The organism is Massilia sp. CCM 8734 (assembly GCF_011682155.1).
In the GTDB taxonomy this organism is placed as follows: Bacteria; Pseudomonadota; Gammaproteobacteria; order Burkholderiales; family Burkholderiaceae_D; genus Telluria_A; species Telluria_A rubra.
In genome coordinates, this window is sequence record NZ_WHJI01000039.1 from 1 (window position 1) to 55,301 (window position 55,301).

A 55,301-nucleotide genomic window follows, 5' to 3' on the forward strand; every position below is an offset into this window, starting at 1 on the left:
CAGAGCGGGTCGGGTAGCATTCATGGTGTGGGCGTTTTGATTAAGCGTCAGAAACTAAATCATGCCAGAAATGGGCGCCCACTCCCACCTTTTCGCTTGCGCTGCCAAGCAATTTTCATCCGTTCCGCTAGTTTTGCAAGAGGCTCAACTGAGAGCGAACGTAAGGTCATTCGCGCTGCATTAGATGCCATATTTGCAGTCCGGCAGCTGCCAAAATAGTGCCCCGCCGACCCATTTTTCTGCCAGGCTGGACCGGCTCAAGCTGAGCTTCGCACTCCCATTTTTTCCTTAAAACCCGCTCCACAAAATAGATTGAGCCCGCATGGATAGGGGCTTTTCGGCATCCTACAATCCCTATTTTGTGGAGCGAAAAACAGGCTCAAACCCGCATGGTTGTCACGTTTCTTTGGTAGCTTCCCAAGCTTACGACGAGGGTTCGATTCCCTTCACCCGCTCCAGTCAACCGGGTACCGCATCGTCTGTGGTGAACGCATGCGATTCCACATGGTATGGCCCGCACCGCGCCTGCGTTCATGCAAGCGAACGAAAGTCTCCATGCGCCCCATCACGACATTGCTCTTCGCCTCCCTCGCCCTGCCACTCATCAGTGCGGCTATTCCTGCCCATGCATGCAAACTTGCCGCAGAAGCGTACGACCTCACCGCGTTCCTGGCCAAAAAAGACACCAGGCAAGTCGTTTTCCTTGGAAAAGCAAGCTCGGTCGAATCGCTGCCAACAGCGCCCGGGCTTCTTGTTCATCAAAAGATCACGTTTGAAACGACGCGCTGGTGGCGCGGAGCGCCCAGCAAGATGGTGTCCGCAAGCGGCATCGTCGAAAAGCCGATGGGTAGCACTTGCGACGGCGAGTTTGATTTCTCGGTCACGGCTGGCGCAGAATGGCTGATCGTCGGTTATGTCGAGGATGGCAAGGTGCATCCGATGCCCAAGCTGAGCGAGCGCCTGACAAACGGTGAAATCCCAAGGAAAGTGCTTCACCTCCTCGGTGCCGGGCAGTGAATTTTTACTTAAGGTCATCATGAAGACAATGTCCAGCATGTGCCTCTGGCTGACGGTGCTGATGTTCTCGCCCGTCACCGCCACGGCATGCACGCCCGCCGGGAAATTCACCCCCTTGACTGTCGAGCAGCTCTACGACGGCGCTACCTATGTTGTGTACGCCGAGGGCGGCAAGGTGGTGCACGTCGATGGCGGCAAGCGCATCACAGTGAAGATCCTGGAGCATTTCAAAGGGCCGCCGCTCGACAGCGTGCCTGCCTACGAAAATAGCTGCAACCGTACACCGGAAAGTGGCGTAGCCGGGGTGCATTTTCTTGATCCAAACGGCAGGGGGCACGTGATGGCGTACCCATCCGGCCAAAGCGTGGAACAGATCCTGACAACGTTGCGCCGCATGAAAGCAGACGCCGCCGCCGACAAGACGCCGCCCGCTGAGCGATAAGACCCTTCAGTCACGCGCAAGGGCCACAATCGCCGCAATCTAGAACGGCAGCGCCCCTGCGTCGTCGGGCCTGGCGCTGAGATCGACCTCGACAAAGTTGACGTGTTCAAGCTGCACAAGGGCCAGCAACTCGCTGGTCTGGAAGGTGGCGAAGGCGCGAAAACCATTGTCCTCGACCGAGACCAGCATGATCGGCAAGGCCGGGAAATACGGCTGCAGCCGCACCAGCAGCGCCGGCCCGCGCTCGGGCAGGGTATCGGCCGAATCGACCAGCACGATCGCCACCAGGGAACCGCCCACGTTAATGCAGGCCGACTTCATCGCGCGCCCCGCTCGTCTGTATCAAGGTCAACCCGCTGACGTCCGCAGCCCCCAATCTGCGCGCAGGCTGCGCCATCGGCAGGGTTCCGGGTCTTCGGCTGTCGGCGCAGGACATCATTTTTTCTTTCAGTGTCACGACATGTTCGTCTGTATTTAGCAGGGTGGCGCCTTGTGGCCGCATCAGATCCGGTCACTCTCCTTGCGCACCACGCGCCCCACGATGATGCAATCGCTGCCCCGGCACACCTTGCGGTGGTACTTGCGCTTGTCGGAATTGTCGGACTCGAGCCACCATTCCCCCGCATCGCGCGAGAGCCGCTTGACCACCGCTTCGCCCTCGTAATTGACCGCGAACACCACGCCATCGGCCGGCCGGTTGTCGGCCGTATTGATCACGATGATATCGCCCTCGTACAAAGTTGGCTCCATGCTCTGGCCCTTGACGCGCGTGGCCACCAGCCGCTCCGGGATGAAATTGTGACGTCCCACCCAGGCCGCGTCGAGCGGCAAGGTGGCGCCTGTATCGTGCCCCGGCTCGGTTTGAAAACCGCTGATGCCGGCCGACAGCCGCAAGGTCACCATCTTGATCTGCACGAAGCGCGGGTCGCCATCTTCGGCCACGATGACCGGCTCCATCTCTGCCGGCAAGCCGTCGGCCCCGGCCGCGCGGCGCGCCATCGGCCCCGTGCCTTCGTGCAGCCACTCGAAGGCCACCTTGCAGGCCGCCGCCAGCGCCGCCAGGGTGGCCGCCTCCGGCCCGCGCGTGCCGCTGCGGTTGAGGATGCGGTTGATGGTCGGCTGCGGTACGCCGGAGGCGCGCGACAAGGCGCTCTGCGACTGGAAACCGGCTTCTTCCATCGCGTGTATGAGGCGGTCTGAAATAGTCATGCTGCCAATTATACACGTATGAATAGATATTTTCAAAACCGTAGCGTACTCTTGTTGAAAATCTATCCGAGCACGTATAGACTGTGTACATGGACAAAGAAATCTCCACCCTGTTACGGGAAATAAAGGATGCAACCGGGTGGACTGAGATGCGAATCGCGAGGGCGCTGGGTACCACCCAGCCGACCGTCAGCCGTATCCTGAATGGCCAGGCGGACTGCAAAATCGCCACCTTCCACGCCATCTGCGCGCTGCATGCGCTGAAATGCCCGCTTGCCCCGCAAGTGGATCGTTGAGTTGAGCTGGGCTGACCTGAGGCACCTATGAGCACGAGCAAACTTGCCGGCGGCATTCCCGCCGCACCGGGACAGTCACGTCCCCACCTTGTCCAGCGCGCCGCAGGCGCATCGATGATCCATGTACTGGAACGCCGGGGCCCGGATGGCACTGACGCTCCCCATCCCCACCAGCGCTTCAAGGAGGTCCCATGCGCGTCTTACTCAACCTGAAACAACGGCTTGCCCCCACCTGGCTGCTCGCCTCGTGGGACGCCAGCGCATCGGCCGCCACCAGCTTCGCCAGCGACCTGTCGAGCATCCCGCTCGATGGCGTGGTCGTCGCCGTCACCCTGTCCCTGGTCGGCGGGGCTGCCGGCACCTTGCAAAAGATCGCCAGCCCCGAGGTGACGATCAAGTCGCTGCCGCTCGAAATCGCCAAGGATATCCTGGTGTCCCTGGTGGCCGGCCTGGTCACATACTCGCTGTGCGCGTGGCAGGAGATTCCGCTGCTGCTGCAACCGGGCTGCATCACCATCGCGGCCTACGGCGGCTCGCGCGTGCTCGAACGCTACCTGTCGGCCGGCATCTCGCGCATGGAGCACCTGAACGGCAAGTCCGACAAACCCCTGTAAGCCTCACGCCCGCAGCCTGTCGGGAAGGCCGGTACGATATAATGTCGTCCGGCCTTTTTTTCTTCCCCCATCCCCATGTCCGCAGATACCCCGAACCGCCCGATGTTGTACGACCCGACCGAACATCGCATCCGCAGCTTCGTCACACGCGCCGGTCGCCTGTCGATCGCCCAGGCGCGCGCGCTCGAAGAGCTGGGACCGAAGTTCCTGGTCGAGTATGCAAAAACACCGCTCGACTTCGAACAAGCCTTCGGCCGCACAGCGCCGGTGATCCTCGAAATCGGCTTCGGCATGGGCGACACCACGTCGCATATCGCCAAAGGCATGCCGGAGAAGGACTTCATCGGCGTCGAAGTGCACACGCCCGGCGTGGGCAGCCTGCTCAAGCAGATCGGCGAACAGGGTTTGACCAACCTGCGCCTGATCCAGCACGATGCGGTCGAAGTGCTCAAGCAGATGATCCCGGCCGGCTCGCTGGCCGGCGTGCACGTGTTCTTTCCGGACCCGTGGCACAAGGCGCGTCACAACAAGCGCCGCCTGCTGCAGCCGCCGTTCGTCAAGCTGCTGGCCGAGCGCCTCGCACCGGGCGGCTACCTGCACTGCGCCACCGACTGGGAAGACTACGCGGTCCAGATGCTCGATGTGCTGGGCGCCGAAGCGCTGCTGCAAAACACGGCCGAAGGCTATGCGCCGCAGCCGGCCTACCGTCCCCTGACCAAGTTCGAAAACCGCGGCATCAAGCTCGGTCACGGCGTCTGGGACCTGGTCTTCACCAAAAAATAAACCCGATGGTGGCGATGCGGCCATGCGGGCTGCATCGCCACGTCTTTTTTCTCCAAAGTGGTAGCGTTTCCAACTAGAATGCACAATCTTGGTACGCTTCTTCACAAGGAGTCAATACGATGGGTTCACAAGCCCCCCGCCTGGACGTGGTCGACGCATTGCGTGGCTTCGCCATCGTGTCGATCATGCTGCTCCATAACATCGAGCACTTCGACCTGTACTACGTCGTACCCGACTTGCCGGCCTGGCTGGCCGCGCTCGACAACGTCGTCTGGGAGGTTGCCTTCTTCCTCTTCGGCGGAAAATCGTACGCCATCTTCGCGCTGCTGTTCGGCCTCACCTTCCACCTGCAGTCGCAGGCGCGCAAGGAGCGCGGCGAGGACTTTCGCACCCGCTACGGCTGGCGCCTGCTGATCCTGTTCGGCTTTGGCATGCTCAACTCGATGTTCTATCACGGCGACATCCTCACCATCTATGCCGTCATCGGCCTGTGCCTGCTGCCGGTCGCGCGCCTGCGCGACGGCGCGCTGCTGGCGCTGGCCGCCATCCTCATGCTGCAGCCGTACGAATGGCTGGTGCTGGCCGATGCCCTGCGCCAGCCGGATGCGATCATCGGCGACCCGGACTCGTGGCAGTATTTCGGGCGCATGAATGCGTACCTGACGGGCGACTCGCTGCTGCGCGTCTGGGCCGGCAATCTGACCAACGGCAAGCTGGGGGTAATTCTGTGGAGCTGGGAAAACGGCCGCATCTTCCAGATCCTGTCGCTGTTCATGCTCGGCATGCTGGCCGGACGGCGCGGCCTGTTCGAGGCCGGCGCCCACGGCATGCGTTTCTGGCGCCGCACCCTGCTTGTTGCCACCTTGCTGTTCCTGCCGCTGTACTCCATCCGCATGCTGCTGCCCGACTGGGTCGCCAGCACCGCCGTGCGCCGCCCGCTGGGCGTCATGGTGGCCTCGTGGTCCAACTTCGCCTTCATGCTGGTGCTGGTGGCGTGCTTTGTCGAGCTGCACCAGGGCGGTGCGCTGACCCGGGCGCTGCGCTTACTGGCCCCGTTGGGACGAATGAGCCTGACCAGCTACTTCACGCAGTCGATCATCGGTTCCTTTATCTACTATGGCTTCGGCCTGGGCCTGTACAAGGTCACCGGCGCCACCGTGTGCCTGTTGATCGGCGCTGTGCTGGCGGCGCTGCAGTGCGCCTTCTGCGCGTGGTGGCTCAGGCGCCACGCGCAGGGGCCGCTGGAGCAGTTGTGGCACCGGGCGACCTGGATGGGCGCACGCCAGGCTGCATGAAGGCCATCAGGTTCCCGCCCAGGACTAGCAGCAGGCCGCCAACGGCGAGGGCGCTCCACTGGTAGCCTTCCAGGACGGTGGACACGCTCAGCGCCACCACCGGAAACAGCACGGTGGAATACGCCGCGCGGTCCGGGCCGATGCGCCCGACCAGCAGCAGGTAGGCGGTAAATCCCACCACCGAACCGGGAATGGCCAGGTACAGCAGCGAGGCCGCGTAGCGCAGGCCCGGTTCGACCGCGAAGGGCATTTTCAAGAGCCACGCGCCGGCGCCGAGGATAGTGGCGCCGATCAGCATGGCCCAGGTATTGGTCAGCCAGGGCGTCAGGCCAAGCGCCTGCATGCGCGACGACAGCAGGTTCCCGGTCGAGAAACACAAGGTGCCCAGCAGCGCGAGACCGAGGCCGAACAGCATGCCACTGTCGTTCCAGTGTCCGCGCATCTGCGGCAGGAACAGCAGGGCGATGCCGCCCAGGCCCAGCAGGGCGCCGCCGATCACCTGGCGCCGGATCGGGCGCCCCATGAAGATGCGGCCGTTAATCGCGTTCCAGATCGGCGCGGTGGAGAACACCACCGCCACCAGGCCGCTCGGCACCCACTTGCTCGCGTAGTAAAGACATAGGAAATTACAGCAGAACAGCACGATGCCCTGCGCCAGCAGATAGCGCCAGGCGCTGCGCGGCGGCCAGACGGGTTTGCGCGTGGCGATCAAAAACAGCATCAGCACCGCGCTGGCGATCCAGAAGCGGTAGGCGATCGACACCGGCGCCGGCACCACGCCGAGTTGAAAGGTGATGGCGATCCAGGTGGTGCCCCAGATCAGGACCGTGAGAAAGTAGAGGAAGATATTCATGACGCCATCTTGCCCCGGCGTGGTGGGCGCGGCTTGTCTGATCTTGCGCACTTTGCGGCGCCCGACGGCAGCGGCGCGCTTGCCATGCTAGACTTTTCAGCATGCACTCACGACCATCGCTCATTTCGCACGCCGTCTTCAACACCATGAGCGGCACCAATGCCACGCTCGAACGTTTCGCGTGGCTGGGCGACGGCATGGCAACGGCAATCTGGCAGCGCGAAACCGAGGAAGAGCTCACCAGCTACGTGCAGCCCGGCCACCACACCCTGTCGTGCTACCTGGGCGGCGGCTACCGCATCGAGCGCGCCGACGTGCCCGGACGATTCGGCGCGCCGCAGCAACTCTGTTCCATGCCTGACTGGCATGAGTCGCAATGGGTGGTGCGCGGCCATGTGCGCATGCTGCATGTCTACTTCATGCCCGAGCATTTCACCCGGCGCGCCGTGGTGGAACTCGATCGCGAGCCGCGCGAACTGACCCTGGCCGACCGTACCTACTTTGAAAACCCGCGCATCGTGCAGCTGTGCGAATCGCTGCTGGCGCAATCGTGGGCAGGGCCCGACGATCTGCTGCGCGCCAACGAGACCACCCACGAAGCGCTGAGCGAACTGCTTCGTTCGCAAGCCATCGTGCAGCGCGACCTGCGCCTGCGCGGCGGCCTGGCGCCGCTGGTGCGGCGCCGCCTGGCCGACTACATCGAGCAGCACCTGGCCCAATCGATCACCCTGGGTGAACTGGCGCAGCTGGCCTGCATGTCGGAGTTTCACCTGGCGCGCATGTTCCGCGTCTCGTTCGGCATGCCGCCGTCGACGTGGGTGGCGCAGCGCCGCATCGAACGCGCGCGCGCCTTGCTCAAGGCCGGCAAGCTGCCCTTGCAGCAGGTTGCCGCCGCCTGCGGCTACGCCGACCTGAGTCACTTCAGCCATCGCTTCAGCAAGGCGGTTGGCGCCCCGCCGGGACGCTACCGCCAGGCGCTGCTGGAGTAGCTAGCTCATTTCCATGATGATGGCGACAATCTCGTCGCCATAGGAGACCAGCTTTTTCTCGCCCACGCCGGTCACGCCGCGCAGTTCCTGCAGCGAGGTCGGTTTGGCCTTGGCGATTTCGCGCAGGGTGGCGTCGACAAAGATCACATAGGCCGGCACGTTGTGGGCGCGCGCGGTCTCCATGCGCCACCAGCGCAGCTTCTCGAAAATCGCCTGTTCCGACTTGGACAGCTCCATCTCCACGTGCGCCTTGGACGACACGCCCGCCGCGCGCTTCTGCTTGACCGGTTTCTGGTACTGGCGCAGCTGCACCTTTTGCCCGCCCTTGAGCACCGGGCGCGCGGCGTCGGTCAGCTTGAGCGAACTGTAAACCTCATGGTCGACCGTGATCAGCCCGAGCGCAATCGCCTGGCGCAGAATGGCGCGCCACTCCGCTTCCGTGCGTTCGCCGCCGATGCCGTACACCGACAGCGAATCGTGGTGCCACTGCTTGATGCGGTCCGTTTCGACCCCGCGCAGCACGTCGATCACGTGGCCGGCCGCAAAGCGCTGGTCGACCCGGTAAATCGCCGACAGCAGTTTTTGCACCGGCACCGTGCCGTCGAACGACACCGGCGGAATCAGGCAGGTATCGCAATTGCCGCACGGGGTCGATTGCTCGCCGAAGTATTCGAGCAGGCGCACCCTACGGCAGCTCAGGGTCTCGCACAGTCCCAGCATGGCGTCGAGCTTCATCGACAGCACGCGCTTGAACGTTTCGTCCGCTTCCGATTCGTCGATCATGCGCCGCTGCAGCACCACGTCCTGCAGGCCGTAGGCCATCCAGGCGTTGGCCGGCATGCCGTCGCGGCCCGCGCGCCCGGTCTCCTGGTAGTAGCCCTCGATGCTTTTCGGCAGATCGAGGTGACAGACAAAACGCACATCCGGCTTGTCGATGCCCATGCCGAAGGCGATGGTGGCGACCATCACGATGCTCTCTTCACGCAAAAAACGCGCCTGGTTGGCGCTGCGCTTGGGGTAGTCCATGCCGGCGTGGTAAGGCAGGGCGCGGATGCCGTTTTCATTCAGGAAGTCGGCGGTTTCTTCGACTTTTTTACGCGACAGGCAGTACACGATGCCGGCGTCGCTGCCATGTTCGGTGGTGATGAAGTCGAGCAGTTGCTTGCGCCCGTTGGCCTTCTCGACGATCTGGTAGCGGATGTTCGGGCGGTCGAACGAGGACACGAACTGGCGCGCATCGCCCAGTTGCAGTCGCAACGCGATTTCGGCGCGGGTCTGCTGGTCGGCGGTGGCGGTGAGCGCAATGCGCGGCACGTCCGGGAACTGCTCGTGCAGGATCGACAGCTTGATGTATTCGGGCCGGAAGTCATGCCCCCACTGCGACACGCAGTGCGCCTCGTCGATCGCGAACAGCGCGATTCTGGAAGCCTGGAACAGGTCCAGGCAGCGCTGCGTCATCAGGCGCTCGGGCGCCACGTAGACCAGGTCGATCTCGCCGGTGCGCACCAGGCGTTCGATGCGCATCGATTCTTCGTAGGTCTGGGTCGAATTCAAGAACGCGGCGCGCACGCCCACTTCGGCCAGGGCGTCGACCTGGTCCTGCATCAAGGCGATCAGGGGCGAGACCACCACGCCGACGCCGTCGCGCAGCAGCGCCGGAATCTGGTAGCACAGCGACTTGCCGCCGCCGGTCGGCATGAGCACCAGCGCGTCGCCGCCGCTGGCGACGTGTTCGACGATTTCCTTCTGCTGCCCGCGAAACGCCGGGTAGCCGAAGACCGTCTGCAGCTGTTCGAGCGCGCGCGCTGAGAGGTCGGCGTCCATTATTCCGCCCAAACGACCCATCCGTAGTGCGAGCTGGCCAGCACCACGATGCCGAACACGATGCGGTACCAGGCGAAGACCGTGAAGTCATGGGTGCTGATGTAGCGCAGCAGCCAGCGCACGCACAAAAAGGCCGAGATAAACGCGGCGATCGAGCCGATACTGAACATCGGCAGGTCGGCCATCGACAGCACATCGCGTTCCTTGATCAGCGAATAGACGGTCGCCAGCAGCAGGGTCGGGATCGCGAGGAAGAACGAGAATTCGGTGGCGGCCTTGCGCGGCAGGCCGAACATCATGGCGCCGATGATGGTCGCGCCCGAGCGGCTGGTGCCGGGAATGAGCGCCACGGCTTGCGCGCAGCCGACCTTGAAGGCGTCGAGCAGGGTCATGTCGTCCACCGTTTCGACCCTTACCACCGGGGGATTGAGCTTGTTGCGGCGCTCCACCCACAAGATGATGATGCCGCCAATGATGAAGGCCATCGCCACCGGCACCGGCTTGAACAGGGCCGACTTGATCATCTTGCCCAGCAAAAGACCCAGCACCGCGAGCGGCAGGAAGGCGACGATCAGGTTGAGCATGAATTTTTGCGCCTTTGGGTCGCTCGTCAGTCCGGACATCACCGACGCGATGCGCGCGCGGTATTCCCAGCACACAGCCATGATGGCGCCGGCCTGGATCACGATCTCGAACACTTTCGCTTTTTCGTCGGTGAAGTCGAGCAGGCTGCCCGCCAGGATCAGGTGGCCGGTCGAGGAAATCGGCAGGAATTCGGTGAATCCTTCCACCAGGCCCATGATGATGGCCTTGAGCGCGAGAGCGAGAGTTATGTCCATTAAGCAGTTTGTATTGTTATCGGGGAAGTCGAACCGGAAGACGGCACGGTGCGGGGTCGAAGCTTACCACGAGCACGCCTCCGGCTTCTGATCCAGTCGCAAGTGCGGCGCTGTTTTTCGTGGCGGATGGGCGCTATTGTTTTCTTGTTGCAATATTCTTAACGTCGTCCAGCAGCGGCATGATCGCCAGGGTCATCAGGGCGAGCGCGAGCGGCACGGTTGCCACGTAGCCCAGATGGCTGAAGCCGAAGGCGCCTGCGATGCCGCCGACAAAAAAACAGGAGGCCAGCATGGCCAGCACCGCCAGGCGCTGGCGGTTGGCCTGGACCGGCGCCAGCGCCGCGCGGCTCCAGTACATCATCTTGCCCAACTCGATGCCAATGTCGGTGACGATGCCGGTAATGTGCGTGGTGCGGATCTCGGCATGCGAGAGTTTGGTGATCAGGGCGTTCTGCAATCCCATGATAAAACTGAGCAGCATGACGGTTGCCGACATCGGCAGCTCGCCGGCCGGGGCCAGGCGCGCACCGAGCAGGCCGAAGCAAAGCAGCAGCAGCGCTTCGAGCATGAGGGGCAGCGCATAGACGCTGTGCAGCGCGCGCCGCCGGCCGTAGTGGACCATGATCGCGGTGCAGGCCGCGCCGGCCATGAAGGCGAGCAGCATGCCCAAGCCGGTCAGCACCAGCGCGTGCGCGCCCAGCACCAGGTCGTCGGCCATGGCCGACACCACGCCGGTCATGTGCGAGGTGTAGCGCTGCACCGCCAGGAAGCCGCCGGCGTTGATGGCGCCGGCCACGAACGCCAGCATGTAACCCAGGTGGGCATTGGCGTCGCTGGAGCGGGCTGGCGCGGTAAGCCTTCTGGCGTAGTTGACGGGCATGCGGTGCTTTCTCGGGAACCGGTCGGTCATTGTAGCGCGGACCGCCCCGCTGGCGCCTGGAGCTGCAACAAGCCTTCGATCGCTTGCAGCGAAGGCGGGGTGGCGCCAGCGGCCTGGCACGCCGCCGCGCCGGCGGCCACTGCGAAGCGCAGGTGCTCGTGCGGCGCGCGCTGCGGCTGGTGCAGCAAGCTCCAGGCCAGCGCGCCGATGCTGGCGTCGCCCGCGCCCACGCTGTCGACCACCGTGATGGGTGGCGGGGCGGCGTGCCAGGCATCCGCGCCGATATGCAGCGATGCGCCTTGCGCGCCGCGCGTGTACAGGTAGGTGGCGCCCAGGTTCCAGCCGCGCAGGGTGGCGAATGCGCTTTCCAGGTCGGCGCTGCGAAACAGCCCGGCCAGGTCTTCATCCGACACCTTGATCACATCGGCCAGTGCCGTCATGCGCTGCAAGGTGGCGTCGTAGCGCTGGTCCATCAGCGCCCGGAAGTTCGGGTCGTAGCTGATCTTCACGCCATCGGCCTTGAGCGAGGCGGCCAATGCCAGCAGCTTGCCCGCCAGCGGCTCGCGCGCCAGGCTGATGCCGCCGAAATGCACCCACTTGCAATGCGCGCGCCAGCCGGCGGGCAGGCGCGCGGCGTCGAAGTGCAGGTCGGCGCTGTCGTCGCCGACGAAAAAGTAGCTGGGCGGGTCGGTTTGCCAGACGATCGCCAGCAGCGGCGAGCGCGCCTCGCGCTGCACGAAGCGCATATCGAGCCCGGCGGCCACGCTGGCGTCCCACAACTGGTCGCCGAACACGTCGCAGCTGACCGCGCCGGCGAAAGCGCTCGGCACGCCCAGGCGCGCCATCACGCGCGCCACGTTCCAGGTCGAGCCGCCCACCTGGCTGCGCCACTGTTGCTGGCCCGGTTCGGCGATCATGTCGGTCAGCGCTTCGCCGGCGGCCACAAACAGCGGGAATGTCGGTGCGTTCATGTCAGTCCTTCAGTACATTGAGCACTTCGTAACAGGCGCCCATGGTGTGGTAGTCGACCTTGCCGGCCGGGCTTTTTTCGTCGGTCAGCCTGGCGTTGGACGGGCTGAGAATACGGTACCACGCGCCGTGCTGGTGGTCGACAAAGTGCGTCCAGCTGTATTCCCAGAGGCGCTGGTACCAGTCCCAGTACACCACCTCGCCCGTGCGCGCGCCCAGCAGCGCGGCCGCGGTCAGGCTCTCGGCCTGCACCCAGAAGTATTTGTGGCCGTCGCAGATGCTGTCGTCGGGCGCGAAGCCGTAATAGACGCCGCCGTGCTGCGCATCCCAGGCTTTATCCATCGCCTGCAAAAACAGGGCGCACGCGCGCGGCAGCAGCCAGGCGCAATCGCCCGCCAGGTGCGCCTGGTGGCGTTCGAGGATCAGCAGCAGCTTGCTCCACTCGGTCAGGTGGCCCGGTTGGAATCCCCACGGGCGGAAGATGTTGGTGCTGTCGTGGCGGTTGTAGTCCATGTCGACCGACCAGTCTTGCTTGTAATGTTCCCACACGGTGTTCTCGCACAGCGCCGCCTGGCGCATGGTGATGTTGTGGGCCAGCGTTTCGGCGCGCTGCAGGTAGACCTTCTCGCCAGTCGCTTCAAAAGCGCTGATCAGGGCTTCGCAGGCGTGCATGTTGGCGTTCTGGCCGCGATACGGAGCGAGCTGCGACCAGTCGGCGCTCGCTTCGTCGGCGTACAGGCCATGCCGCAGCTCCCAGAAGCGGCGCTCCATCAGCGCGAAGGTCTCGCCGATATGCGCGCGTGCTTCTTCCACCCCGGCCATCAGCGCGTGCGCATACGCCAGCAGCACGAAGGCCAGGCCGTAGCAGTGGTTGGTGCCGTCCATGACCTCGCCCTTGCCGTCGGCCCAGTTCAAGGTCCAGGCGTAGCCGCCGGTGGCCGGGTTGCGGTGCGCCGCGCGCAGGAAGTCCAGGCCGTGCAGGAGGCGCTGCTGGTCGGCCGGGTCGGCGAACTGGCGGAACGCCATCGCATAGTTGAAGATGAAGCGCGTGCTGCTGACCAGGTGGCGCGTGTGGGCGTCGTAGACGGTGCCGTCGTCTTTGTAGAAGTGATAAAAGCCGCCGTTCGGATCGACGCAGCGCGGATCGTAAAAGCGCTTGGTGTGGCGAATGTGCTCGAGCAGGGTGTCGCGTGAATGAAAATCGGGGGCCATCGTCAAGTCTCGTTGTCAAAAAAGGGTGAAAAAATATGCGTGCGGACGCGGGCCGGGCGGCCGCGCTTGCGCAACGCGTGTTCAGTCGGTGAGGGAAATTCGCTCTATTTGTGCGGTCCGAAGTCGTCGCACACGGTGCTGGCGCGCACGATCAGCTCCACCGGCGCGACCTGCTCCACGGGCGGTTCCTGATGGTCGCGCAGCAGCAGTTCAACGCCCATCGCACCGAGCTGCTTCTTGTCGATGCGCAGGGTGGTCAGGGGCCGGTGCCCGAGCACCGCGCTGGAGATGTCGTCGAAGCCGACGATCGATACATCGTGCGGCACCGTCAGGCCGGCCGCCAGGCAGCAGCGCATGGCCACGAGGGCGGCGCTGTCGTTGTAGCAGAACACCGCGTCGGGCGGGTTGGGCAGGGCCAGCAGCGACTGCATCGCTTCGCAGGCGCCGGTTTCGAGATCGACGCCGTCCGCCAGGCTCGCTTCCAGGCGCGGGTCGGCCAGCATGCTTGATTCGAACAGCGCCTGGCGATAGCCCTTGTTCCGTTCGCGCACGCTGTAGTGGCCGAGCGAACCCGAAATCATGCCGATCCGCGTGCGCCCCAGGCCGATCAGGTGTTTGGTGGCCAGGTAGCCGCCCATGAAATTGTCGGGATTGACCGAGCTGTAACCGCGCAGCTTCATGTCGATCAGGACCAGCGGCTTGCCGCTCGCGCGCAGGGCGCCCAGCAGCTCGGGCTCGAAGAAGCCGGCGCACACCACCGCGTCCGGCGCGTGCATGCGCAACTGCTCGGTCACGCCGTCGGCCGGGCCGACCGCCATGAACGAAAGCACGATGCCCTGCTTGCGGCAGGCTTCCTCGGCGCCGTGCAGCACCGGCGAATAAAACGGACTGCTGGCCGCCGTGTTGTGCTGGCGGTGCAGTAAAAAAGTCAGGCGCCGCATGCGCTTGCGCCGCAGGTTGGCAAAATCGTAGCCCAGTTCATGGGCGGCCGAGAGCACCATCTGGCGCGTGGTTTCGGTCAGTCCCGGCTCGTTCTTGAGCGCGCGCGAAATGGTCCCCGCCGAGACGCCGGCGAATTTGGCGATGTCGCGGATGGTGACGTTCGATGGGCTGGCGGCGCTCATCGGAACGGGGCCTGCGGGGCGCGCGGAAGGTTCACAAGGTTCTCCAGTGGCAGATGCCTTTTTATGCTGAGAGTCTTGCATATCGATTAGCCCATGGTCAAACGATTGGTCCGGTTTGCAAACAGTTTAGCCCGGTTTTACTAAACAGGGCGGCGCCGTCCGCCACTGAAGCGGCCATGCCCCGCGCATGGCCGCGCGCGTGTTTAGTGATCATGGCTAAACATGGTCGAAAGTGCCATTTTTTGTTTGACCGGCCGAGGCTGCGCATGCACACTCGTCTCATCCATATAAACCGGCCGGCGACCCTTTCCAGGCGCCGAGCGGGTAAATACAAACAGGAGACACGCACCATGAACACCCTGACCAAACACGCCCTGGCCGTGGCGATTGCGGCCGCGCTGCCGCTGGTGGCCGGCGCGGCCGATAGCCCGAAGCCCTGGCTGGACCCGGCGCTTTCCGCCGGCCAGCGCGCCACGCTGGCGCTAAAGGAAATGACGCAGGAAGAAAAGCTGCAATGGGTGTACGGCTACTTCGGCGCCGACTTCGCGCCCAAGAAAACCATCAAGATCGCCGCCGCCCTGCCGTCGTCGGCCGGCTACATTCCCGGCGTTGCGCGCCTTGGCCTGCCGGCGCTGTTCGAGACCGACGCCGGCCTTGGCGTGGCCTCGCAGGCCAGCGCCAATCCACGCGAGCGCACCTCGCTGCCGTCCGGCCTTGCCACGGCGGCCACCTGGAACCCCAGGCTGGCTTACCAGGGCGGCGCGATGATCGGTCTTGAGGCGCGCGCCTCGGGCTTTAACGTGATGCTGGCCGGCGGCGTGAACCTGATGCGCGATCCGCGCAACGGCCGCAATTTCGAATACGCCGGCGAAGACCCGCTGCTGTCCGGGATCATGGTGGGGCAGGCGGTCAAGGGCATCCAGTCCAACCATGTGATTTCGACCGTCAAGCACTATGCGCTGAACAACCAGGAAACCGGCCGCAACGAACTCGATGCGCGCATCGGCAATGTGGCGGCGCGCACCAGCGACCTGCTGGCCATGCAGCTGGTGATCGAACAGGGCGACCCGGGCTCGGTCATGTGCGCCTACAACCGCGTCAACGGTCCGTACGCGTGCGAGAACGCGTGGCTGCTTAACGAAGTGCTCAAGCAGGACTGGGGCTTCAAGGGCTACGTGATGTCCGACTGGGGGGCGGTGCACAGCACCGTGGCATCGGCCAACAATGGGCTGGACCAGCAGTCCGGTTCCGAATTCGACAAGTCGCCGTACTTTGCGGGCGCGCTCGAAGAAGCGGTCAAGACCGGGTCCGTGTCGCAGGCGCGCTTCGACAATATGGTGTACCGCATCCTGTTCGCCATGTTCGACAAGGGCGTGGTCGATCATCCGGTCAAGCCGGACGGCGCGATCGACTTTGCCGCCCATGGGCTGGTCAGCCGGCTCGATGCCGAAGAAGGCATGGTCCTGCTCAAGAACGCCGCTCAGGTGCTCCCTTTGCGCAAAGACGTGAAAACGATTGCAGTGATCGGTGGTTACGCCGACCAGGGTGTGCTCTCCGGCGGTGGCTCGTCGCAGGTGTATCCGATCGGCGGCAGCGCCGTCAAGGGCTTGCTGCCGGCCAGCTGGCCCGGTCCCGTGGTGTACCACCCGTCCGCGCCGGTGACCGAAATCGGCAAACTGGCGCCCGGCGCCAGGGTCGTTTTTGATAGCGGCGCCGATCCTGCCAGGGCGGCGCAGCTGGCCGCCACGGCGGACGCGGTCATCGTGTTCGGCACCCACTGGATTGGTGAAGCCAATGACGCGCCCGACCTGTCGCTGCCGGACCGGCAGGATGCATTGATTAGCGCCGTCGCCAGCGCCAATCCGCGCACCGTGGTCGTGCTCGAGACGGGCGGCCCGGTGCTGATGCCGTGGCTGGACAAGACGGCGGCCGTGCTGCAAGCCTGGTATCCGGGCACGCGCGGCGGCGAGGCGATTGCGCGCGTGCTGTTCGGCGATGTCAATCCGTCCGGGCACTTGCCGGCCACCTTCCCGCAATCGTTGGCCCAACTGCCGCGTCCCGTGCTCGATGGCGACCCGGCCAAGCCGCAGATGCAGTTCAAGGTCGATTATCACGAAGGCGCGGCGGTTGGCTACAAGTGGTTCGATCTCAAAAAGCACAAGCCGCTGTTCCCGTTCGGGCATGGCTTGTCGTACACGCAGTTCGCCTATTCCGCCCTGGCGGGCGAGTACAAGAACGGCCAGCTGCAGGTGCGCTTCAGGGTCAGTAACACGGGCAAGGTGGCCGGCAAGGACGTGGCGCAGCTGTACGTCGCTCCGGTCGGCGCTCGCTGGGAAGCGCCCAAGCGCCTGGCCGGTTGGGACAAGGTCGACCTGCAACCGGGCGAAAGCCGCGACGTGACCCTGACGGTGGAGCCGCGCATGCTGGCCGTACTCGATGGCCCGTCCAAGACCTGGCGCATCGCCAGGGGCAAATACAAGCTGATACTGGCGCAGGATGCCGGCGGCACCGGTGAAAGCAGCATCATGGTCGACCTGCCGGCGCGCACGCTGGACCTTCATGGCAAAGCACTTCCTTCAAACGTGAAAAGGTAGAAAGCGATGATCAAGATGAACCAAGTGGTTGCGGCTTTGGCAATGGCGGGTATGGTCGGTGGTGCGGCGGAGGCGGCGCCGGTGAGCGCGGCGGGCAAGAGCGAATTCGTGTCGGTCAAAAAGACGCACTTCGCGCGCAAGGGAAAAACGTATTACATAGCCGGCGCCAACTTCTGGTACGGCGGCTATCTGGGCTCGCCCTCCGGCGTGGGCGAGCGCGCGCGCCTGCGCAAGGAACTCGACACCATGAAGGCGCTTGGCATTAACAACGTGCGCGTGCTGGCCGTCTCCGAAAAAACCGAGATGAGCAGCGCCGTGCGCCCGGCCACCACCAACGGCCCGGGCAAGTATGACGAAGACCTTCTGGCGGGCCTGGACTTCCTGGTCGATGAACTGGGCAAGCGCGACATGACCGTGGTGCTTTACCTGAACAACTTCTGGCAGTGGTCGGGCGGGATGACACAATACCTGAACTGGTTCGAAGGCACGCCGGCGCTCGACCCGAACGTGACCCGCGATTACGACGACTACATGGCCAAGACGGCGCGCTTTTACGCCAACAAGGATGCGCAGAAGGAGTATCGCGGCACGATCAAAAAGATCGTTCACCGCGTCAACACCATCAACGGCAAGCCTTACCGCGACGATCCGGTCATCATGTCGTGGCAACTGGCGAACGAGCCGCGCCCCGGCAACGGCAAGGCCGGCGACAAGGAAAAGGCGATTTACACCACATGGATCGCCGAGACCGCGCAGTACATCCATGAACTGGACAAGAACCATCTTGTGAGCAGCGGCAGCGAAGGCCTGGCCGGGTCGGCGCAGGATGCGAAACTGTTCATGGCCTCGCATTCGACGAAGCATATCGACTACCTCACGTACCACCTGTGGCCAAAGAACTGGGGATGGTTCGATTCCAAAAAGCCGGTCGAGAGCTGGGACGGAGCAATTGCCAAAAGCCGCGATTACCTGAACTCGCACATCGACATGGCCAAGACGCTCGGCAAGCCGATCGTGCTGGAAGAATTCGGCCTGGACCGCGACGGCGCCTCGTTCGACATCAAGGCCGGCACCAAGATCCGCGACCGCTTCTATGGCGAGATTTTTGAATTGGTCCAGCGTCGCGCCGCCAACGGCGACCCGATCGCGGGCTGGAACTTCTGGGCCTGGGGCGGCGCCGGGCGCGCCGCCAACGCCGACTACTGGTGGAAGCAGGGCAATGACTTCATGGGCGATCCGCCGCAGGAAGAGCAGGGCCTGTACTCGGTGTTCGACTCCGATGCCAGCTCGCTGGCGCTGATCAAGGAGCACGCGGGCAAACTGCGCGCCCTCCAGAAGTAAGACGAGCCGACGGGACGACCATGAAAATCGCCACGACGCTGTTGATGGCGGCAGCACTGCTGCCGGGCGCGCGCGCATCGGCGCAAAAGTTCGACACCCTCGCGGCGACGCCGCAAATGGGCTGGAACAGCTGGAATAAATTCGCCTGCAATATCGATGAAAAACTGATCCGCGAAACGGCCGATGCCATGGTCAGGATCGGCATGAAGGACGCCGGCTACGAGTACGTCAATATCGACGACTGCTGGCACGGCAAGCGTGACAAGAGCGGCAACATCGAGCCCGACCCGGTGCGCTTCCCGACGGGGATGAAGGCGCTGGCCGACTACGTGCACGCGAAAGGCCTCAAGCTGGGGATCTATTCCGACGCCGGCGCCACCACCTGCGGCGGCCGGCCGGGCAGCCGTGGCCACGAATACCAGGATGCGATCACCTACGCCAACTGGGGTATCGACTACGTCAAGTACGACTGGTTCGACACCAAGGGCCTGAACGCGGCCGCCGCCTACACCACCATGCGCGACGCCATCCGCAGCGCCGGGCGGCCCATGTTGTTCAGCATGTGCGAGTGGGGCGACAACAAGCCGTGGGAGTGGGGCGCCGATATCGGCCATTCGTGGCGCACCACCGGCGACATCTATCCGTGCTGGGATTGCGAGATCAATCACGGCTCCTGGTCCGCCTTCGGCGTGCTGCGCATCCTCGACAAGCAGGCCGGCCTGCGCAAGCACGCCGGTCCCGGGCACTGGAACGACATGGACATGATGGAAGTCGGCATGGGCATGAGCGAGGACGAAGACCGCGCCCACTTCTCGATCTGGGCCATGATGGCGTCGCCGCTCATCTCCGGCAACGACCTGCGCTCGATGCCGGAGTCGACCCGCAAGATCCTGACCAACAAGGACGTCATCGCCATCAACCAGGATAAACTTGGGGTGCAGGCGTGGAAGTTCATGTCGGAAGGGACGCTGGAGCTGTGGGCCAAGCCGCTCGCCAACGATGAATGGGCGCTGATGATCCTCAATCGCGGGCCGGGTCCGATTAACTACAAGGTGGACTGGAAAAAGCACAGGATCAGCGATGACCTGAGCAAGCGCGAACTCGATATCAACAAGACCGCCTACCGCTGGAGCGACGCCTGGAGCGGCAAGACCGGCGACACCGGCAAAAACCTCGACCTCACCATTGCGTCGCACAGCGTGGCGATGCTGCACCTGAAAGTAAAGTGACCGACCATGAACCTGCGACTTGTTACGATCCTGCTGGCCGGCGTCCTGTGCGGCGGCCCTGCGCACTCCCAGGCGGACCCTGTGCAAACCTGCGCCGTCAACATCAAGCCGCGCACCCAGGCGTATCCGTGGATGACCATCGAACGCTGGAAGCGCATGCACGAAGACCAACTGGCGCTGGCCGAGAAGGGCAATGTGGACTTGATGTTCCTGGGCGACTCGATCACCGAAGGCTGGCCGCGCGACATCTGGGATGCCAGTTTCGGCGCGTACAAGGCGGGCAATTTCGGCATCGGCGGCGACAACACCGGCAATGTGTTGTGGCGCCTGCAGGACAAGCGCATGGCCAGGCTGTCACCCAAGGCGATCGTGCTGCTGATCGGCGTGAACAACTTCGGGCTGTGCGATGAAAAGCCGGACCAGGTTTTCGCGGGCGTCAAGGCGGTGGTCGCGGCCTTGCGCAAGCAGTATCCGGACGCGCGCATCCTGCTCAATGCCGTACTGCCGACCGGCGAATTGGCCAGCAGCGAGCGGCGCCAGAATGTCGTTGCGCTCAACAAAATGGTGGCGACCCTGGACGACGGCCGCCATGTGGTTTTCCGCGACTACGGCGTCTCCTTCGTGCAGCCTGACGGCAGCATCGGCGCCGACATCATGGGTGACCATCTTCACCTGACGCAAAAAGGCTACGCCATCTGGGCCGACGTCATGCTGCCCGACGTGAAAAAGCTGATGAAGTAAGTCATGCACCGCAGCGCACTGGCCGCTCGCACTGGCGCTCTCTTGTGGCATCGTTTGCGGCCGTGCCTGGGCCGAGCCGACCGTGCGCGCGGACGACCCGTGCATCGCGCGCATGGGCAGGACCGTGGCGCAGGCCGACGGCAGCCTGCGCTTCGCGTATCCCGGGGTGCGGCTGTCGCTGGCGTTCGAGGGCAGGGCGCTATCTGTCGACGCCGTCGCCAGCGGCGAGCGCAGTCATATTGAAGTGACTGTGGACGGTGGCGCGACGCGCATCATCGGCTTGTCCGCAAGGCCCCGGACGATCAGTATCACGGCTACTGTATTTGTAGCGGAGTTGAGGCAGATCAGTGGTGAGTGTGACTTTTATGTTCGGAAGCAAAATTGTGCATCCAGTCCCATCGCATCACCATGTTAAGCTTGCGCTATTTGCTGCATGTCGCTTCGGCTCGATGTTGAGCGTAACCAAATCGAAGAAGTGAGTGTCCACCTCAATGAAACAACCCGATTTCACTCAACTGTTTTTTGACACCTTCAAGAAATGCCCGGCAGGCGTTCATTACAAGGTGCGAAGCGATTCGAATTTTCAGCACGACATTCACTTTCTTTACAGCCTGGTCAAGAATGCGCGCTTTACGCTGGCGGACATCCAGCATGAGAAGCAGACTTTGGTCATTCCCTTGTGCCGGCAGCGCAGCGAGTTATGGCAAGGCACGTCGCCGCCAAAGCGTAACGATATGAGCAGCGAGTTACGATTTACCCGCGTCAGAAAAATCGAATGGACTGCCAGCCAGGTGACCCGCAAAGCGTCCGACGAGGGAACCTTGTTCGACGTTGACGATGCGATCGGCGGCCGTCAACGGTGCGAGATCGATGCGCTCTTTGTCGGCGAATCAAGCCGTGAGTCAATGCGCTCTGGCATCGAGATTGTGATCGCCGGCTATCCCGGCTGGCGGCTCAGAATTGGGTTGGCGCACGAAGGATGGACGGTATCGGTCAAGGATGGCACTCCCGCGACATTGTAAATGGGTAGTTGAAAATCAGTCATTGCAAGCCGGCGCGGTCGCCCGCTCCAGCTCCCCCAGCCACTGCATCGCATGTTCCCGGCTGCTCCCGCACATTTCTTCCGATGGCTGCAGCCCGCCGCAAAACGCCGGCCGTTCCGGCTTGCCGAAAATCAGGCAGCGCTTGTCCGCGCCGAGCTGGATGCAGCGCTCGCCCGCGGCTTTGCCATGCGGCATGCCGGGAATCGGACTGGTGATCGAAGGGGCGGTGCAGCAGGCGCCGCAATTGTCTCGGCAATTCATGCCATCTCATTTCTGTGGGTGATTCTAGGTCGCCCAAGTATACACCCCATCCAATCATAAGATGTCGTACAACTATTCGGGTTGTATAATATGCGCATGACACCTTCCCCTACTGCCCAGGCGCTGCCGCCACCCCGCAAGAAACACCGCACCCTTGCCCAAGGCGTGGTCGAACACATCACGGGCAGCATCCAGCAGGGCGTGCTCAAGCCCGGCGACAAGCTGCCGACCGAATCGGCCATCATGGAGCAGCACGGCGTGAGCCGCACCGTGGTGCGCGAAGCCATTTCGCACCTGCAGGCGGCCGGCTGGGCCCAGACCCGGCATGGCATCGGCACCTTCGTCATCGAACGCAGCAACGCGGGCCTGGCGATCAACGCCGAGAGCATCGTCACCGTCATGGATGTGCTGGCGATGCTGGAACTGCGCATCAGCATGGAGGCCGAAGCGGCCTGGCTGGCGGCGGCGCGCCGCAGCGAAGCGCAGGTGGCCGAACTGGCCAAGGTGCTGGGCGCCATGCAGCGTAGCGTGGCGCGCGGAAGCCCCGCCGTTGACGCCGATGTGCAGTTCCACCTGTTGATCGCGCAGGCCACCGGCAACCGCTATTTCGTCGATATCCTGAGCCAGCTGGGCACCACCATCATCCCGCGTGCGCGCATCAACATGCCGCAACTGGGGCACGACGATCCGGCCGCCTACCTGGAACGGGTCAACCGCGAGCACGAAGACATCTTCAACGCGATCTTGCGCAAGGACCCGGAGGCGGCGCGCGCCGCCATGCGCACCCACCTGAGCAACAGCCGCGAACGCCTGCGCCAGGCGCAGCAGCAACTGGAGTCGAACGGGGCCTGATCGCCCGTCCACCCATCCCGCATACGGGAGCGCGCCCGCCGGCGCTCCCGCCGCTCTTCGCTTCGCCCTCCCTGTTTTCCGCCAGCGGCCCCGCGCCGGCGGCGCCCTCATCCGTCTCAACGTTGTGCTTGCTTATGTCCAAGACTGGTTGTACGATGACGTATCACTAGCGCCAAACAATCCGCCTACCATCTGGAGACCCCATGAATCCGCAAGAACTCAAACAAATCCTCTCGTCCGGCCTGCTGTCGTTTCCGCTGACCGACTTTGACGACCAGGGCAATTTCAACGCGCGCACCTACGCCGACCGTCTCGACTGGCTCGCTCCGTACGGCGCCAGCGCCTTGTTCGCGGCCGGCGGCACCGGTGAGTTCTTCTCCCTGACCCCAAGCGAATACTCGGACGTGATCCGCACCGCGGTCGACACCTGCCGTGGCAAGGTGCCGATCCTGGCCGGCGCCGGCGGCCCGACCCGCACCGCGATCGCCCTGGCCCAGGAAGCCGAGCGCCTTGGCGCGCACGGCATCCTGCTGCTGCCGCACTACCTGACCGAAGCGAGCCAGGACGGCCTGATCGCCCACGTCGAAGCAGTCTGCGCGTCGGTCAAGTTCGGCGTGGTCGTCTACAACCGCGGCCAGTGCCGCCTCACCGCCGACTCGCTCGAAAAACTGGCCGCGCGCTGCCCTAACCTGATCGGCTTCAAGGACGGCATCGGCGACATCGAACTGATGGTGCAAATCTGGCGCCGCATGGGCGAGCGCTTCAGCTACCTGGGCGGCCTGCCAACGGCCGAAGTCTATGCCGCCGCCTACAAGGCGCTGGGCACCCCGGTGTACTCGTCGGCCGTGTTCAACTTCATGCCGAAAATGGCGATGGACTTCTACCACGCGGTCGCCGCCGACGACCATGCGACCACCAACCGCCTGCTCGACCAGTTCTTCCTGCCTTACCTCGAAATCCGCAACCGCAAGGCCGGCTACGCAGTGAGCATCGTCAAGGCTGGCGCACGCCTGGTAGGCCACTCGGCAGGTCCCGTACGCGCGCCATTGACCGACATGACGGCCGAAGAAGACGCGCTGCTGCTCAAACTGATCAGCGCCCAGGGCGCCCAATAATCCAGACCGAGGAACAGCATATGCAAATCAATGGAGAAATGGTCATCGGCCAACGCACCGTGCGCGGCACGGCCGGCGTGGTGCGCGCGATCGACCCGTCCCGCAACGACTCGATGGGGCCGGACTTCGGCCTGGCCACCGACGCCGACGTCGATGCCGCCTGCGCCCTGGCGCAAGGCGCCTTCGACGCCTACCGCAACACCACGCTCGAACAGCGCGCGGTCTTTTTGGAGACCATTGCCGAAGGCATCCTCAATCTCGGCCCCACGCTGATCGAACGCGCCGCGCTGGAAACCGGCCTGCCGACCGCGCGCCTGGAAGGGGAGCGTGGCCGCACCGTCAACCAACTGCGCCTGTTCGCCAAGGTCGCGCGCGACGGCTACTTCATCGACGCCACCATCGATTCGGCCCTGCCGGAACGGGTGCCGCCGCGTCCCGATCTGCGCCTGCGCAAGATTCCGCTGGGACCGGTCGCCGTGTTCGGCGCCAGTAACTTCCCGCTGGCCTTCTCGGTCGGCGGCGGCGACACCGCCTCGGCGCTGGCCGCCGGCTGCCCGGTCGTGGTCAAGGCGCACGGCGCCCACCTCGGCACCTCGGAACTGGTTGGCAAGGTCATTGCCCAAGCGGTGGCCGCTTGCCAACTGCCCGAAGGCGTGTTCTCGATGCTGTTCGGCGAAGGCCGCCAGATCGGCCAGCGCCTGGTCGACCATCCGGCCATCAAGGCGGTTGGCTTTACCGGCTCGCGCCAGGGCGGCCTGGCGCTGATGCGCACCGCGGCCGTGCGCGCCGAACCGATTCCCGTGTACGCGGAAATGAGCAGCATCAATCCGGTGTTCCTGCTGCCGGCGGCCTTATCAAGCGACCGCGCCGCCGTGGCGCAGGGCTTCGTCGATTCGCTGACCCTGGGCGTGGGCCAGTTCTGCACCAACCCGGGCCTGGTCATGGGCCTCAAAGGCGACCACTTCGACCAGTTCGTCGACGCGGCGGCGGCCGCGCTGCAAGCCAAGGGCGCCGGCACCATGCTCACTCCCGGCATCCACAAGGCCTACGTAGGTGGCGTGGAACAGCTCTCCGGCATCGACGGCGTGACCCTGGTCGCCCAGGGCAAACCCGACGGCGCCGGCTGCGCAGCGCAAGCCTCGCTGTACGTGTGCGACGCGGCCACCTATCTGTCCACCCCTGCGCTGGAATCCGAGATTTTCGGACCGTGCGCCTTGCTGGTGCGCTGCCGCGACGCCGAGCAAATGCAGCAGGTCGCCGAACACCTCGAAGGCCAGCTGACCGCCACTGTGCATGCCCTGGCCGCCGACCGCGCCCATGCTGCCGCGCTGCTGCCGGTGCTGGAACGCAAGGCGGGCCGCATCCTGTTCAACGGCTACCCTACCGGCGTCGAAGTGGCGCATGCGATGGTCCACGGCGGCCCGTTCCCGGCCACTTCCGACAGCCGCAGCACCTCGGTCGGCGCGTCCGCCATCGACCGCTTCCTGCGTCCGGTGTGCTACCAGAATGTGCCGGCGGACTTGCTTCCGGAGGCACTGGCCGACCATAATCCTCTGGGCCTGACCCGCCTTGTCGACGGAGGCATGCAACAACCTAAGTAAGGCTGGTCGCGCTGCCGTCAACAGAAGGTGTGGAGACGCCTGGCGGCAGAGCGCTGTTTCTAAAAACAACCATAAAGAAGCGACCGATGAACCAGCAAGTCATAGGCAAGTACCGGTGGACCATTTGCGCCCTCCTGTTCTTCGCCACCACCATCAATTATCTGGACCGTCAGGTCCTGAGCCTGTTAGCCACCGACCTGTCCAAGCAATTCGGCTGGTCCAATACCGATTACGCCAACATCACGGCGGCCTTCCAGTTTGTGTACGCGTTCTCGATGCTGTTCGCCGGCCGCGTGATCGACAAACTCGGCACCAAGCGCGCCTTCGTGCTGGCCATTACCATTTGGTCGCTGGGCGCGATCATGCACGCCTTCGCCATTGGCGTGGGCGAGGGCATCAACGGTATCCTCACCAGCCTTGGCATGACCGTGGTGCCGGTGTCGATCGCCGGCTTCATGATGTCGCGCGCGGTGCTGGCGCTGGGCGAAGCGGGTAACTTCCCCGCCGCGATCAAGGCCACCGCCGAATACTTCCCCAAGAAGGAACGCTCGTTCGCCACCGGCATCTTCAACTCCGGCGCCAACGTCGGCGCCATCCTGGCGCCGCTCACGGTGCCGGTCATCGCCGCCGCGTGGGGCTGGCAGATGGCCTTCATCATCATCGGCGCCATCGGCTTTGTGTGGATGGCGTTGTGGATGGTGTTCTACGATACCCCGGCCGAACAGAAGCGCATGGGCAAGGCGGAACTCGATTACATCAACAGCGATTGCGCGGTGGTGCCGGAGCCTGTTGCCGGTGTCGTCAAGCCGAAGACCTCGTGGTTCAAGCTGCTCGGCTACCGCCAGACCTGGGCCTTCGCGCTCGGTAAATTCATGACCGACGGCGTGTGGTGGTTCTTCCTTTTCTGGCTGCCAAAATACCTGGCCGCGACCTATGGCCTGAAGGGCACCGACATCATCGTGCCGCTGGCCGTCTTGTACAGCATGACCATGGTCGGCAGTATCGGCGGCGGCTGGTTCCCTACCTACTTCATCAACCGCGGCGACAATCCGTACGACGGCCGCATGAAGGCCATGCTGTGCATCGCCTTCATACCGCTGGTGGTGCTGCTGGCGCAGCCGTTCGGCTACATCAGCTTCTGGGTACCGGTGATCCTGATCGGTATCGGCGCCTCCGCGCACCAGGCCTGGTCGGCCAACATCTTCACCACCGTGTCCGACATGTTCCCGAAACATAGCGTCGGTTCGGTGGTGGGCATCGGCGGCATGTTCGGCGGCATGGGCGGCGTTCTGCTGACCAAGCTCGGTGGGTGGCTGTTCGATTATTATGGCGCCATGGGCCAGATCAGTACCGGCTACATGATCATGTTCTCGATCTGCGCGCTGGCCTACCTGGCGGCATGGATGATGATGAAAACACTGGTGCCGCGCTACCGCGAAATCACCGATCTGTAAGAAGGCCACTGTTTTATGATCCGTCTTTCCCGCCTGCGCGGGAAAGACGGTCTTGAACGCAATGGTAATAAGGGCTTTAGTGGACGGCGTCACAATCTGTAAGGGCAATATGAGCAAGCAAGCGATGATCGAAACAGTCCCGGACATCACCTGCGCGGTGGGCGAAAGCCCGCTGTGGGACGCGCGCGAGGGCGCCTGGTACTGGGTCGATATCCTCGGCCGGCGCATCTGGCGCTTCGATCCGGCCAGCGGCGCGCAGCGCTCCTGGCTCACCGCAGAAATGCCAGCGTGCATTGCGCTCACCGACAGCGGCGCCCTGATCGCCGGGATGGGGAGCGGCGTGTTCCAGCTCACGCTGGACGAGGGCGAGCATGCGCACGCGGCGCTGCTGGCCGCGCCGCCCGAACTCACGCCGGGCATGCGCTTTAACGACGGCCGCTGCGACCGCCAGGGGCGCTTCTGGAGCGGCACCATGCGCCTCGACAGCCCCGAGCTGCACGCCGAGGGTCGCTTGTACCGCTACACGCGCGAGCAGGGCATCTCGGCGCCGCTGGTGTCGAACCTGGTGGTGCAGAACGGGCTCGGTTTTTCGCCGAACGGGCGCACCATGTATTTGTCGGACTCGCACGTCTCGCGCCAGCAGATCTGGGCCTTCGACTACGACACCGACAGCGGCACGCCCACCAACCGGCGCGTGTTCGTCGACATGACGGCGCACCGTGGCCGTCCCGACGGCGCGGCGGTCGATGTCGACGGCTGTTACTGGATCTGCGGGAACGACGGCGGCTGCCTGCTGCGCTTCACGCCCGAGGGCAAGCTCGATCGCACCATCGACCTGCCGCTGCTCAAACCGTCGATGTGCAGCTTTGGCGGCGCCGGGATGGATACCTTGCTGGTCACGTCGATCGCGGCCGGCCGCAAGCCCGAGGACACCGGGTCCGGCACGGTGCTGCTGGTGTACCCGGGTGTGCAGGGCATGCCCGAAACCGCGTTTCGCGCATGAATTCCGGGCCTGCGGGCCCGGTTTTTCGCTAAGATAGGGGCATGAAATTCGAACGCCTCAATCCAACCCACGCTCCCGCGTACCGCGCGATCACGCTGGAAGCGCTCGCGCTGCATCCCGACGCCTACACCTCCAGCGCCGCAGAACGCGCAACGCGCCCCGCCTCGTGGTGGGAAGCGCGCCTCAATCCCGATCCGGCGTCGAACGAGATCGTGCTCGGCGCGTTCGATGACGGCGGTGCGCTCGTCGGCACCGCAGGTCTGTCGTTCGAGGCGCGCGAAAAAGGGCGCCACAAAGTCACCTTGTTCGGCATGTACATCACGCCCCGCTGCCGCCGTGCGGGGCTGGGCGCGCAACTGCTCGACGCCGTCCTGGACTTTGCCGCATCGCGGCCGCACGCAAAAATCATCCAGCTCACCGTCACCGAAGAGAACGCGGCTGCCCGCAGCCTGTACCAGCGGCTCGGCTTCGCCGTCTTCGGCGTGGAGCCGTACGCCATTGCGCTCGACGGGCGCTACCTGGCCAAAGTCCACATGTGGCGCGCGCTGGCGGACCTGGACTGATTCACTTGGCCTTGCGCGAGGACCAGTGAAAATGCAGCACCACCCAGCCGTCGCCCTTCTTTTCCAGGATGGCTGTTTCGGTGCCCACCGCATTGATGGTCTTGCCCTTGAAAGTCCCTTTGCTCTCGGTCTCGTCGAGGATGATGGCGATCTCGCCGTCGATCCGCTCCTTGTGCCGCAATACCCTGCGCGTGGTGGCCCTGGCGAACGCAATGTCGTCCGCCAGGTGATGGTCCGCATATTCGCTGCGTGAACGCTCCACGTGGCCGGCCTCGTAAATGATGGCCTCGGGGCTGAGCAACTTCATCGCGCGTGCCTCGTCGCCCGCGTGCAGGGCGGCGTGAAAGGCCGCCAGCGTTTCGCCAGGCGTCGCCGCCCGGGCATGGAGCGATGCCAGTCCGAGGACGGCAAGCAGAACGAATTGGCGCATCAGCTTCTCTCAGTGGTTGCAAAAGGCGTCAGTGTGCATGATTTTTGCCCGGTTTGGTCACTTGCAGCACCTTCTCGCCCGGTTTTGCCGCCATTTTGTCGGCATCCGGCGCACGCACCGGCTCCGGCCTGGCGATCCCGCCTTCCTTCCACTCGTATGCCACGCTGCCGGGCGGATGCTTGTACCAGCCCGGGTCCTTGTAGTCGCCGCGCGCGAGGCCCTTGCGCACCTTCATCACGGTGAACATGCCGCCCATGCCGATGCCGCCGAACGGGCCACTGCCGGTCATCATCGGCAGCGTGTTGTCCGGCAGCGGCATCTCCATTTCGCCCATGTCGGCCATGCCCTTGTCGCCCATGACCATGTAGCCAGGTACCAGCTTGTTGATCTTGCCGAGCACCTCGCGCTGGTCGACCCCGATCAGGGTCGGCACGTCGTGGCCCATGGCGTTCATGGTGTGGTGCGATTTGTGGCAGTGGAAGGCCCAGTCCCCCGGTTCGCTGGCGATGAACTCGATGGCGCGCATCTGGCCGACCGCGATATCGGTCGTCACTTCCGGCCAGCGCGATGCCGGCGGCGTCCAGCCGCCATCGGTGCCGGTGACCGTGAATTCGTGGCTGTGCATGTGGATCGGGTGATTGGTCATGGTCAGGTTGCCGACCCGGATGCGCACCTTGTCATTCTGGGCAATCACCATCGGGTCGATGCCGGGAAAGGCGCGGCTGTTAAAGGTCCACAGGTTAAAGTCGAGCATCGTGTTGACCTTGGGCGTGTAGCTGCCCGGGTCGATGTCGTAGGCGTTCAGCAAAAAGCAGAAGTCGCGGTCGACCCGCATGAAGTTGTGGTCCTTGGGGTGGGTGATCCAGAAGCCCATCATCCCCATCGCCATCTGCGTCATTTCGTCGGCGTGCGGGTGGTACATGAAGGTGCCGGGCCGCTTGGCCACGAATTCGTAGACGAAGGTCTTGCCCGGATCGATGCCGGGCTGGGTCAGGCCGGTCACACCGTCCATGCCGTTTGGCAGGCGCTGGCCGTGCCAGTGCACGCTGGTGTGCTCGGGCAGCTTGTTGGTGACGAAAATGCGTACCCGGTCGCCTTCCACCACTTCGATGGTCGGGCCGGGCGACTGGCCGTTGTAACCCCACAGGTTGGCCTTCATGCCGGGTGCGATTTCGCGCACTACCGGCTCGGCCACGAGGTGGAATTCCTTGACGCCGTCTTTCATCCGCCACGGCAGGGTCCAGCCGTTGAGGGTGACCACCGGGTTGTACGGGCGGCCGTTGGGCGGTGTCAACGGCGGCTGGGTCGATGCCTTGTCCATGATGACCGCTTCCGGCAGCGAGGCGGCGCCGGCGCGCGAGATCAGCGCCGTGCTGACGGCAACCGCGCCCGCGCCAGTAAAGAAATTTCTACGTGAGACCATGTTGCATGTCCTTTCAATGTTGGGCCGGTGCGGCGCTGGGCGCTGCGCTACCGGCGCGTGGCGTGGCGGCTGTGGCGTCGCCGCTGCCGGTCAGCGCGGCCTGCAGGGCGGCGTCGGCGATCCAGTAGTCGCGCTGCGCTTCGATGGCGGCGTTGACGGCAACGACCTGCTCGCGCGCGTCCGCCAGCAGTTCGAAGACGCTGATCAGCATGCCGTTGTAGCGCAGCAGCTGTTCGTCGGCGATGCGTTTTTTGAGCGGCACCACTTCGTCGCGGTAGTGGCGGGCCAGGTCATAGGCGGTGCGGTAGCCGCTATAGCTTTCGCGTACCTGCGAGCGCGCGTCGACGGCAAGCCTGGCGGCGCGGTGCACCGCCTGCATGTACATTGCCTCGGCCTTGGCCACCTTGGCGCCGCCCCAGTCGAACAGCGGAATCTGCAGTTCGATTTCGTAGCCGGTGGCGCGCTCGCCGGTGTCGCTGGTGTTGCGCAGGTAGCTCAGGTCGAGCAGGTTGACGAAGCGGGTGGCGCGGGTGAGGCCCAGCGATGATGCCAGTCCGGCCAGTTCCTTTTGCGCCATGAGCATGTCGAGCCGGTTGCCCATGGCCTGGGCTTCGGCACCCTGCACGTCGCGCGGGGCCGCCGGCAGGTCGGGCAGGCGTGCGGGCAGGGTAAAAGCGGCCGGGTTCGAAACGCCCAGCAGGCGCGTGAGCTTTTCGCGCTCCAGGGCGCGGGCCTGGCGCGCGCGCGCCAGACCGGCCACCGAATCGGCGTAGAACGCCTGTTCGCGCGCGTGCTGTAGTTTGCTCCAGTTGCCGGCCACCGCCATCCGGCGCGCCAGTTCGGCGCTCGCTTCGGCGGCGTTTTTTACCTGCTCCATGTATTCGGCGCTTTGCTGGGCGGCGACCGCACCGTACCAGGCGCGCCGGGTGGCGTCGGCGGTGCGCAGCACCTCGCCGGCGGCGCGCAGTTGCGCCTGTTCGTAACGGCGCCGTTCGAGGCGCGTAGTAACCGGCATGGTCAACAGGCCGATCACGGGCAGCATCAGCTTGCGCTCGATCTCGATGCCCTCGTGGCTTTTCATGCGGCCGAAACTGAACACCGGATTGGCGATGCGGCCGGCCTGCACCAGGTCCGCCTCGGCGATGCCCAGTTCCGCGTAGCCGGCTTGCAGGCCGCGGTTATTGAGCAGCGCGATGGTGACCGCGTCTTCGGCCGACAAGGGCTTGGCCAGCAAGGCCGCGACCTGCTGTTCGACATTGCCGGCGCCCGGTGCGCTGGCGGGAATGGCGTCGCCGGTGCGCTGCTGCGCGAGCTGGCGCACGTCGGCGTAGCCGCCGTCGGGCGAGAAGGAGGCGCAGCCGGCGGCGGCGGCGCAGATGCCGGCGAGCGCGATGCGGCGCAGCGGAGTCGATAGTCGTCGCATCGTCATTCCTTGTGCTGGTGGCCGTGGTGCGGGGCGGGCTTGGCCGGCTCCGCGCTCTTTTTCATGCCGCTCATATCGTGCCCGGCATGGGGATCGTCAAGCTTGGGTGCATCCGGTTTTTTGGCGGCGTCCATGTTGTGGTTCATGTGACCCATGTGGCCCATCTGGCCGGGCCGTTTGAGCAGCTGTTCGTTGGTGTCCTTCCAGGATGCCGCTTGCGGCTCCCGGTAGGTGCGATACCCGGCAAAGGCCGAGTCGTAGGCGAGTGGAGCGGCGCTCGTTTGCGCCAGCGCCGGCGGCATGGCGGCGGCAAGCAGCAGCGGCCATATCAGGCGAAGGGAATTCATGACAACCTCAATCGTGTTGGTTAAAAGACGCTGGTCCGTGGACGGACCAAGGGCATTCAGGCGATCGGGGAGTGAGGAGGACGTTCCAGGCCGCCGGGGATATGCGCCGTCACGTGCATGGCGGCGTAGGCAATCAATTCGGAGGCGAGTGGCGGCGCGGCACCCGGCGCGGGAAATGCCGGGGCGATGGCCATGCCCACGCAGCAGAAGGCGCAGTTGCTGCACTTGGCGGGGCTGTCTGCCGCGGCACTGTCCGGCGCGGCGCTATCCGGTGCGGCACTGTCCGGTGCGGCACTATCCGGTGCGGCACTGTCCGGTGCGGCACTATCCGGTGCGGCACTATCCAGCTCGGCGCAGTGGCCTTCTTCCATGCTGGCGGCAACATGGCTGGCGAGCGGCGCATTCGCCGCTGCGCACAGCGCCGACGATGCCGCCGCGAAACCCTGCAAGGGAATCGCAAGCAGCATCAGCCACACCAGCAATGTTCGGAAGCACTTCATGGACAAAGTCTAGCACATGGAAAATGGGAGCCGCGCCGTGCGGATCAAGCGGCCTTGGCGGGATAGCCGGCCTCGGCCAGGCTGGCGAGCACCTCATCCTGCGCCGCCGTCGTGTTCAGCTCAATGGTGCGCGCAGGCATGTCGAACGTGACGACGGCATCCTGGTCGAGCTCCTTGACGGTCTTGTTGATGACGCCGGCGCAATGGCCGCAGCTCATCTCGGGAATGCTCAGTTTGATCATGGCGAAACTCCTGTTGGTGAATGGAATAAAGCCATTGTCCACGTTCCCACGGTGGTAAGGTCAAGCGGTCTTTTCGCTTGACCTTACTATAATGGGAAGCTTAATGATGGTGGCATGCGAATGTAACAGGAGCTTGAAATGACTACCACTGCAATGCAAAACACGCAGGACGCCGCCGAAACCACGCTCGAGGTTGGCGGCATGACGTGCGCCTCGTGCGCCGGACGGGTCGAAAAAGCCTTGCGCGCGGTCCCCGGCGTGCAGGGCGCCACCGTCAACTTGGCCACCGAGAAAGTATTGATTACCGGCGCACCGCTCGATCCGGCCCAGCTGATCGCGGCGGTAGAGCGCGCCGGCTACTCGGCCAACGCGCCTGCCGAAGTGGCCGCCCCCGTGGTGCCACTGCGGGGACTATCCGAGCCGATGGAAATCGCCATCGCCGCCGCCCTCACCATGCCCTTGCTCGCACCGATGCTGCTGGCCGCTGTCGGCATCGACGCGATGCTGCCCGCCTCGGTCCAATGGCTGCTGGCCACGCCGGTGCAGTTCTGGATCGGCGCGCGCTTCTACCGTTCCGCCTGGAAAGCGCTGCTGGCCAGGAGCGGGAACATGGACTTGCTGGTCGCGCTCGGCACCTCTGCCGCCTACGGCCTGAGCCTGTACCAGTGGCTGGGCCAGCCGCAGCATCATGGCGCGCACCTGTATTTCGAAGCATCCGCCGTGGTGATCACCCTGGTGCGCCTGGGCAAATGGCTGGAAACGCGCGCCAAGCGCCAGACCACCGAAGCGATCCGCGCGCTCCAATCGCTGCGCCCGGAAACGGCAAGGGTGCGCCGCAACGGCGTGGAGACCGACATGCCGATCACTAAACTGAAGGTCGGCGACGAGGTCGTGATCCGCCCCGGCGAGCGTATCCCGATGGATGGCGAGGTCATCGACGGCGCCAGCCACGTCGACGAATCGATGCTGACCGGCGAGAGCCTGCCCGTGAGCAAAACCGTGGGCGCGCGCGTGATCGGCGGGGCGGTCAATGGCGAAGGCCTGCTGCTGGCCCGCGCCAGCGCCATCGGCGCCGAAACCGTGCTGGCGCGCATCATCCGCGCGGTCGAGGACGCGCAGGCGGGCAAGGCGCCGATCCAGCGTCTGGTGGACAAGGTCAGCGCCGTGTTCGTGCCGGCGATCGTGCTCATCGCGTTGCTCACCTTCTTCGGCTGGTGGCTGGCCAACGGCGACTGGAGCGCGGCGCTGCTCAACGCGGTGGCGGTGCTGGTCATTGCCTGTCCGTGCGCGCTGGGGCTGGCGACGCCCACGGCGATCATGGCCGGTACCGGCGTGGCCGCCAGATACGGCATCCTGATCAAGGACGCCGAGGCGCTCGAACTCTTGCACGGCGTCACCGTGGTGGCGTTCGACAAGACCGGCACCTTAACCGCCGGCAAGCCGCGCCTGACCGCGCATGTCTCCGTGTCCATGGAGGAACCGGGCGGCGCACACGCCTTGCTGGCGCTGGCGGCCGCCGTGCAGCAGGGCAGCGAGCACCCGCTGGCGCGCGCGGTGGGGGACGCGGCGCGGGCGGCCGGCATTACGCCGGCCCCGGCTGGCGGCACCCGTGCCTTGGCCGGGCTGGGCGTGAGCGCCACGGTGGATGGCCGCGAGCTGCTGCTGGGTAACGCCGCACTGATGCGCCAGCATGGCGTCGACATCGCCGCGCTGGCCGCGCAAGGGCAGGCACGCGAGCAGGCCGGCGAGACGGTCTCGTGGCTGGCCGAGGGCGGGCGCCTGCTCGGCATGCTCGCTTTTGGAGACGCGCTCAAGCCGGAGAGCCGGCAAGCGATTGAGCGCCTGCACGCGGCCGGCATCCGCACCGTGATGCTGAGCGGCGACAACCCCGGCAGCGCGCGCCACATCGCGGACCAACTCGGCATCGACGAGGTGCACGCGCAGGTGCTTCCCGAGGGCAAGGCGGCAATCATCGCGGCATTGCGCGCCAGCGGCGAGCGGGTGGCGATGGTGGGCGACGGCATCAACGATGCGCCGGCCCTGGCGGCGGCCGATATCGGCGTGGCCATGGGCAGCGGCACCGACGTGGCGATGCACACGGCCGGCGTGACCCTGATGCGGGGCGACCCGCGCCTGCTGGTCGACGCCATCGACATCTCGCGCCGCACCTACGGCAAGATTCGCCAGAACCTGTTCTGGGCGTTTGTGTTCAATGTGATCGGGGTGCCGCTGGCGGCGTTTGGCTTGCTCAATCCCATGATTGCCGGGGCGGCAATGGCGTTTTCGAGCGTGTCGGTGGTCAGCAATGCGCTGCTGCTCAAGCGCTGGGTGGCGGGAGCGACAGCATGACGATGATGAATATCGGCCAGACCGCCAAGGCGTCGGGGGTGTCGGCGAAGATGATCCGGCATTACGAATCGATCGGGCTGATCGGCGAGGCGCAGCGCACCGATGCCGGCTATCGCGTGTATGGCCCGCGCGATGTGCAAGTGCTGCAGTTCATCCACCGCAGCCGCGCGCTGGGCTTTTCGCTGGAGCAGATCAAGACCTTGCTGGCCCTGTGGCAAGACAAGCATCGGGCCAGCAAGGATGTGCGCGCGATGGCCAGGCAGCATATCGCCGAGCTGGACCGCAAAATCGGCGAGATGGAAGCCATGAAGCGCACCCTGGAAAAGCTGGCCGGCGCCTGCCATGGCGACGAGCGGCCGGACTGCCCGATCCTCGACGACTTGTCGCTCGGCTGAGGCGCCTGACAGGTGCGCGCGCTGGCTGCGCCGGTGCACTCAACCGGCCGGCGTTACGCTTTCTTACTTGCTGGCTTCTTTTTGGGGGCCGGCTTGAGCACCCTTGCCACAGCCTCGCTGAACTGGTCCGGTTCGCCCGCGGCAGCGCGCTTTTTCAGCGCATCCGTGGTGAGCTTGCGGTCTTTGCTCAAGTGCAGCAGCATGCGCAGGCTGGCGTCGGCTTCGGCCGGCTGGTCGGCCAGCGCGGCCGCCTCGGCCATGTTTCTCCATCCGTCCACGTGGCCGGGCGCGGCCTCAAGCAATTTGGCGAGCACCATGCGTGCACGCTCATGGTCGCCCGCGCCGATGAGAGCGGCGCCGAGCGCGCTGCGGGCAGCGAAGTTGGCGCCGTCGGCATCGACCGCGATGCCGAGTGCGACGATCGCGGCCTTATAGTTCTTGTCGAGCAACTCTTTGGCGCCTTGCTGCAAGAGCCCTGCCGATGCTTCCTTGGCGGTCTCCGACACCGGCTCCTGCGGCCTGGCTTGTTCCGTCAGGGTACCCACCGTGGCCCAGTCGCGCGCATTGACGGCGACCAGCATGGGGGAGAGCGGCTGGACTGGCTTGAAAGGCATGTTGACGTACACGCTGGCGGGTGCGACAGCCGTTGCGGCCGGCGCCGTCACAGCCGTCACAGCCGCTACGGCCTTTGGCGGCGCTTGCGGATCGTTGACTAGCTTGTAAAGCAACACGCCAACGATGACCGCCGATACCAGCGACATGGCCAGCGACACCAGGTCCGGCCCGCTGCCTGGGGACGCCAGTTCCGGCGCCGGCGTGGGCGCCGGCTGGGCGTAGTGCCGCGCGCGCTTGGCCAGGGCCGCCTGGCGCGACTGGCGCGAACGCTTGGCGCGCCGCTTATCGCGCCAGATGGACAGAACCCACAGCACGCCGACCGCCGCTACGCGTTCGGCCTGCATTTCATAAAAGAAGCTGGTGGACGCCAGGCCTGCGAACATCAGCGCCATCGTGGCAAGCAGTGGCGCGACCATGCCGCGAAGCGCGTGCTTGCCTTTGTCCAGATTGGCTGGCAGCGCGTCCGTCACCAGATTGGCGTCGAAGGTGCCGTCGACCCAGGCATTGTATTGTCTGCCGCCATACGCGATCACGACATGGCCTACGGGAACATACACCGCCGACGCTTCCCAGCTGGTGCTGGCGTTCCAGTGCCAGTCGCGTTGCTGGTCGCCTTGTGCGTGGCCCTTGACGCAGGTCTCGACCACACTGGCGACGCGCGCTTCGGCGTGCATCGAATAGGCGCTGTGTTGGGGCAGGGCGTAGGGCTGGGTTTCGACGCCGCTGGCAAAGGCGGCGTCGAACGGCCTTGCCAATAGCATGTTTTGCAAGCGGTCAAGCAAGGGCAAGGCAGCCGGCGCCAGGCCGCTGCCGGCGTAGGCGAGCATGAGAAACTTGTTGGCGTCCTGGCCGTTGACCGGGCGCCAGTCGACGACGGTGCGTGATTTCGTGACCGGCACCCGCCGCGATTGGCCATCCACGTGGCGCAGCACATGGTCGGTATACGTTTCGGTCCGGTTGTAGCCGAACGAGGCTGTCCACGAGGCACTGTACGAGACGGTGAAGGCAAAGCAGGGCATGTAAAAACAATTTACGGTCAGCACGGCGCGTTCGACCATATCGTCCGGCACAAGATCGTTCGCCGCCAAGTGTCGCAGCACCCCGAATGCGAGCGCGTTTGCTTCGACCGACAGCGGAATAATCCGCTGGACCGCCGTGCCGGCCGCGGGCGCGGCATGCGCAATCGGCGTGACCGCGTCGCAGTAATCGCATTGCAAGGCTTGCAAGCCGGCCGCGTAACTCAGGTTTGCGCCGCATCCCTGGCAGATTAATGTGTCCAGCTGTGCCGCCATAGCATCCTCAAAAACATATTGTTCTATACGGCAACATCCTGCGGTCTCTCCTGCGGTGTCAGGTCTGACATTCGGACACGGGCTGTACCGTGGAGGTTCGATTGAGTTCCATAGCAGATGAGCTCGTGTCCGATTGTCAGACCTGACACCGGTTTTCGGTTTTACTGGCCAGCCGCTTTCAGCAGCGGATTACTCGACGTGCCGCCTTGACCGCCCGTTTTGTAGTGCGTGACGACGACGCCTTTTTTGTTGAATTCGAAAGCGGTGGTCTCGCTGATGTTTTTGCCGATGATGGCTTGCCCGATCTGGGTGAAATCGTAATACCAGACGGTATTGCCGCCGGCTTCCGTTTTCCGGTTTGGCTGGCCGACGATGGCGATCACATCGGCTTGGGTGCTTTTCTTGTCAATCACGCTTGCCATTTGTGCCGCCGAAATTTGCGTGCCCGTCTTCATCGCGCCAAAGTCGGACAAGCCTTTTACCGAACCGCATGCGGTTACGCTGGCCAGGCAGATCACGGTCAGGCAAATACGGATTTTATTCTTCAACATAAACACTCCAGGGTTAACAACGCACTTGAAACCAGGTATGCCGGCGCAAAATTCCGGCACTTACACATGGGATTATACGGAACAGCCACCCAGCTTATCTGATTGCCAATGTGAATGGATAAATAAGCTCCTGATGGCCACGCTCATTCGCCTGTTTCCCCCGCTTCATTCAACAAGTGCTTTCTCCATCCGCCATGCATCCATCCCATCTTCGTAATACGCTTCATATTCCCCGAATACCCGATATCCGCTTGTTGTAAACAGCCCGATCGACGCCGCGTTATCCTTGCGCACTTCCAGATACACGGCCGTACACCCGCGCGCCAGCGCCGCCCGCTCCGCCGCGCGCACCAGTCCCGCCGCCACCCCGCAGCCCTTCCAGCCCGCCGCCGTCGCAATGGTGTACACCCGCGCCCGCGCCGTCTTCGCGCGAAACAGCAAGGTCAGGTAGCCGCGCGTTTCTCCCGCCAAGGTATCGATCAGCGTTAGCGATTTTCCCCGCGACAGAAGATGCCGAAAACTGCGCCGGCTCACCCGGTCGCCGCTGAAGCTGGCTTCTTCGATCGCCGCCAGCGTCTCCACATCGTCCATCGACGCGCTGCGCATCGTCGCCATCTCATCCATTCCCATTCACTCTCCGACTTGCTAAGGCCTGCATTTTTACATTTCCTTTACGCCAGCATGCCAACTTTTTAGAAACTTTTTATGGGTGCGTCGATACGATTTGCCTTGTCTCAATCCCTCATCACACCCAAGAAAGAAGCACCATGAAGATCGCCATTTTCGCAGCCGCCCTGTTGTCGTTCTCCGCCCAGGCCGCGAGCGACGTCAGTGCCAACGTCGCCGCCACCAGCGACTACCGCTATCGCGGCATCTCGCAAACCCGCCTCCAGCCGGCCTTGCAGGGCGGGGCCGACCTGGTGCACAAGCCATCCGGCTGGTACGCCGGCGCGTGGGCCTCGACCATCAAGTGGACCAATGACGCCGGCGGCGACGGCAAGGTCGAAATCGACGTCTACGGCGGCAAACGCGGCGATCTGGCCGGCGGCATCGGCTACGACGCCGGCGTGCTTGCCTACGCCTACCCATCGAACAAACTCGGCCATGTGGCGGGCTTTGCCAACGCCAACACCACCGAGGTCTATGGCCAGCTCTCGTACGGCGTCGCCCTGATCAAGTATTCGCACGCGCTGACCAACCTGTTCGGCTATGTCGACAGCAAGCACAGCGGTTACCTCGACCTGGCCGCCAATCCGGATCTCGGCAACGGCGTCGTGCTCAATCTGCACGCCGGACGCCAGCGCGTGGCCCACAACAGCGCCGCCAGCTATACCGACTACAAAATCGGCGTGACGCGCGACTTTGGCGTGGCCAGCGTGGCCCTGGCCGCCATCGGCGCCAACGCAAGCAAGGCCGCCTACGCCTCGCCCGCCAACGGCAAGTTCCTCGGCAAAACGGCGCTGCAACTGACCGTAAGCAAGACCTTTTAATGGCGGCGTTTACGCCTTGTTTACACCGGCGCGGCAACTCTTTACACCGTTTTTAGGCGCTTGCCGATACGCTCATCAATAACAAAACCAATTCGTTCGAGGGTGATATGGACTTGATTTTTATCGGAGCGCTCCTGCTCTTTTTCGGCCTCTGCCGCGCTTTCGCAGCCGGTTGCGCTACCCTGGGGGACAAGAAATAATGGAACCCATCTACATCGCCGGCGTCGTCGTCGCCGGCCTGCTGGCCTACCTGGTCCATGCGCTGCTGAACGCGGAGGACCTGTGATGACCATGCAATCGATGGCGCTGCTGGGCGCCTTTCTTGCCGTGCTGCTGGCGCTGGCCTGGCCGCTGGGCCGTCTGCTGGCCAGGGTCGGCGATGGCGGCGCCGTGCCCGGCATGGGCTGGCTGGCGCCGCTCGAGCGGCTGCTGTATCGCTTGGGTGCCGTATCGCCCGACACCGGCATGGGCTGGAAAGCGTATGCCACCGCGCTGCTGGTCTTCAACGGACTCGGTGCGCTGTTCGTGTACGGCGTGCAGCGCCTGCAGGCGTTCTTGCCGCTCAATCCGCAGGCGCTGGGGAACGTCAGTCCCGATTCCTCGTTCAACACCGCCGTCAGCTTCGTGGCCAACACCAACTGGCAAGGCTACGGCGGCGAGCAGACCATGAGCTACTTCACCCAGATGGTCGCGCTGGCTGGCCAGAACTTCTTTTCCGCCGCCACCGGCATCGCGGTCGCCTTTGCGCTGATCCGCGGTTTCAGCGCGCGCTCGGCGGCGTCGATCGGTAACTTCTGGGGCGACATCACCCGCTCCACCTTGTACGTGCTGCTGCCGCTGTCGCTGCTGTTCGCGGTGTTCCTGATGGGGCAGGGCGTGGTCCAGAACTTCAACAGCTACCAGCAAGTGCAGTTGATCGATCCGGTCGCGTATTCGGTGACCACGCCGGGCGCCGACGGGCAGGCGGTAACCGAAGCCAAAGTCGCCACCACCCAGACCATCGCCATGGGCCCGGTCGCGTCGCAGGAAGCGATCAAGCTGCTTGGCACCAACGGCGGCGGCTTCTTCAACGCCAATTCGGCCCATCCTTACGAAAATCCGAGCGCGTTGTCGAACTTTGCGCAGATGCTGGCGATTTTCCTCATTCCCGCCGCGCTGTGCTTCGCTTTCGGGCGCATGGTCGGCGATGCGCGCCAGGGCTGGGCCATCCTGGGCGCCATGAGCCTGATTTTTGTCGTCGCCGCCTGCGTGGTGATGAGCGCCGAACAGGCCGTGCATCCGCAACTGGCAGCGCTGGGCGTGGACCAGGGTGCTAGCACCCTGCAAGCCGGCGGCAATATGGAAGGCAAGGAAGCGCGCTTCGGCATCGCCGCCTCGACCCTGTTCGCCGCCGTGACCACCGCCGCCTCGTGCGGCGCGGTCAACGCCATGCACGACTCCTTCACCCCCATCGGCGGCATGGTGCCGATGCTGCTCATGCAGCTGGGCGAAGTGGTGTTCGGCGGGGTCGGTTCGGGCCTGTACGGGATGCTGGTGTTCGCCATCATGGCGGTCTTCATCGCCGGCCTGATGATCGGCCGCACCCCGGAATACCTGGGCAAGAAGATCCAGGCGTACGAAATGAAAATGACCTCGATCGCCATCCTGGTCACTCCGGTGCTGGTCCTGAGCGGAACCGCGCTGGCGGTGATGCTCGACGTGGGCAAGGCGGGCATCGCCAACCCCGGCGCGCATGGCTTCTCGGAGATCCTGTACGCCTTCAGTTCGGCCGCCAACAACAACGGCAGCGCCTTTGCGGGCTTGTCGGCCAATACGCCGTTCTACAACACCATGCTGGCCATCGCCATGTGGTTCGGACGCTTTGCCGTGATCGTGCCGGTGCTGGCGGTTGCCGGCGCGCTGGCCGCCAAGCCGCGCCTGAAAGAGAACGCCGGCACCATGCCCACCCACGGCCCCATCTTCATCGGCCTCCTGGTCGGCGTGGTGATGCTGGTCGGCGTGCTCAATTACGTTCCGGCACTGGCGCTCGGCCCCGTTGTCGAGCATTTGCAGCTCTATTCCAAATAACTTCATGCGGAGCATATGATGTCGCAAGCACTTCCGCTGCCACCGGCAGCGACCACCCGCAAGACACTCACGCTGTTCGATTCGGCGTTGATTGGCCCCGCCATCGTCGACGCCGTCATGAAGCTGGGACCGCGCACGCAACTGCGCAGCCCCGTCATGTTCGTCGTCTACGTCGGCAGCATCCTTACCACCCTGATGTACTTCCAGGCCGTCGCCGGCAAGGGCGACACCGACAGCGGATTCATCCTGGCGATCACAGTCTGGCTGTGGTTCACCGTGCTGTTCGCGAACTTCGCCGAAGCGCTGGCCGAAGGGCGCAGCAAGGCGCAGGCCGCGTCCCTGCGCGGGCTCAAGCAAAGCGTCAGCGCCAAGCAGCTGGCCACGCCAAAATACGGCACCACCTGGTTGCCCATTCCCGGCGCCGATCTGCGCAAAGGCAATACCATCCTGGTCGAAGCGGGCGATGTGATTCCCATCGACGGTGAAGTCATCGAAGGCGTCGCCTCGGTCGACGAGAGCGCCATCACGGGCGAATCGGCGCCGGTCATCCGCGAGTCGGGCGGCGACTTTTCGGCCGTCACCGGCGGCACCCGCGTGCTGTCGGACTGGCTGGTGGTGCGCGTGTCGGTCAATCCCGGCGAGACCTTCTTGGACCGGATGATCTCGATGGTCGAAGGCGCCAAGCGCCAGAAGACGCCCAACGAAATCGCGCTCACCATCTTGCTGGTGGCCTTGACCATCGTGTTTTTGGTGGTCACCGCGACCCTGCTGCCGTTTTCGCTGTTCGGCGTGGCGGCAGCCGGTGCGGGCAAACCTGTCAGCGTCACGGTGCTGATCGCACTGCTGGTGTGCCTGATCCCGACCACCATCGGCGCGCTGCTGTCGTCGATCGGCGTGGCCGGCATGAGCCGCATGATGGGCGCCAATGTCATCGCCACCTCGGGCCGCGCGGTGGAAGCGGCCGGCGACGTCGATGTGCTCTTGCTCGATAAGACCGGCACCATCACGCTCGGCAACCGCCAGGCCGCCGCCTTCTTCCCGGCGCCGGGCGTGAGCGAGCAGGAACTGGCCGACGTGGCGCAACTGGCCTCGCTGGCCGACGAAACCCCGGAAGGGCGCTCGATCGTGGTGCTGGCCAAGCAGCGTTTCAACATCCGCGAGCGCGACATGGCCAGCCTGCGGGCCAGCTTCATCGCGTTCAGCGCCAACACGCGCATGAGCGGCGTGGATGTCGGCGCGCGCCAGGTGCGCAAGGGCGCGGCCGATTCGGTGAAAAAGCATGTGGAGGCGCTCGGGCTGCCGTATCCGCTTGAAGTGGCGCGCACGGTCGACGACGTGTCGCGCCGTGGCAGCACGCCGCTGGTGGTGGTCGATGATGGCCGCGTCATGGGCGTGGTGGAGTTGAAGGATATCGTCAAGGGCGGCATCCGCGAGCGCTTTGCGGAACTGCGCCGGATGGGCATCAAGACGGTGATGATCACCGGCGACAACAGGCTCACCGCCGCCGCGATTGCCGCCGAAGCGGGGGTGGACGACTTCCTGGCCGAGGCCACGCCCGAAGACAAGCTCAAACTCATTCGCAGCTTCCAGGCCGAGGGCCGGCTGGTGGCGATGACCGGCGACGGCACCAACGACGCGCCGGCGCTGGCCCAGGCCGACGTGGCGGTGGCCATGAACTCGGGCACGCAGGCGGCCAAGGAAGCGGGCAACATGGTCGACCTGGATTCGAATCCGACCAAGCTGCTCGAGATCGTCGAAATCGGCAAGCAGATGCTGATGACGCGCGGCTCGCTCACCACGTTCTCGATCGCCAACGACATCGCCAAGTATTTCGCCATCATTCCGGCCGCCTTTGTGGGCACTTACCCGCAGCTCAAAAGCCTGGACGTGATGCGCCTGACCAGTCCCGATTCGGCCATCATGTCGGCCGTGATTTTCAACGCGCTCATTATCGTGGTGCTCATTCCCCTGGCGCTCAAGGGCGTGAAGTACCGGGCGATTGGCGCGGCGGCCCTGCTGCGCCGGAACATCCTCATTTACGGTGTGGGCGGCATTGTGCTGCCGTTCATCGGCATCAAGCTGATCGACATGCTGCTGTCGGCGCTTCACCTGGTCTAGAAAGGACATCTTCATGAAAACCACTTTTCGCCCCGCCATCATGCTGTTCGGCGCACTGACCCTGGCCGTGGGGGTGCTCTATCCGCTGGCGGTGACCGGGATCGGGTATGTCGCTTTTCCGGACCAGGTGCGCGGCAGCCTGGTCGCGCGCGACGGCAAGACGGTCGGCTCAAGCCTGATCGGGCAGTCGTTCACCGCGCCCGGGTATTTTTGGGGACGGCCATCGGCGACCGGGCCGATGGCCAACAACGCGGGCGGCAGTTCGGGCTCGAACCTGGGGCCGCTCAATCCGGCGCTGGTGGAGGCGGTCAAGGGCAGGGTGGCCGCGCTGCGGGCGCTTGACCCGGGCAACACGACCTTGGTGCCGGTGGACCTGGTGACGGCGTCGGCCAGCGGACTCGATCCGGAAATCAGCCTTGCGGCGGCGCACTATCAGGCGGGCCGGGTGGCGGCTGCGCGCAAGCTGCCGCGTGAGCGGGTCGAGGCGCTCATCAAGGAAACGGCGATCACGCCGGTCATGGGCGTGTTCGGCGAAGCACGGGTGAATGTGCTGGCGCTGAACCTGGCGCTGGACGCTAAACTTTGATCCGTCTTTCCCGCGCAGGCGGGAATCCAATTTCGATGAGCCGTCAGCGGCGGTGCGAACTTGGGTTCCCGCCTGCGCGGGAAGTCGTCTCTGGCAATGCCAGAGACGACGGGGTAGTTGGCGCTAATCGCGAAAGCTGGTCATACTCAGTAAAGTTCGTAACCAAGGCTGCCATGTCCCCAACTGAAATCCAACGCCCCGACCCCGACGCCCTGCTGGCCCAGGTCCAGACCGAGGAACGCAAGGCGGCGCGCGGCAAGCTGCGCATCTACTTCGGCGCCTCGGCCGGCGTCGGCAAAACGTACGCCATGCTGGCCGCCGCCCGCAAGCTGCACGCCGACGGCCACGACGTGCTGGTCGGCGTGCTCGAAACCCACGGCCGCGCCGACACCGCCGCCCTGCTCGACGGCCTGCACCGCTTGGCGCCGGGCGCCTTGACCCATCGCGGCAAGACGCTGCAGGAGTTCGATCTCGATTCCGCCCTGGCCACCGCTCCGGCACTGATCCTGGTTGACGAACTGGCCCACTCCAACGCCCCCGGCTCGCGCCACCCCAAGCGCTGGCAGGATGTGGAGGAGCTGCTGGCGGCCGGCATCGACGTCTTCACCACCGTCAACGTGCAGCACCTGGACAGCCTGAACGACGTGGTTGGCGGCATCACCGGCGTGCGCGTGGCCGAAACCGTGCCCGACACCGTGTTCGACCGCGCCGACGAAGTGGTGCTGGTCGACCTGCCGGCCGACGAACTGCTGGCGCGCCTGCGCAGCGGCAAGGTGTATCAGCCGGAACAAGCCGAACGCGCCTCGAAAAACTTCTTCCGCAAAGGGAACCTGATCGCCCTGCGCGAGCTGGCCCTGCGTCGCACCGCCGACCGCGTCGAGGACGACGTGCGCGCCTACCGCATCGAAAAGTCGATCGATACCGTCTGGAAGACCGGCGGCGCGCTGCTGGCCTGCGTGGGACCGCGCGCCGACGCCGAGCATGTGGTGCGCAGCACTGCGCGCCTGGCCGGCCAACTGGGCGCCGACTGGCACGCCGTGTACGTCGAAACGCCGGCCCTGCAACGCAAGCCGGCGCCGCGCCGCGAACTGACCCTGAAAACGCTGCGCCTGGCGCAGGAGCTGGGCGCCACCACGGCGGTGCTGGCGGGGCGCGACATCGCCGCCACCATCGTCGAGTATGCGCGCGACCATAATATGTCGAAGGTGGTGCTGGCGCGCGCGCACCGCTCGTGGCCATGGCGCCGCCCGCATCGCGTCCGCATCGCCAGCGCCGCGCCGGACATCGACCTGATCGAAGTCGGCGGCGGCAAGCCACGCCCGGCCCCGATGGCGCCGGAAACGAACACCGTCATCCTCGCCATCGACAGCGGCAAACGGCGCGCCCAGGCCTATGCCTGGTCGGGCGCGGCCAGCCTGGCTGCCGCGCTGCTGCTCTCGCCCCTGGTCGGCTACGTCGACCTGGCCAACATCGCCATGCTGTTCCTGCTGGTGGTGCTGCTGGTGGCGGTGCGCTTCGGGCGCCGCCCGTCGGTGCTGTGCACCTGCCTTTCGGTCGCCTTCTTCGATTTTTTCTTCGTCACGCCGCGCTTCACGTTCAACGTCTCGGACCTGGAATACCTGATCACCTTCGGCGTGATGCTGGCGGTGGGCCTGATCACCGGCCACCTGACGGCCGGCCTGCGCTTCCAGGCGCGCGTGGCGGCGCATCGCGAGCGCCGTTCGCGCGCGCTGTACGAATTCGCGCGCGAGCTCTCCGGCGCGCTCCAGACCGAACAGATTGTCGACACCACGCGTGACGCCATCGCCCGCACGTTCCGCGCCAGCGCCACCCTGCTGGTGCCCGACGCCGACGGCCGCCTGCAGGCGCCGCCAGGCGCCAGCGCCGACCTGGGCGTGGCCCAATGGGCGTTCGACCATGCGCAAAGCGCGGGCCTGGGCACCGGCACCTTGCCGGCCAGCCCCCTGTTCTACCTGCCGCTGGTGGCCCCGATGCGCACGCGCGGGGTGCTGGCCATCGCACCCGAACAACAGCGCTGGATGCTCATTCCCGAGCAGCGCAAGCAGCTCGACACTTTCGCCGCGCTGGCCGCCATCGCGCTTGAGCGGGTGCATTACATCGAGGTGGCGCAGGACGCGCTGGTGAACATGGAATCCGAACGCCTGCGCAATTCCCTGCTGGCGGCGCTCTCGCACGACCTGCGCACGCCACTGACCCTGCTGGTCGGCCTGTCGGAATCGCTGGCCGCCTCCACGCCCGCGCTGGCCGCGCCGCAGCGCGAGATGGCCGACATCCTGCACGAGGAAGCGCTGCGCATGAGCGCCCTGGTGAGCAACCTGCTGGAGATGGCGCGCATCCAGAGCGGCCAGGTCACCTTCAACATGCAGTGGCAGCCGCTCGAAGAAGTGGTCGGCAGCGCCTTGCGCGCCTGCGCCGCGCCGCTGCGCGCGCATATCGTGCGCACCGAACTGGCGCCCGGCCTGCCGCTGGTGCGCTTCGACGCGGTGCTGATCGAACGGGTCTTGTACAACCTGCTGGAGAACGCGGCCAAGTACACGCCGCCCGGTTCGACCATCGTGATCGGCGGCGCGCGCCATGGCGCAATGCTGCAAATGAGCGTCCACGACAACGGCCCTGGTTTTCCGGCCGGCCGCGCCGACACCCTGTTCGACAAGTTCGCGCGCGGCGAGCGCGAGTCGGCCAAACCGGGCGTTGGCCTGGGTCTGGCGATCTGCCGCGCGATCATCGAGGCACATGGCGGTAAAATCGAGGCTGGCGCGTCGCCCACCGGCGGCGCCTCGCTTGTCTTTACATTGCCGCTCGGGACTCCACCTCCCGGCCCCGAACCAGAAAGCCTTGACTTGCCCGATGACTGATCCTGCCCCCACCGCCCTGCTGGTCGAAGACGAGCCGCAGATTCGCCGCTTCGTGCGCGCCGCGCTCGAGGACGAGGGCTGGGTGGTGTTCGAAGCGGCCACCATGCAGCGCGGCCTGATCGACGCCGGCACCCGCACGCCAGAGCTGGTGGTGCTCGACCTGGGCCTGCCCGACGGCGACGGCATCGCCTTCATCGCCGACCTGCGCACCTGGTCGTCGGTGCCGGTGATCGTGCTGTCGGCGCGGGTGGGCGAGGCCGACAAGATCCGCGCGCTCGACGCCGGCGCCGACGATTACCTGACCAAGCCGTTCGGCGTGGGCGAATTGCAGGCGCGCGTGCGCGCCACCTTGCGCCGCCAGCGCCAGCCGGGCGCCGCTCCGGCCGCGCTGGTGCGCTTCGGCGACGTCAGCGTGGACTTGCAGGCGCGCCGCATCAGCAAGGGCGGCCAACACGTGCACCTGACCCCGACCGAATTTCGCCTGCTGTCGGTGATCGCGGCCAATGCCGGGCGCGTGGTCACCAATCCGCAGCTGCTGCGCGAGGTGTGGGGGCCGTCGCACGCCGAGGATGGCCACTACCTGCGCATCTACATGGGCCACCTGCGCCACAAGCTCGAAGACGATCCGGCGCAGCCGCGCTACTTGCTGACCGAAACCGGCGTCGGCTACCGCCTGCTGGCGCAGGACTGACATGCACGCGCCCTTTTCCCTGCTCGACGCCGAAAACACCCTGGCCTCGCCGGTCCCGCTGCCATCCGGGCGCGCCGCGCAGATGCTGGCGCTGACCATCCTGTGGCATCCCGAGCGCGAGCGCATCGGCGAGCAGTTCATCGCGCCCAGGGCGCCGAACAGCGGCGCCGACATTGCGGTGAACCGCTTCGCGCCGCTGTTCGGCGCCCTGGCCGGCGAGCGCGCGCCGCTCGATCACCGCCGCATCGCGCGCGATTCGCTGCGCCTGCGCCGCCATCGCGACGATGGCGTGAGCCTGCTGCTGCCGCAAAGCCGCATGCGGGTGGAGCTGAACGGCGCCATGCTGGCCGCGCCCGAAACGCGCTGCACGCCCGAGCAGGTCGATGCCGGCCTGGTGATCGGCCTCGGTGGCGTGGTGCTGCTGTGCGTGCACTGGATGGACCGCCTGCCGCAGCCAAGCGCGATTCGCTCGGTGCGCGGGGTCAGTAGCGCCGCGATCCGCGTGCGTGAGCTGATCCGCCAGGTGGCCGCGACCGAGCTGCCGGTGCTGCTGCTCGGTGAAGCCGGCAGCGGCAAGGAACTGGCCGCGCAGGCGATCCACCAGGCCAGCGCGCGCTGCCGCAGCCCGATGGTGGCGGTGAACATGGCCAGCGCCGGCGAGTCGCGGGCGGAGTCCGATCTGTTCGGCGCCGGCACCGGGGCATTTGCGCAGGCCGGCGACGGCGTCGTGTTTCTCGATAAAGTCGGCTTTGCGCCGCCGGTGGTGCAGGCGATGCTGCGACGCGTGCTGCAGACGGGCGAGTACCGCCCGTCCGGCGCGCGCCTCAAGGAGGCGGCCAGGGCGCGCCTGATCGGCGCCAGCGACCATGACCTGCACGACGGCAGCTTCAACCAGGCCTTGCTGCGCCGCCTGGAAGCGCTGGTGGTGCACCTGCCGCCCCTGCGCGCGCGGCGCTGCGACATCGGCGTGCTGGCGCTGCACTTCATGCAGGCCTGGAGCGCGCGCACCGGCAGCGCGCCCGAGCTGCCGGTCGCGTTCATGAGCCAGTTGTGCAACTACGACTGGCCCGGCAATGTGCGCCAGCTCGGCAGCGTGGTGCAGCGCGCCATGAGCGCCGCGCAGGCCGGCCAGGCGCTCGATTTCGACGCGCTGGCGCCGGGCGCGGCATGCCGGCCGGCGCGCACCCGGCCGGCCAAGCTGGGGCCACAGGCGGTGCTCGACGCGCTCGAGGCGAACGGTTGGCTGATCCGCAATGCGGCGCTGGCGCTGGGCGTGTCGCGCCCGACGATGTACAAGCTGATGGAGGCGCATCCGGCGATCCGCCAGGTCGGCCAGATTGCGCCGGCCGAGATCGACGCGGCGCTGGCCACCCACGGCGGCGACGCCGGGCGCTGCGCCGCCGCGCTCAAGACCCCGAGCGAAGCGCTGCGGCGCTACCTGCGCGCTCGCAAAGTGTTGTGAAGCGGGCACGCCGGCATGCGGCTGGCCTGCCGGCCGCCAGCCTGCAGGCCATCGAAGCGCTGGCCGACCAGCAGCTAAGCAACAAGAACATGTTCTACGCGGCCGAGGTCAAGGGCCGCGTCACCGGCATCTCCACGCGCGAGGCGGTGGCGGGCACCCTGGTCGGCATCCGCAGCCCCAGCCTGAGCAAGGGCATCAGCGTGCCGGGCTACCACTGGCACTTCATCTCGGACGACCTGAGCTTCGGCGGACATGTGCTCGGCACCGGGCTGGAACGCGGCGTGCTGAAGCTGGCCCAGGTGCGCCGGCTGGAAGTGGAGCTGCCGCTGAACGACGATTTTGCCAACGCCGACCAGGACAAGGACCGCGCCGCCGAGCTGCGCAAGGTCGAGAGCGCGCAGCACGACAAGGACGGCGCCCACAAACCCTGATTGCCGGATCGCGGCGATGGCCTCGGCCTTGGCCTTGGCCTTCGCCGCATTGGCTGAGGGCGTGTGCTTGTCAGGTAAAATATGGTTCCTGTAACCAAAATGCAAAGATTGCCATGTCCGAGACCCCTGAACTGCCAAGCTCCGTTGCGGGCGCCGACAAGCCCAACTCGTCCGCGCTGAAATTCGATCTCGACGACTTGCCGGGGAATTATTTCCTGCAAGGTGTCATGGAGGTCGGCTCGGAATTATGGCTTGGCAAGAACGGCAAATTCCAGTTCATGCTCACCTATGGCGCGCAAGACGATGGCAACGAGGGCGTGTGGGAAATCAAGGACGATTTGCTGGTGTTGACCCCGGTGGAGGAAGCAATGGTGTTCCGTCTGGAAACCGACAACGAGTTCACTCCCAAGCAGGATCCCGAGCCTGGCCAATGGGTCGCGGTATGTTGCACTGCGGATATCTATTTGAAGAACATCGAGGTCCGCTTTGAAGCGGCCTCGGGCAAGGGGATGATCGTCGACACCAATCCCGCCAACGGCCAGGCCATCGTGAGCATGGCGGAAGGCGAAGTCTGGGCGCGTACCGGCCTGCGTCGCAGTGGTACCGAGGAAGCGTGGCAATGGCTGTCGATGCCGCCCGAGCGCGCCAGCGCCCGCATTGCCGCTTTTCGGCTGACCAATCCGATTTCGGCCATGACCGCCTTCATCTCGATGGAACTGAAGGCGGGCGCGGAAGGCCTGGTGGTCGCCGATGAGGAATCAGCCCTGTCGGAAGGCGTGTACAAGAAGGCGCGCTGAACCCGGTATGCGGGCTGGAATGGCAGCGCAAGCGCCTGTTTCCACTGGTACGCCGCGCGCGGCAAGCGGGAACCGTTGGCCTGAAATTGCCGGTCTGGATACTGATACTATTCGGACTTGAATTCGCATGCGCGCGGGAGGAGTAAAGCAGTGGCAGAAATGGATCATGTTCTGATCGTCGATGACGACCGTGACATTCGCGAGCTGGTGACGGCCTACCTCGAAAAACAGGGCCTGCGCTGCACGGCGGCCGAAGACGGCCGCGCGATGCGCTCGGCGCTGCAACGGGCCACGCCCGACGTGATCGTGCTCGACCTCATGCTCCCCGGCGACGACGGGCTGGCCCTGTGCCGCGAGATCCGCTCCGGCAAGCAGCGCGCCATTCCGATCCTGATGCTCACCGCGCGCGACGATGAAACCGATCGCATCGTCGGCCTGGAACTGGGCGCCGACGATTACATGTCCAAGCCGTTCGCGGCGCGCGAGCTGCTGGCGCGCATCCGCGCGGTGCTGCGGCGTACGCGCATGCTTCCGCCGAACATGCAGGCCACCGAAACGGCGTCCCTGATCGGCTTCGGCGCATGGCGGCTGGACCTCGTGGCGCGCCATCTGTTGGCCGAGGACGATGTCGCGGTCGCATTGAGCAGCGCCGAATACCGGCTGCTGCGGGTCTTCCTCGACCATCCGCAACGTGTGCTGACGCGCGATCAATTGCTGGAACTGACCCATGGCCACAATGCGCAGGCGTTCGATCGCTCCATCGACATCCTGGTCAGCCGCCTGCGCCAGCGCCTGCGCGACGACCCGCGCGAGCCGCGCTACATCAAGACGCTGCGCAGCGAAGGGTATGTGCTGTCATGCCCGGTCACGCCACTGGCGGGCACGGCGTGAAACGCATCGCCGCGCTGCTGCGCGCCCTGGCGCCGGCCAGCCTGTTCGCGCGCCTGTCGATCATTTTGCTGGCGGGACTGGCAGCGGCCCAGTTTCTCTCCGCGATGCTGACCATCGACGAACGTAACGACGCGAGCATGGGCGCGATGATCGATTATGTCGAAGTCGACCTGCGCACCGCCGTCGCCCTGCTCGAGCGCTTGCCGCACGACGAGCGCGCAGCCTGGCTGCCCCGCCTCGAACGCGGCGGCTACCGGTATGCGCTTGGCGCCGGACAGGCCGGCCCGCCGGTGACGGCGCCGCACTCGATGCGCGTGCTGGCGTCGGTCACGCGCGCACTCACGCCCGGCCATGCCTTCAGCGCGCACGCGGTCGCCGGCGACGCCGAACGCTTCCAGGTACATGTGCCGCTGGCGGACGGGCAGCCGCTGACGGTCGACTTTCGCCCGCGCCGCGGCCTGCCTTTGTCGGAGCGGCTGCCCTACATGCTGGCGGGGCAGCTGGCGCTGGTGGCGCTGGCCTGCTGGCTGGCGGTACGGCTGGCGATCCAGCCCTTGCGCACGCTGGCCGACGCCGCCGACGCGCTCGGGCCAGGCCTGCGCCCGGTGCGCATGCCTGAACAAGGCCCGTCCGAAGTGGCGGCCGCCGCGCGCGCCTTCAACGCCATGCAGCAGCGCATTGCCGCCTATGTCGATGAACGGCTGCGCATCCTGGCGGCGATCTCGCACGACTTGCAGACGCCGATCACGCGCATGCGCTTGCGCGTCGACCTGATGGACGAATCGCCGCAACAGCAACGCCTGATCGACGATCTGCGGCAGCTCGAAGACCTGGCAAGGCAAGGGATCGGCTATGCGCGCGCGATGCACGGCCAGCTGGAACCGGCGCGCGCGATCGATCCCGACGACCTGCTCGACGCCATGGCGCTCGACTACCGCGACAGCGGCGCCGACGTGGCTTTCGAGCGCCAGGGCGGCACGTCTGAAGTCATACCGTTCGTCACCCGTGCGGGCGCCCTGCGCCGCGTCGTCACCAACCTGGTCGACAACGGCTTGAAGTACGCAGGCGAGGTGAACATCGCGATGGAGCGCCCGGCGCGGGGCGTCATCACGATCCGGGTACTCGACCGGGGGCCGGGCATTCCCGAGGCGGCGCTGGAACAGGTCTTCGAACCGTTCTACCGGCTCGAGAGCTCGCGCAACCGCGACACCGGCGGCACCGGCCTGGGGCTGGCGATTGCGCGCCAGTTGGCGCTCACGCTTGGTGGCGGCCTGACCCTGCACAACCGGCCCGATGGCGGGCTGGAAGCGCGGCTGGTGGTGCGCGCCGTGGCGCCCGCCGATCAGCCGAAAGTGAACGCATAGACGTCGGCCCCGCTGTCGAGAAAACGAATCTCGACGCGCCGCTGCAGGGCCGAACCCGACTGCCGGACCAGCTGATACAGGCGGGTGGCCGTAACGACGCCGTTGCCATCGGCGTCGATGTCGGCGCCGTGGTCCGCACCCGGTGCGCGGCCATCGACGCTGACCTTGATGCGCACGCTGCGCCCGGCTTGGCCAGTCCCCATCACCAGGTGCAGGTCGCGCGCCCGGAACCGGTGCGCGATGGCGCCGCCAGCCAGTTCGGCCCTTGCCGATTCGGGGTTCACGGTCCAGCGTCCGGACAGGGCCCACTGGTTCAGGCCAAGCTGGCCCACCGAGTACTGGTGCGCCACGTCGCGGCGCACGCCTTCGGGCGAGTTGAAACCGCTGGCCTGGCGATAACCGACGTAGGTTTCGGCCGAATCGAGATGGCGCAGGTTTGGCGCCATCTGCTCCGCCGCTCCCGCCGGATCGACCAGGGTGGCGTCGACCGGGGCGCCGCGCGCTTCGGCCAGCAGCGACTGCATCGCCCGTTCCAGCTTGTCGTAGCCGCCTTCGCCCACCTGGCGGTAGCGGATCTTGCCGTTGGCGTCGACCAGATACCACGCGGGCCAGGCGTTATTGCCCCATGCCTGCCAGATGCGATGGTCGCTGTCCACCGCCACCGGAAAATCGATCTTGAAGCGGCTGACGGCGGCGCTCACGTTAGTCAGGTCTTTTTCGAACCTGAACTCGGGCGAATGCACCCCGACCACCGTCAGGCCGTGGGCGCGATACTTGTCGGCCCAGGCGCGCACATACGGCACCGTGCGGATACAGTTGATGCAGGAATAGGTCCAGAAATCGACCAGCACCACCTTGCCGCGCAGTTGCGCGGGCGTCAGCGGCGCGCTGTTGAACCAGGTGGTCGCGCCGTCGAAACCGGGCATGGCCGCCTGCACCGGCAAGCTGCTGCGGTAAGGCGTGGCGGCGCGGCTGCCGGACGGCATCGACAAGGCGGCCACGCCGAGCACGGCGACGCATCCGAGTGCGGCGATGGAATAGCGGTTCATGGCGGCTCCCTCAAACAATCTCATTTTTCCAGGACGACGATGGGTTTGTTCTTTTCAACCAGGTAGGTCGCCAGTTCCGCGCTGTTGCCGGTCGAGACATTCTTTGCCGAGTGCGCGGCGCCCGCCGGAATGTACAGGGACTCGCCGGCCTGCAGGCGGATGGTTTTTCCGTTCATTTCATATTCGACCGTGCCGGCGAGGACGTAGGCGATTTCCACGCCGGGGTGCACGTGTTTCGGGAACGACGCGCCCGGTGCGAAATCGACGCGCACCTGGATCGCCTCGCGCTTGCCTTCGAAGTCGTGGCGAACCGATTCGGTGCGGGCGATGCCTTTGGCGTCGAACTGCTGTGCGCCCGCCGCCGACGACAGCAGTCCCGCCGCCGTCATGAGCATGGCGCAGGCGGCATTGCGTGCCAACGATGGACGGAGGTGGTTTTGGATGGCGTGCATGGTGTTTCTCCTGTGAGTTCGCCGTTGCGTGCCAGGCCAGGGTGGCTTGCCGCGTCGACGAGGACTCATTAGACCGTTTTGGTGTTTCCGCGCGATGTCGGCAACGCCCTCCAGATCGCGGTCAACGTGTCCACAGCGTCAGCAGAAACAATTCGACACAAAAGTCGGGAGAAAATTTACGGCGCGGCGCCAGCAGCATGGCGAAGGACGTGTGAATGATATCTTTGCAGTCACATTAATTTCTGTAGGGTAATTGCCCTGTCATAGTAGGCGCGCATGATGCCTGGGCAAATTCGCATGTTGTGTGAGATGTCCATGAAGATTCCCCATTTTTCCACCGGCACGCGCGTGCTCGGCTCGTTTTCCCTGGTGTTGCTGATCATGGCCGGCATGACCGGCGCCTCGCTGTGGCGCCAGCATGGCGCCGAGCGGGCCATGACGAGCCTGGTGCAAGTCCATCTGGCCAGGCAGCAGGCGCTGTCGGAGCAACTGGCGACGGCGCGCCTGAACGGCGCGCGCACCTCGGCCATTGCGCGCAGCGACAGCCTGGAAGTGGCCGATTATTTCCAGGCCCAGCTCGACGCCGGCGAAACCGCGCTGCGGCAAACCGAACAGCGCCTGGCGGCCTTGTCGCCCGGCGTGGAAGAGCGCCCGTTGTGGCACACCGTGCTGCAGCGCAAGCAAGCCTACGGGGTGGTGCGGGCAGAGGTGTTGCGGCTCAAGGAAATCGGGCGCACGCAAGATGTCGCCGAACTGGCCGCGACCACGCTCGAATCGAGCTTCAACGCCTACGTGGCGGCGATGGAAGCGGCCTTGCGGCACCAGAGCGCGCAATCGCAGGCCCTGGCGGCGGCCTCGGCGGTTCAGTTCCGCCACAGCCGCAACCTGCTGATCGGGCTGGGGCTGGCCGCGCTGGCCGTGGCGGCCCTGCTGTCGGCGATGCTCACGCGCGGCATCGTCACGCCCCTGAAACGCGCGGTCGGGCTGGCCGAGCGCGTGGCGCAAGGCGACCTGCGCATGTCGATCGAGCACGCGCGCGCCGACGAAATCGGCCAGCTGTTCACCGCCCTCTCCGATATGTCGGCGCGGCTGGCCAGCACGGTGGGCAAGGTCCATGAGGGCGCGCTGGCGATCGACCTGGCGTCGCGCGAGATTGCGGAAGGCAATTTCGAATTGTCGGGGCGCACCGAGCAGCAGGCGGCCGCGCTGGAAGAAACCGCCTCGTCGATGGAAACACTGACCGACGCCGTGCGCCAGAACAGCGCCAACGCGCGCCTGGCCAATGAACTGGCCGAGTCGGCGTCGAGCGTGGCGCGC

The 55,301-nt window shown here is 65.3% G+C and carries 55 protein-coding genes (1 of these 55 running past the window's edge); 35 read left to right on the top strand and 20 right to left on the bottom strand.

What is annotated here, in order from left to right; translation table 11 throughout:
* Window positions 1-555 precede the first annotated feature (555 nt).
* Window positions 556-1,017 carry a hypothetical protein gene (locus F2P46_RS27555; protein ID WP_166896275.1) on the top strand — a complete coding sequence of 154 codons (462 nt, stop codon included), beginning with the start codon at window positions 556-558 and terminating at the stop codon, window positions 1,015-1,017.
* Window positions 1,018-1,036: 19 nt separating this feature from the next.
* Complete coding sequence (locus F2P46_RS27560; protein WP_166896277.1) at window positions 1,037-1,459, top strand: hypothetical protein; 423 nt, start codon at window positions 1,037-1,039, stop codon at window positions 1,457-1,459.
* Between the two features lie 39 nt (window positions 1,460-1,498).
* Here F2P46_RS27560 and F2P46_RS27565 read toward each other — a convergent pair whose 3' ends face one another.
* Window positions 1,499-1,780, bottom strand: coding sequence for a hypothetical protein (locus F2P46_RS27565; protein ID WP_166896279.1), 282 nt, complete (start codon window positions 1,778-1,780; stop codon window positions 1,499-1,501).
* Window positions 1,781-1,960: 180 nt separating this feature from the next.
* Entirely contained in the window at window positions 1,961-2,668 is a 708-nt protein-coding gene (locus tag F2P46_RS27570; RefSeq protein ID WP_166896281.1) for a LexA family transcriptional regulator, read from the bottom strand.
* A gap of 89 nt (window positions 2,669-2,757) precedes the next feature.
* On the opposite strand from F2P46_RS27570, the gene F2P46_RS27575 reads away from it, so the two are divergent.
* From F2P46_RS27575 to F2P46_RS27590, 4 genes are all read left to right on the top strand, one after another.
* On the top strand, window positions 2,758-2,964 hold the full coding sequence (locus tag F2P46_RS27575; RefSeq protein WP_166896283.1) for a helix-turn-helix transcriptional regulator: 207 nt from the start codon (window positions 2,758-2,760) through the stop codon (window positions 2,962-2,964).
* A 191-nt stretch (window positions 2,965-3,155) separates the two neighbouring features.
* On the top strand, window positions 3,156-3,578 hold the full coding sequence (locus F2P46_RS27580) for a phage holin family protein (RefSeq protein WP_166896285.1): 423 nt from the start codon (window positions 3,156-3,158) through the stop codon (window positions 3,576-3,578).
* A gap of 102 nt (window positions 3,579-3,680) precedes the next feature.
* A complete protein-coding gene (gene trmB, locus F2P46_RS27585; RefSeq protein WP_166896403.1) occupies window positions 3,681-4,361 on the top strand; it encodes a tRNA (guanosine(46)-N7)-methyltransferase TrmB in 681 nt (226 codons plus the stop codon).
* 119 nt (window positions 4,362-4,480) lie between these two features.
* The gene (locus F2P46_RS27590; RefSeq protein WP_166896287.1) at window positions 4,481-5,656 is read left to right on the top strand and encodes a DUF418 domain-containing protein; all 1,176 of its coding nucleotides are present in this window, start codon (window positions 4,481-4,483) and stop codon (window positions 5,654-5,656) included.
* Here F2P46_RS27590 and F2P46_RS27595 read toward each other — a convergent pair.
* Window positions 5,580-6,509, bottom strand: a complete 930-nt coding sequence (locus F2P46_RS27595) for an EamA family transporter (RefSeq protein WP_166896289.1) — start codon at window positions 6,507-6,509, stop codon at window positions 5,580-5,582. The genes F2P46_RS27590 and F2P46_RS27595 overlap by 77 nt on opposite strands.
* 101 nt (window positions 6,510-6,610) lie before the next feature.
* Between F2P46_RS27595 and F2P46_RS27600 the strand changes: the two genes are divergently transcribed.
* Window positions 6,611-7,498, top strand: a complete 888-nt coding sequence (locus tag F2P46_RS27600; RefSeq protein ID WP_166896290.1) for an AraC family transcriptional regulator — start codon at window positions 6,611-6,613, stop codon at window positions 7,496-7,498.
* Here F2P46_RS27600 and recQ read toward each other — a convergent pair whose 3' ends face one another.
* The 6 genes from recQ to F2P46_RS27630 form a co-directional block, all read right to left on the bottom strand.
* On the bottom strand, window positions 7,499-9,322 hold the full coding sequence (gene recQ / locus F2P46_RS27605) for a DNA helicase RecQ (RefSeq protein WP_166896292.1): 1,824 nt from the start codon (window positions 9,320-9,322) through the stop codon (window positions 7,499-7,501).
* Window positions 9,322-10,155 (bottom strand): undecaprenyl-diphosphate phosphatase, encoded by an 834-nt coding sequence (locus tag F2P46_RS27610; protein ID WP_166896405.1) that lies wholly within the window; start codon window positions 10,153-10,155, stop codon window positions 9,322-9,324. Before F2P46_RS27610 ends, recQ begins: the two co-directional genes overlap by 1 nt.
* 139 nt (window positions 10,156-10,294) lie before the next feature.
* Window positions 10,295-11,041: a YoaK family protein gene (locus F2P46_RS27615; RefSeq protein WP_166896294.1), complete on the bottom strand. Its 747-nt coding sequence runs from the start codon at window positions 11,039-11,041 to the stop codon at window positions 10,295-10,297.
* 26 nt (window positions 11,042-11,067) lie between these two features.
* Window positions 11,068-12,012, bottom strand: a complete 945-nt coding sequence (locus F2P46_RS27620; RefSeq protein ID WP_166896296.1) for a carbohydrate kinase — start codon at window positions 12,010-12,012, stop codon at window positions 11,068-11,070.
* 1 nt (window position 12,013) lies between these two features.
* Window positions 12,014-13,222, bottom strand: a complete 1,209-nt coding sequence (locus tag F2P46_RS27625) for an AGE family epimerase/isomerase (RefSeq protein ID WP_166896298.1) — start codon at window positions 13,220-13,222, stop codon at window positions 12,014-12,016.
* Window positions 13,223-13,326: 104 nt separating this feature from the next.
* The gene (locus F2P46_RS27630; protein ID WP_166896300.1) at window positions 13,327-14,346 is read right to left on the bottom strand and encodes a LacI family DNA-binding transcriptional regulator; all 1,020 of its coding nucleotides are present in this window, start codon (window positions 14,344-14,346) and stop codon (window positions 13,327-13,329) included.
* A gap of 350 nt (window positions 14,347-14,696) precedes the next feature.
* Between F2P46_RS27630 and F2P46_RS27635 the strand changes: the two genes are divergently transcribed.
* The 6 genes from F2P46_RS27635 to F2P46_RS27660 all read left to right on the top strand — a co-directional run bounded on the left by F2P46_RS27635 (window position 14,697) and on the right by F2P46_RS27660 (window position 21,273).
* Entirely contained in the window at window positions 14,697-16,940 is a 2,244-nt protein-coding gene (locus F2P46_RS27635) for a glycoside hydrolase family 3 C-terminal domain-containing protein (protein ID WP_166896302.1), read from the top strand.
* A 6-nt stretch (window positions 16,941-16,946) separates the two neighbouring features.
* The gene (locus F2P46_RS27640; RefSeq protein WP_166896304.1) at window positions 16,947-18,281 is read left to right on the top strand and encodes a cellulase family glycosylhydrolase; all 1,335 of its coding nucleotides are present in this window, start codon (window positions 16,947-16,949) and stop codon (window positions 18,279-18,281) included.
* A gap of 20 nt (window positions 18,282-18,301) precedes the next feature.
* Entirely contained in the window at window positions 18,302-19,510 is a 1,209-nt protein-coding gene (locus F2P46_RS27645) for a glycoside hydrolase family 27 protein (protein WP_166896307.1), read from the top strand.
* 6 nt (window positions 19,511-19,516) lie between these two features.
* Window positions 19,517-20,251: a GDSL-type esterase/lipase family protein gene (locus F2P46_RS27650; protein ID WP_166896309.1), complete on the top strand. Its 735-nt coding sequence runs from the start codon at window positions 19,517-19,519 to the stop codon at window positions 20,249-20,251.
* An 82-nt stretch (window positions 20,252-20,333) separates the two neighbouring features.
* Window positions 20,334-20,666 (top strand): hypothetical protein, encoded by a 333-nt coding sequence (locus tag F2P46_RS27655; protein WP_166896311.1) that lies wholly within the window; start codon window positions 20,334-20,336, stop codon window positions 20,664-20,666.
* Window positions 20,667-20,742: 76 nt separating this feature from the next.
* Entirely contained in the window at window positions 20,743-21,273 is a 531-nt protein-coding gene (locus F2P46_RS27660; RefSeq protein ID WP_166896313.1) for a hypothetical protein, read from the top strand.
* A 15-nt stretch (window positions 21,274-21,288) separates the two neighbouring features.
* Here the strand turns inward: F2P46_RS27660 and F2P46_RS27665 are convergent, their stop codons facing one another.
* Entirely contained in the window at window positions 21,289-21,555 is a 267-nt protein-coding gene (locus F2P46_RS27665) for a YkgJ family cysteine cluster protein (RefSeq protein WP_166896315.1), read from the bottom strand.
* A 96-nt stretch (window positions 21,556-21,651) separates the two neighbouring features.
* On the opposite strand from F2P46_RS27665, the gene F2P46_RS27670 reads away from it, so the two are divergent.
* The 6 genes from F2P46_RS27670 (at window position 21,652) to F2P46_RS27695 (ending at window position 28,143) form a co-directional block, all read left to right on the top strand.
* The gene (locus F2P46_RS27670; RefSeq protein ID WP_166896317.1) at window positions 21,652-22,407 is read left to right on the top strand and encodes a FadR/GntR family transcriptional regulator; all 756 of its coding nucleotides are present in this window, start codon (window positions 21,652-21,654) and stop codon (window positions 22,405-22,407) included.
* A 203-nt stretch (window positions 22,408-22,610) separates the two neighbouring features.
* Window positions 22,611-23,522, top strand: a complete 912-nt coding sequence (gene kdgD / locus F2P46_RS27675) for a 5-dehydro-4-deoxyglucarate dehydratase (RefSeq protein WP_166896318.1) — start codon at window positions 22,611-22,613, stop codon at window positions 23,520-23,522.
* 20 nt (window positions 23,523-23,542) lie between these two features.
* Window positions 23,543-25,123 (top strand): aldehyde dehydrogenase (NADP(+)), encoded by a 1,581-nt coding sequence (locus F2P46_RS27680; protein ID WP_166896319.1) that lies wholly within the window; start codon window positions 23,543-23,545, stop codon window positions 25,121-25,123.
* An 86-nt stretch (window positions 25,124-25,209) separates the two neighbouring features.
* Window positions 25,210-26,577, top strand: a complete 1,368-nt coding sequence (locus F2P46_RS27685; protein ID WP_166896321.1) for an MFS transporter — start codon at window positions 25,210-25,212, stop codon at window positions 26,575-26,577.
* A 124-nt stretch (window positions 26,578-26,701) separates the two neighbouring features.
* Complete coding sequence (locus tag F2P46_RS27690) at window positions 26,702-27,580, top strand: SMP-30/gluconolactonase/LRE family protein (protein WP_208296795.1); 879 nt, start codon at window positions 26,702-26,704, stop codon at window positions 27,578-27,580.
* A 41-nt stretch (window positions 27,581-27,621) separates the two neighbouring features.
* Window positions 27,622-28,143, top strand: a complete 522-nt coding sequence (locus F2P46_RS27695) for a GNAT family N-acetyltransferase (RefSeq protein ID WP_166896323.1) — start codon at window positions 27,622-27,624, stop codon at window positions 28,141-28,143.
* A gap of 1 nt (window position 28,144) precedes the next feature.
* Here F2P46_RS27695 and F2P46_RS27700 read toward each other — a convergent pair whose 3' ends face one another.
* The 4 genes from F2P46_RS27700 to F2P46_RS27715 are packed head-to-tail and all read right to left on the bottom strand — an operon-like array spanning window position 28,145 to window position 31,766.
* A complete protein-coding gene (locus F2P46_RS27700; RefSeq protein WP_166896325.1) occupies window positions 28,145-28,573 on the bottom strand; it encodes a nuclear transport factor 2 family protein in 429 nt (142 codons plus the stop codon).
* 28 nt (window positions 28,574-28,601) lie between these two features.
* Entirely contained in the window at window positions 28,602-29,996 is a 1,395-nt protein-coding gene (locus F2P46_RS27705; protein WP_166896327.1) for a copper oxidase, read from the bottom strand.
* A 13-nt stretch (window positions 29,997-30,009) separates the two neighbouring features.
* Window positions 30,010-31,419 (bottom strand): TolC family protein, encoded by a 1,410-nt coding sequence (locus F2P46_RS27710; RefSeq protein WP_166896329.1) that lies wholly within the window; start codon window positions 31,417-31,419, stop codon window positions 30,010-30,012.
* 2 nt (window positions 31,420-31,421) lie between these two features.
* Entirely contained in the window at window positions 31,422-31,766 is a 345-nt protein-coding gene (locus F2P46_RS27715; protein WP_166876278.1) for a hypothetical protein, read from the bottom strand.
* Between the two features lie 192 nt (window positions 31,767-31,958).
* Between F2P46_RS27715 and F2P46_RS38880 the strand changes: the two genes are divergently transcribed.
* On the top strand, window positions 31,959-32,279 hold the full coding sequence (locus F2P46_RS38880; protein WP_208296796.1) for a pentapeptide repeat-containing protein: 321 nt from the start codon (window positions 31,959-31,961) through the stop codon (window positions 32,277-32,279).
* A 31-nt stretch (window positions 32,280-32,310) separates the two neighbouring features.
* Here F2P46_RS38880 and F2P46_RS27725 read toward each other — a convergent pair whose 3' ends face one another.
* Window positions 32,311-32,508, bottom strand: coding sequence for a heavy-metal-associated domain-containing protein (locus F2P46_RS27725; RefSeq protein ID WP_166896333.1), 198 nt, complete (start codon window positions 32,506-32,508; stop codon window positions 32,311-32,313).
* 138 nt (window positions 32,509-32,646) lie between these two features.
* On the opposite strand from F2P46_RS27725, the gene F2P46_RS27730 reads away from it, so the two are divergent.
* Both F2P46_RS27730 and cueR read left to right on the top strand, forming a co-directional pair.
* Entirely contained in the window at window positions 32,647-34,857 is a 2,211-nt protein-coding gene (locus tag F2P46_RS27730) for a cation-translocating P-type ATPase (RefSeq protein ID WP_306667716.1), read from the top strand.
* Window positions 34,858-34,862: 5 nt separating this feature from the next.
* A complete protein-coding gene (gene cueR, locus F2P46_RS27735) occupies window positions 34,863-35,252 on the top strand; it encodes a Cu(I)-responsive transcriptional regulator (protein WP_166896411.1) in 390 nt (129 codons plus the stop codon).
* Window positions 35,253-35,305: 53 nt separating this feature from the next.
* Here the strand turns inward: cueR and F2P46_RS27740 are convergent, their stop codons facing one another.
* The 3 genes from F2P46_RS27740 to F2P46_RS27750 form a co-directional block, all read right to left on the bottom strand.
* On the bottom strand, window positions 35,306-37,159 hold the full coding sequence (locus tag F2P46_RS27740; RefSeq protein ID WP_166896335.1) for a tetratricopeptide repeat protein: 1,854 nt from the start codon (window positions 37,157-37,159) through the stop codon (window positions 35,306-35,308).
* 161 nt (window positions 37,160-37,320) lie between these two features.
* Complete coding sequence (locus F2P46_RS27745) at window positions 37,321-37,632, bottom strand: hypothetical protein (protein ID WP_166896337.1); 312 nt, start codon at window positions 37,630-37,632, stop codon at window positions 37,321-37,323.
* Window positions 37,633-37,875: 243 nt separating this feature from the next.
* Window positions 37,876-38,334 carry an N-acetyltransferase gene (locus tag F2P46_RS27750; protein ID WP_166896338.1) on the bottom strand — a complete coding sequence of 153 codons (459 nt, stop codon included), beginning with the start codon at window positions 38,332-38,334 and terminating at the stop codon, window positions 37,876-37,878.
* 143 nt (window positions 38,335-38,477) lie between these two features.
* Here F2P46_RS27750 and F2P46_RS27755 point away from each other — a divergent pair, with 143 nt between their 5' ends.
* The 12 genes from F2P46_RS27755 (at window position 38,478) to F2P46_RS27805 (ending at window position 52,483) form a co-directional block, all read left to right on the top strand.
* Window positions 38,478-39,200, top strand: a complete 723-nt coding sequence (locus F2P46_RS27755; RefSeq protein ID WP_166896340.1) for a TorF family putative porin — start codon at window positions 38,478-38,480, stop codon at window positions 39,198-39,200.
* A 199-nt stretch (window positions 39,201-39,399) separates the two neighbouring features.
* The gene (gene kdpF, locus F2P46_RS38885) at window positions 39,400-39,486 is read left to right on the top strand and encodes a K(+)-transporting ATPase subunit F (RefSeq protein ID WP_166896413.1); all 87 of its coding nucleotides are present in this window, start codon (window positions 39,400-39,402) and stop codon (window positions 39,484-39,486) included.
* On the top strand, window positions 39,486-41,267 hold the full coding sequence (gene kdpA, locus F2P46_RS27765) for a potassium-transporting ATPase subunit KdpA (protein ID WP_166896342.1): 1,782 nt from the start codon (window positions 39,486-39,488) through the stop codon (window positions 41,265-41,267). Before kdpF ends, kdpA begins: the two co-directional genes overlap by 1 nt.
* An 18-nt stretch (window positions 41,268-41,285) precedes the next feature.
* Window positions 41,286-43,385, top strand: a complete 2,100-nt coding sequence (kdpB, locus tag F2P46_RS27770) for a potassium-transporting ATPase subunit KdpB (RefSeq protein WP_166896344.1) — start codon at window positions 41,286-41,288, stop codon at window positions 43,383-43,385.
* Between the two features lie 13 nt (window positions 43,386-43,398).
* The gene (gene kdpC, locus F2P46_RS27775) at window positions 43,399-43,971 is read left to right on the top strand and encodes a potassium-transporting ATPase subunit KdpC (RefSeq protein WP_166896346.1); all 573 of its coding nucleotides are present in this window, start codon (window positions 43,399-43,401) and stop codon (window positions 43,969-43,971) included.
* 173 nt (window positions 43,972-44,144) lie between these two features.
* Complete coding sequence (locus F2P46_RS27780; RefSeq protein WP_166896348.1) at window positions 44,145-46,847, top strand: DUF4118 domain-containing protein; 2,703 nt, start codon at window positions 44,145-44,147, stop codon at window positions 46,845-46,847.
* A complete protein-coding gene (kdpE, locus tag F2P46_RS27785) occupies window positions 46,840-47,538 on the top strand; it encodes a two-component system response regulator KdpE (RefSeq protein ID WP_166896350.1) in 699 nt (232 codons plus the stop codon). The genes F2P46_RS27780 and kdpE overlap by 8 nt, the downstream gene beginning before the upstream one ends.
* Window position 47,539: 1 nt before the next feature.
* Window positions 47,540-49,000: a sigma 54-interacting transcriptional regulator gene (locus tag F2P46_RS37145; RefSeq protein WP_208296798.1), complete on the top strand. Its 1,461-nt coding sequence runs from the start codon at window positions 47,540-47,542 to the stop codon at window positions 48,998-49,000.
* The gene (locus tag F2P46_RS37150) at window positions 48,997-49,431 is read left to right on the top strand and encodes an acetolactate decarboxylase (RefSeq protein ID WP_208296799.1); all 435 of its coding nucleotides are present in this window, start codon (window positions 48,997-48,999) and stop codon (window positions 49,429-49,431) included. The genes F2P46_RS37145 and F2P46_RS37150 overlap by 4 nt, the downstream gene beginning before the upstream one ends.
* 113 nt (window positions 49,432-49,544) lie before the next feature.
* Window positions 49,545-50,228: a hypothetical protein gene (locus F2P46_RS27795; protein ID WP_166896354.1), complete on the top strand. Its 684-nt coding sequence runs from the start codon at window positions 49,545-49,547 to the stop codon at window positions 50,226-50,228.
* A gap of 150 nt (window positions 50,229-50,378) precedes the next feature.
* Window positions 50,379-51,119 carry a response regulator gene (locus tag F2P46_RS27800; protein ID WP_166896356.1) on the top strand — a complete coding sequence of 247 codons (741 nt, stop codon included), beginning with the start codon at window positions 50,379-50,381 and terminating at the stop codon, window positions 51,117-51,119.
* Window positions 51,116-52,483 (top strand): sensor histidine kinase, encoded by a 1,368-nt coding sequence (locus F2P46_RS27805; RefSeq protein ID WP_368737964.1) that lies wholly within the window; start codon window positions 51,116-51,118, stop codon window positions 52,481-52,483. Before F2P46_RS27800 ends, F2P46_RS27805 begins: the two co-directional genes overlap by 4 nt.
* On the opposite strand, the gene F2P46_RS27810 is transcribed toward F2P46_RS27805, so the two are convergent.
* Both F2P46_RS27810 and F2P46_RS27815 read right to left on the bottom strand, forming a co-directional pair.
* Window positions 52,462-53,532 carry a redoxin family protein gene (locus F2P46_RS27810; protein ID WP_229509484.1) on the bottom strand — a complete coding sequence of 357 codons (1,071 nt, stop codon included), beginning with the start codon at window positions 53,530-53,532 and terminating at the stop codon, window positions 52,462-52,464. The genes F2P46_RS27805 and F2P46_RS27810 overlap by 22 nt on opposite strands.
* Before the next feature lie 20 nt (window positions 53,533-53,552).
* A complete protein-coding gene (locus F2P46_RS27815; protein ID WP_166896361.1) occupies window positions 53,553-53,984 on the bottom strand; it encodes a cupin domain-containing protein in 432 nt (143 codons plus the stop codon).
* A 315-nt stretch (window positions 53,985-54,299) separates the two neighbouring features.
* On the opposite strand from F2P46_RS27815, the gene F2P46_RS27820 reads away from it, so the two are divergent.
* Window positions 54,300-55,301, top strand: partial view of a methyl-accepting chemotaxis protein gene (locus F2P46_RS27820; protein WP_166896363.1) — the 5' portion only. It continues 636 nt past the right edge of the window; 1,002 of the gene's 1,638 nt are visible here — the first part of the coding sequence; it begins with the start codon at window positions 54,300-54,302; its stop codon lies off the right edge, out of view.

What these genes read in the sequence shown, in the direction of transcription:
- F2P46_RS27555 (WP_166896275.1), top strand. Translation starts at nt 556, where the DNA reads ATGCGCCCCATCACGACATTGCTCTTCGCCTCCCTCGCCCTGCCACTC.
- F2P46_RS27560 (WP_166896277.1), top strand. Translation starts at nt 1,037, where the DNA reads ATGAAGACAATGTCCAGCATGTGCCTCTGGCTGACGGTGCTGATGTTC.
- F2P46_RS27565 (WP_166896279.1), bottom strand. Translation starts at nt 1,780, where the DNA reads ATGAAGTCGGCCTGCATTAACGTGGGCGGTTCCCTGGTGGCGATCGTG.
- F2P46_RS27570 (WP_166896281.1), bottom strand. Translation starts at nt 2,668, where the DNA reads ATGACTATTTCAGACCGCCTCATACACGCGATGGAAGAAGCCGGTTTC.
- F2P46_RS27575 (WP_166896283.1), top strand. Translation starts at nt 2,758, where the DNA reads ATGGACAAAGAAATCTCCACCCTGTTACGGGAAATAAAGGATGCAACC.
- F2P46_RS27580 (WP_166896285.1), top strand. Translation starts at nt 3,156, where the DNA reads ATGCGCGTCTTACTCAACCTGAAACAACGGCTTGCCCCCACCTGGCTG.
- trmB (WP_166896403.1), top strand. Translation starts at nt 3,681, where the DNA reads ATGTTGTACGACCCGACCGAACATCGCATCCGCAGCTTCGTCACACGC.
- F2P46_RS27590 (WP_166896287.1), top strand. Translation starts at nt 4,481, where the DNA reads ATGGGTTCACAAGCCCCCCGCCTGGACGTGGTCGACGCATTGCGTGGC.
- F2P46_RS27595 (WP_166896289.1), bottom strand. Translation starts at nt 6,509, where the DNA reads ATGAATATCTTCCTCTACTTTCTCACGGTCCTGATCTGGGGCACCACC.
- F2P46_RS27600 (WP_166896290.1), top strand. Translation starts at nt 6,611, where the DNA reads ATGCACTCACGACCATCGCTCATTTCGCACGCCGTCTTCAACACCATG.
- recQ (WP_166896292.1), bottom strand. Translation starts at nt 9,322, where the DNA reads ATGGACGCCGACCTCTCAGCGCGCGCGCTCGAACAGCTGCAGACGGTC.
- F2P46_RS27615 (WP_166896294.1), bottom strand. Translation starts at nt 11,041, where the DNA reads ATGCCCGTCAACTACGCCAGAAGGCTTACCGCGCCAGCCCGCTCCAGC.
- F2P46_RS27620 (WP_166896296.1), bottom strand. Translation starts at nt 12,012, where the DNA reads ATGAACGCACCGACATTCCCGCTGTTTGTGGCCGCCGGCGAAGCGCTG.
- F2P46_RS27625 (WP_166896298.1), bottom strand. Translation starts at nt 13,222, where the DNA reads ATGGCCCCCGATTTTCATTCACGCGACACCCTGCTCGAGCACATTCGC.
- F2P46_RS27630 (WP_166896300.1), bottom strand. Translation starts at nt 14,346, where the DNA reads ATGAGCGCCGCCAGCCCATCGAACGTCACCATCCGCGACATCGCCAAA.
- F2P46_RS27635 (WP_166896302.1), top strand. Translation starts at nt 14,697, where the DNA reads ATGAACACCCTGACCAAACACGCCCTGGCCGTGGCGATTGCGGCCGCG.
- F2P46_RS27640 (WP_166896304.1), top strand. Translation starts at nt 16,947, where the DNA reads ATGATCAAGATGAACCAAGTGGTTGCGGCTTTGGCAATGGCGGGTATG.
- F2P46_RS27645 (WP_166896307.1), top strand. Translation starts at nt 18,302, where the DNA reads ATGAAAATCGCCACGACGCTGTTGATGGCGGCAGCACTGCTGCCGGGC.
- F2P46_RS27650 (WP_166896309.1), top strand. Translation starts at nt 19,517, where the DNA reads ATGAACCTGCGACTTGTTACGATCCTGCTGGCCGGCGTCCTGTGCGGC.
- F2P46_RS27660 (WP_166896313.1), top strand. Translation starts at nt 20,743, where the DNA reads ATGAAACAACCCGATTTCACTCAACTGTTTTTTGACACCTTCAAGAAA.
- F2P46_RS27665 (WP_166896315.1), bottom strand. Translation starts at nt 21,555, where the DNA reads ATGAATTGCCGAGACAATTGCGGCGCCTGCTGCACCGCCCCTTCGATC.
- F2P46_RS27670 (WP_166896317.1), top strand. Translation starts at nt 21,652, where the DNA reads ATGACACCTTCCCCTACTGCCCAGGCGCTGCCGCCACCCCGCAAGAAA.
- kdgD (WP_166896318.1), top strand. Translation starts at nt 22,611, where the DNA reads ATGAATCCGCAAGAACTCAAACAAATCCTCTCGTCCGGCCTGCTGTCG.
- F2P46_RS27680 (WP_166896319.1), top strand. Translation starts at nt 23,543, where the DNA reads ATGCAAATCAATGGAGAAATGGTCATCGGCCAACGCACCGTGCGCGGC.
- F2P46_RS27685 (WP_166896321.1), top strand. Translation starts at nt 25,210, where the DNA reads ATGAACCAGCAAGTCATAGGCAAGTACCGGTGGACCATTTGCGCCCTC.
- F2P46_RS27690 (WP_208296795.1), top strand. Translation starts at nt 26,702, where the DNA reads ATGATCGAAACAGTCCCGGACATCACCTGCGCGGTGGGCGAAAGCCCG.
- F2P46_RS27695 (WP_166896323.1), top strand. Translation starts at nt 27,622, where the DNA reads ATGAAATTCGAACGCCTCAATCCAACCCACGCTCCCGCGTACCGCGCG.
- F2P46_RS27700 (WP_166896325.1), bottom strand. Translation starts at nt 28,573, where the DNA reads ATGCGCCAATTCGTTCTGCTTGCCGTCCTCGGACTGGCATCGCTCCAT.
- F2P46_RS27705 (WP_166896327.1), bottom strand. Translation starts at nt 29,996, where the DNA reads ATGGTCTCACGTAGAAATTTCTTTACTGGCGCGGGCGCGGTTGCCGTC.
- F2P46_RS27710 (WP_166896329.1), bottom strand. Translation starts at nt 31,419, where the DNA reads ATGCGACGACTATCGACTCCGCTGCGCCGCATCGCGCTCGCCGGCATC.
- F2P46_RS27715 (WP_166876278.1), bottom strand. Translation starts at nt 31,766, where the DNA reads ATGAATTCCCTTCGCCTGATATGGCCGCTGCTGCTTGCCGCCGCCATG.
- F2P46_RS38880 (WP_208296796.1), top strand. Translation starts at nt 31,959, where the DNA reads ATGCCCACGCAGCAGAAGGCGCAGTTGCTGCACTTGGCGGGGCTGTCT.
- F2P46_RS27725 (WP_166896333.1), bottom strand. Translation starts at nt 32,508, where the DNA reads ATGATCAAACTGAGCATTCCCGAGATGAGCTGCGGCCATTGCGCCGGC.
- F2P46_RS27730 (WP_306667716.1), top strand. Translation starts at nt 32,647, where the DNA reads ATGACTACCACTGCAATGCAAAACACGCAGGACGCCGCCGAAACCACG.
- cueR (WP_166896411.1), top strand. Translation starts at nt 34,863, where the DNA reads ATGAATATCGGCCAGACCGCCAAGGCGTCGGGGGTGTCGGCGAAGATG.
- F2P46_RS27740 (WP_166896335.1), bottom strand. Translation starts at nt 37,159, where the DNA reads ATGGCGGCACAGCTGGACACATTAATCTGCCAGGGATGCGGCGCAAAC.
- F2P46_RS27750 (WP_166896338.1), bottom strand. Translation starts at nt 38,334, where the DNA reads ATGGATGAGATGGCGACGATGCGCAGCGCGTCGATGGACGATGTGGAG.
- F2P46_RS27755 (WP_166896340.1), top strand. Translation starts at nt 38,478, where the DNA reads ATGAAGATCGCCATTTTCGCAGCCGCCCTGTTGTCGTTCTCCGCCCAG.
- kdpF (WP_166896413.1), top strand. Translation starts at nt 39,400, where the DNA reads ATGGAACCCATCTACATCGCCGGCGTCGTCGTCGCCGGCCTGCTGGCC.
- kdpA (WP_166896342.1), top strand. Translation starts at nt 39,486, where the DNA reads ATGACCATGCAATCGATGGCGCTGCTGGGCGCCTTTCTTGCCGTGCTG.
- kdpB (WP_166896344.1), top strand. Translation starts at nt 41,286, where the DNA reads ATGTCGCAAGCACTTCCGCTGCCACCGGCAGCGACCACCCGCAAGACA.
- kdpC (WP_166896346.1), top strand. Translation starts at nt 43,399, where the DNA reads ATGAAAACCACTTTTCGCCCCGCCATCATGCTGTTCGGCGCACTGACC.
- F2P46_RS27780 (WP_166896348.1), top strand. Translation starts at nt 44,145, where the DNA reads ATGTCCCCAACTGAAATCCAACGCCCCGACCCCGACGCCCTGCTGGCC.
- kdpE (WP_166896350.1), top strand. Translation starts at nt 46,840, where the DNA reads ATGACTGATCCTGCCCCCACCGCCCTGCTGGTCGAAGACGAGCCGCAG.
- F2P46_RS37145 (WP_208296798.1), top strand. Translation starts at nt 47,540, where the DNA reads ATGCACGCGCCCTTTTCCCTGCTCGACGCCGAAAACACCCTGGCCTCG.
- F2P46_RS27795 (WP_166896354.1), top strand. Translation starts at nt 49,545, where the DNA reads ATGTCCGAGACCCCTGAACTGCCAAGCTCCGTTGCGGGCGCCGACAAG.
- F2P46_RS27810 (WP_229509484.1), bottom strand. Translation starts at nt 53,532, where the DNA reads ATGAACCGCTATTCCATCGCCGCACTCGGATGCGTCGCCGTGCTCGGC.
- F2P46_RS27815 (WP_166896361.1), bottom strand. Translation starts at nt 53,984, where the DNA reads ATGCACGCCATCCAAAACCACCTCCGTCCATCGTTGGCACGCAATGCC.